Genomic DNA, 54,499 nt, shown 5'->3' on the forward strand with positions numbered 1-54,499 from the left:
AATATGGGACTACTTCAGACCATCCCTAAGGAAACTCTGAAAAAAAGTACAGGCGGATCAAACAACTACAGAATCGTAACCGCGGTCTTCGGACTATTCTTCGTCGTGCTTGCGGTCGCAATTGTCGTCGTGTCTGATCGCACTGTCGGCCCCCTACTCGCCGCTGCGGTCGTTAGTGTCTTGGGCATTGATGCCATTTTCAGCGCATTTCGCAACAAGCCTTCGCTGCTATCCCGTATCGGCCCATTACCATGACTACCAGGGGCATAAGGCCCAAGAAACTAGGGGTAGAGTCATTTTTTTGATCAACCCAGCCCCCTCACACCACTATACAACCCAACCAAACCGCTTTCTTTGTATGTCCCATTTAACTGACCCGGCCTAAAACAATGAACCGCCGCAAGAAAATCAAACAGCTACTAGAAGCCCATGCAAAAAAGGCCAACGCCAAATTGGCACCCAAGAAAAAATCTACCTATATCAGCAAAGCCGACCGCTTAAAACTGGCCGAAGAAGCCAACCAAGATTCAATCGTTACTCCCGAGCCAACGGGGTCGGATTTAATCGCCGAAACCAAAGACGCTTCACAACCATAAATTCAATACGCCGTGATGAACTACAAGGAAGAGCGCTCATATGCCTGGCCAATATCCAAACAGAATCAAACAACTGCCTTTATTCGACGGCCGCTTTGACGCCTATAAGCTTGAAGCAAAAGACAGCACCGTTCTGTTTGCCTCCTACCCCGCAGGCACCTCCATCCCGCCGCATACCCACGACACCGATAACCATGGCGTGATTACGCGCGGCGAATTGATCCTGAGCATAAATAACCAAACGATCAGAGTTGGCGTCGGCGAGTGGTATCACGTACCTGCAAACGTTGAGCACTCCGCTCTGTTTGAGGTTGATACGGATGAGGTTGAATTCTGGTTTGTGTAAGCGCAGAGCAACCCATCCAAATTGCTCAATCCGTTCGCACTGATCGCTAGCCAGAAAAAGGAAGGCTATATGCACGCAAGGAAGTACCTCGTCACCCGTCCGCATCAAAGTGAATTCCCCAGCCCCATCACGTTCAAGAAGGGCGCAGCGCTTGTGGTAGGCGAGGAATATAAAGGTGCGCAAGCCTGGGACAATTGGTTCCTTTGCAGCACGCAGGGTCAGCAGCCCGGCTGGGTTCCGGGTCAGCTTATTGAGCGCCTGGGTGGCACCACCGGCCGCGCACTGGATGACTACACGGCCAGAGAGCTGGATGTACAAGAAGGTGATTTACTCGTTGGCACCAGAGCATTGAATGGTTGGCTCTGGTGTGAAAGAACGGGCGACTCGGCATCAGGCTGGGTGCCGCTAGAGAACCTTGAAGAAGTCCAGCAATAGCCTTCTCCCATTCGCCCCAACTGAGCCGCCGCATCAACCAAGCCGTTTAAAGTAGCCATTCCAATCATTGAGGGATCACCATGATCACCTGCCATATCCGCTACGTACTCGACCCGCGCAAGCTCAAGGAATTCGAGCATTACGGCAAGCTGTGGATTGCCCTGGTGGCGAAGTTTGGCGGCACGCATCACGGTTACTTTCTGCCCTCGGAAGGTGCCAACAATATCGGCCTGGCGATGTTCAGCTTCCCCAGCCTGGCGGCGTACGAGCAGTATCGGCTGAAATCCTTTGCCGACGCCGAGTGCCTGGCGGCCTTTAAATATGCGGAAGAGACCCAGTGCGTGATCAGCTACGAGCGCACCTTCTTTCGCCCGGTATTCGATGCCTGACTGAACCTTAATTGCCGAGTTAAGCGCATGTCCCAGCTAGCCCACTTCCAGTTAATGGCCCGCTATAACGCGTGGATGAATGACAAGCTCTACGCGGCTGCCGGCCAGCTGTCGGCGCAGGCGCTGAGCGAAGATCGCGGGGCGTTTTTCCCGTCCATCCTCGCCACGCTCAACCATATTGCGCTGGCCGATATCATCTGGCTCAAGCGCTTTGCCGAGCACCCGGCCTGCGCTGACTTGCGCGAAGCGATCAGCGATCTGCAACGGCCAGTGGCGCTGGATCAGCTGTTGTTCGACTCCTTCGCGCCGCTACACGCTTTGCGCAGTCGACTGGATGGGCATATCAGCGACTGGGTAGCAGCGCTGAGCGAGGCGGACCTGGAATATGTGCTGGCCTACGGCAATATGAAGGGCGTGCCGGCGCAACGCCCGTATGCCAGCCTGATGCTGCATTTCTTCAATCATCAAACCCACCATCGCGGCCAGGCCAGCACCTTGCTACACCAGGCCGGTCAGGATATCGGCGTGACCGACTTGCTCGCACTGATCGCCGATGTAGACCCGCGCTAACGCGCACAACCAGCGGACAGGACGTCGCCCATGGCTTTTAACCAAACCGAACGCCTTAGCCTGCTCGCCATCAAGGGCGTTGGCCCCACGGTGATCAAGCGCTTCGAGGAGCTAGGCATCGACTCCCTGGCGCAGCTGGCCACTTACCGGGCCGAGGATATCGCCGAGATGGTTGCCGCCATGCTCGGCAGCACCTGCTGGAAGAACAGCCCACTGGCCAAGGCGGCGCTAAATGCGGCCATCGCCAGAGCCAAAGACAGCCAATGAAGCCGCTGGCCCTGCTGCTGGTTTATCTCCCGCGCATCGCCTTTCGCCGGGCGGCGCAGACGCAGCTGGGTGCGTGTTTGCCGGCAACCACGGCGGCTGCGGTATGGGCCAGAACCCTGGAAGTACAAAGCGAATTGCAAGGCACGCGGCTGCGCCATTCGCCGGGGGTGAATCTGCTGCTGCGTTATATGCAGTGGGATTACGCGCTGTACCGCGCCTTGCAGGAGCACGGCATAGGCCAGCAGCAGGCCGGCGAGTGGATTGAGCAGATCAACTGGCAGATCTTCGCCCCGGCCAGCGCCCTGGCGTTCAAGCTGTCGCGCCTGCGCAGCAGCCGCTTACAGGCGCGCATCCATTGGCTGCTCGATGCGCTGTTTCGCCTGGTGTTTACCCGCCCTTTCCGCCGCACAAATCTGCCCGCCGTCGCTGGCGTGGCATTTGATGTGCAGGTGTGCCCACTGGCCAGTTACCTGCGCGAGCAGGGTGCGCCGGAGCTGACCCACTTTGCCGCGTGCAGCCTGGATTACCGCATGGCCAGCGACTGGGGCGTGACGCTGCAACGTAGGCAAACCATTGCAGGCGGCGCGGCGTATTGCGATTTTCGCTTTAGCGTGCCGCCCGTTCAGCTGATTGCTCGCGCAGGCGCGGGCGTCGATAAAACCGCCGCCGATCAGCCTGAAAGCTAGCTCCGTCGGCCCTCGCGCAGCGGCATGCCCCTGACCGACAGGTCATCCCTGGAACGTCATGTTTGATTGATCGTTCAACAATAACCGGCCTAGACTGCGCGCATTCCGGGGATGCCCCCATCGATGGAGAAGCAGATGCCCAAGGTCGGAATGCAACCGATCCGCCGCTCGCAATTGATCGCGGCCACCCTCGAAGCGGTTGATCAGGTCGGCATGAGCGATGCCAGCATCGCCTATATCGCGCGGATCGCCGGGGTCTCCAATGGCATCATCAGCCACTATTTCCGCGACAAGAACGGCCTGCTCGACGCCACCATGCGCCACCTGATGAAGGCGCTCAGCGATGCCGTGCGCGAACGCCGCGCCAGCTTGCCGCCGGACCAGCCGCGCGAGCACCTGCGGGCGATGATTGAAGGCAACTTCGATGACAGCCAGGTCAACGGCCCGGCGATGAAAACCTGGCTGGCGTTCTGGGCCACCAGCATGCACCAGCCGGCGCTGCGGCGTTTGCAGCGGGTCAACGATCACCGCCTGTATTCCAACCTGTGCGGGCAATTCAGCCGAGTATTGCCGCAGGAGCAGGCGCGCAGCGCGGCCCGTGGCCTGGCGGCATTGATCGATGGCTTGTGGCTGCGCGGGGCGCTGTCCGGCGAAGGCTTCGACACCCGCCAGGCGATCGAGATCGCCTACGAATACCTCGATCTGCAGTTGGCCAAGGCGCAGTAAACCTCGCACACCTTCAACCGAGGCGATGGCTGAGTGGACTGCTATGGGAGTGCTCAGCTCTTGTAGGAGCGGGCTTGCCCGCGATCTCTTGCTGACTCAAAAGCATCGCGGGCAAGCCCGCTCCTACAGATCTCGTAGAGCCCCAATACCGCCACCGACACGCCCTGCGTGTCGCGTTTGACTGTGCCCTGTCGTTTTTATTGATTGATCGTTCAATTAAGATAATTTAGCCTTGCGTCTATATTGCCTACACCGACGACCTGCACCAGGCGGCTCGCGTCGCCCACCGCACACGAGGAACGCGCCATGCCCCGCTTCGACGAACAGCAGCTCTTTATTGGCGGCCGTTATGTAACGGCCAGCAGCGGCGAGACCTTCGACAGCATCAACCCCGCCACCGGCGAAGTACTGGCCCGCGTGCAGCGCGCCAGCCAGGCGGACGTGGAACTGGCTGTGGCTAGCGCCACTGCCGGGCAGAAGGTGTGGGCAGCGATGACCGCCATGCAGCGTTCGCGCATCCTGCGCAAGGCCGTGGATATTCTGCGCGAGCGCAACGATGAGCTGGCCGAGCTGGAAACCCTCGACACTGGCAAGCCGCTGAGCGAAACCCGCTACGTCGATATCGTCACTGGTGCGGACGTGCTGGAGTACTACGCCGGCTTGATTCCGGCCATCGAAGGCGAGCAGATCCCGCTGCGCGACACCAGCTTCGTCTACACCCGCCGCGAGCCGCTGGGTGTGGTCGCCGGTATTGGCGCGTGGAACTACCCGATCCAGATCGCCCTGTGGAAATCCGCCCCGGCCCTGGCCGCCGGCAACGCGATGATCTTCAAACCGAGCGAAGTGACCTCGCTAAGCGCGCTGAAACTGGCGGAAATCTACAGCGCCGCCGGCGTGCCGGATGGCGTGTTCAACGTGCTTACCGGCAGCGGCCGGGAAGTTGGCCAGTGGCTGACCGAGCATCCGGGCATCGAGAAGATTTCCTTTACCGGCGGCACCGTGACCGGCAAGAAGGTCATGGCCAGCGCCTCCAGCTCGTCGCTCAAGGAAGTGACCATGGAGCTGGGCGGCAAGTCGCCGCTGATCATCTTCGAGGACGCCGACCTCGACCGCGCCGCCGATATCGCGGTGATGGCCAACTTCTACAGCTCCGGCCAGGTCTGCACCAACGGCACCCGCGTGTTTGTGCCGCGCATGCTGCAGGCGCGCTTCGAAGCCAAGGTGGTTGAGCGGGTCAAACGCATCCGCCTCGGCGACCCGCTTGCCGAGACCACCAACTTCGGCCCGCTGGTCAGCGCGGCGCATATGGACAGCGTGCTCGGCTATATCGAAAAAGGCCGCAGCGAAGGCGCGCGCCTGCTGATCGGCGGCAACCGCGTCACCGAGGGCGACTACGCCAAGGGCGCCTATGTCGCGCCGACCGTGTTCACCGACTGCAACGACAGCATGACCATCGTGCGTGAGGAAATCTTCGGCCCGGTGATGAGTATTCTGGTTTACGACAGCGAAGACGAAGTGATCCGCCGCGCCAACGCCACCGAATACGGCCTGGCCGCCGGCGTGGTCACCCGCGACCTGAACCGCGCGCACCGGGTGATCCACAAACTGGAAGCCGGTATCTGCTGGATCAACACCTGGGGCGAGTCGCCTGCGGAAATGCCGGTGGGCGGCTACAAGCAGTCCGGCGTCGGCCGCGAAAACGGCCTAACCACCCTGGCGCACTACACGCGGATCAAATCGGTACAGGTCGAGCTGGGCGGCTACACCTCGGTGTTTTAAGCATCTTATCCGTGGGAGGGGCTTTAGCCGCGAACGGTGTCGCGGCTAAAGCCCCTCCGACAGACCGACTGCTATCCATACGGCAACCCGATCACCCGGTCTTCACCGCCCCGTAGCCCGGATGCAATCCGGGAACAGTCACCGCGTTTTCCCCGGAGTGCATCCGGGCTACAGGAGCTTTTATGCCCCAGGAATTCGACTACATCATCATCGGCGCCGGCTCGGCCGGTAACGTGCTGGCCACCCGTCTGACTGAAGATGCCGACGTCAGCGTGCTGCTGCTGGAAGCCGGCGGCCCGGATTACCGCCTGGATTTCCGCACCCAGATGCCCGCCGCCCTGGCCTTTCCGCTGCAAGGCCGGCGTTACAACTGGGCCTACCTGACCGAACCCGAGCCGCATATGAACAACCGCCGTATGGAATGCGGGCGCGGCAAGGGCCTGGGCGGCTCGTCCTTGATCAACGGCATGTGCTACATCCGTGGCAACGCCATGGACTACGACGGCTGGGCTGCGGGAAAGGGTCTGGAAGACTGGAGCTACCTGGATTGCCTGCCGTATTTCCGCAAAGCGGAAACCCGTGATATCGGCGCCAACGCCTACCACGGTGGTGATGGCCCCGTATCGGTAACCACCCCGAAGAACGGCAATAACCCGCTATTCCACGCCATGATCGAAGCCGGCGTGCAGGCCGGTTATCCGCGCACCGACGACCTCAACGGCTACCAGCAGGAAGGCTTCGGCCCGATGGACCGTACCGTTACGCCCAAGGGCCGCCGTTCCAGCACCGCGCGCGGCTATCTCGATCAAGCCCGCGAACGGCCGAACCTGACCATCGTTACCCACGCCCTGACCGACCGCATTTTGTTCAGCGGCAAACGCGCCAGCGGCGTGGCGTATCTGCTCGGCGACAACGACACACCGATCACCGTCATCGCGCGCCGCGAAGTGCTGCTGTGCGGCGGCGCGATTGCTTCCCCGCAGGTACTGCAACGCTCCGGCGTCGGCCCGGCGGCGCTGCTGCGCGAGCTGGGCATCCCCTTGGTGCACGACCTGCCAGGCGTCGGCCAGAACCTGCAGGACCACCTGGAGGTGTACCTGCAGTACGCCTGCAAGCAGCCGGTGTCGCTGTACCCGGCGCTGCAATGGTGGAACCAGCCGATGATCGGCGCCAATTGGCTGTTCCTCGGCAAAGGCATCGGCGCCAGCAACCAATTCGAGGCCGGCGGTTTTATCCGCTCAAGCAGCGAGTTCGAATGGCCGAATATCCAGTACCACTTCCTGCCGGTGGCAATTAACTACAACGGCAGCAACGCGGTGAAGGAACACGGCTTCCAGGCGCACATGGGCTCCATGCGCTCGCCGAGCCGTGGGCGCATTCAGGTCAAATCCAAGGACCCGCGCCAGCACCCAAGCATCCTCTTTAACTACATGGCCCACGAGCAGGACTGGCGCGAATTCCGCGATGGCATCCGCATCACCCGCGAAATCATGGCGCAATCGGCGCTGGACCCGTATCGCGGTCGCGAGCTGAGCCCGGGCATCGAACTGCAAAGCGATGCCGAACTGGACGCCTTTATCCGCGAACATGCAGAAACGGCCTACCATCCGTCATGTTCCTGCAAGATGGGCGAAGACGACATGGCAGTGGTCGACGGCCAGGGCCGGGTGCATGGCGTAAAAGGTCTGCGGGTAGTGGATGCGTCGATCATGCCGCTGATCGTCACCGGCAACCTCAACGCGCCGACCATCATGATGGCCGAGAAGATTGCCGACAAAATCCGTGGCCGCGCCCCGCTGCCACGCAGCACCGCGCCGTATTTTGTCGCCGGTAACGCAGCCGTGCGTGGCACCGCGCAGCGCTCCGCGTAGTCAGCGCGATCAGCCGTAGCCCGGATGCAATCCGGGAGCGGCTTTGCCGGGGCCGATGCGCCCCGGATTGCATCCGGGCTACACCACGGCTCGCCTGCCTTTAACCGGTCAAAACCACACGCTGCTTGAAGCTGCGGGCGAAGGGCGTCGATAATGCGCAGTTTTCAACCAGCGCCATTGTGCGCCGCCGCCCCAACGGCCGACCGAGCAGACCATGAAAGACAGCATTCGCCACCTGATTCAGCAAGCCCTGACCCGCCTCACCGCCGACGGCGTGCTGCCCGAAGGCCTGAGCCCGGCCATTCAGGTGGAGAACACCAAAGACAAAACCCACGGTGATTTCGCCAGCAACATCGCCATGATGCTGGCCAAGCCAGCCGGCATGAAGCCGCGCGACCTGGCTGAAAAGCTGATCGCCTCGCTCCCCGCCGATGCCGACATCAGTAAGGTCGAAATCGCCGGCCCGGGTTTTCTCAATTTCTACCAAGACACCGAAGCCCTGGCCGCGCGCCTGGATGCCCTGCTGGCCGATGCCAAGCTCGGCGTGCGCAAAAATGGCCCCGCGCAGCGTGTGGTAGTCGACCTGTCGGCCCCTAACCTGGCCAAAGAGATGCACGTGGGCCACCTGCGCTCAACCATCATCGGTGACGGCGTGGCGCGGGTGCTGGAGTTCCTCGGTGACGAAGTAATCCGGCAGAACCACGTCGGCGACTGGGGCACCCAGTTCGGCATGCTGCTGGCTTATATGCAGGAAAACCCAGAGGCCGCCGAAAGCGAGCTGGCCGATCTGGAAGGCTTCTACCGCGCGGCGAAGAAGCGCTTCGACGACTCTGCCGAGTTCGCCGAGCGTGCCCGCGAGCTGGTGGTGCAGTTGCAAGCCGGCGATGCAGAATGCCTGCGCCTGTGGCACCGCTTCAACGATATTTCCCTGAGCCACTGCCAGGCGTTGTATGACCGCCTTGGCGTGAAGCTGAGCATGGCCGACGTCAAGGGCGAGAGCGCCTACAACGACGACCTGGCCAACGTAGTCGCTGACCTCAAGGCCAAGGGCCTGCTCAGCGAGAGCGATGGCGCCCAGTGCGTGTTCATGGAGCAGTTCAAGAACGCCGAAGACAACCCGCTGCCGCTGATCGTGCAAAAAGCTGGCGGCGGCTACCTGTACGCCACCACCGACCTGGCCGCTACCCGCTACCGCGCCAACGTACTCAAGGCGGACCGCGCGCTGTACTTCGTCGATCAGCGCCAGGCTCTGCACTTCCAGATGGTCTTCACCGCCGCGCGCCTGGCCGGTTTCGTGCCTGCCAACATGCAGCTGGAACATATGGGCTTCGGCACCATGAATGGCGCCGATGGCCGCCCGTTCAAGACCCGCGATGGCGGCACGGTGAAGCTGGTCGACCTGCTCGATGAAGCCGAAGAGCGCGCCTACGCCCTGGTCAAAGGCAAGAACCCCGAACTGGACGAAGCCGAACTACGGCAGATCGCCCGCGCCGTGGGCATCGGCGCAGTGAAATACGCCGACCTGTCCAAGCACCGCACCAGCGATTACCGCTTCAACTTCGAGCTGATGCTGAGCTTCGAGGGCAACACCGCGCCGTACCTGCTGTACGCCTACACCCGCGTGGCCAGCGTGTTCCGCAAGCTGGGCAAGGGCTTTGAGCAGCTCGAAGGCAGCCTCGACCTGCAGGCCGCCCATGAAATCGAACTGGCCGGCAAGCTCGCGCAGTTCGCGGAAGTGCTCGCCAGCGTGGCCGACAAGGGCGAGCCGCACTTGCTCTGCGCCTACCTGTATGACCTGGCCGGCTTGTTCTCGAGCTTCTACGAGAACTGCCCGATCCTCTCCACCGAGGACATCGCTGTGCGCAACAGCCGCCTGCGCCTGGCCGCGCTGACTGCGCGCACGCTCAAGCAGGGCCTGGAACTGCTCGGCCTGGAAACCCTGGAGCGCATGTAAGTGGCCGCCAAGAAAAAGCCCGCCGCCAAACGCGGCGCCAGCCGTTACCAAGCACCGGCGAAAAAGCCGGTGCCGGGTTGGTTCTGGCTGGTTTGCGGCCTGGTGATCGGCGGTTTTATGGTGTTTCTATTCAGCCTCGAACCGGGCCGCGATGAGATCAAGCGCAGCAAGGTCGAACAGGCGCGCGTTGCTCAGGCCAGCAAAGCAGCTGCCGCCAAGCCTGCGACCAGCGAGCCGGCCAAGCCCAAGTACGACTTCTACACCCTGCTGCCGGAGTCGGAAGTGATTCTGCCGCCGCAAAGCATCGAACCCGTCGCCCCGCCCGCGCAGAAACCGGTCACCCCGGAAGAAGCCGCGAAGATCGACGCCGCCCGTGCCGAAGCTGCACTTAACGGCCAGGTGCCGCCACCGCCGCCAGTGGTCGCCAAGGGCCCGGTGAGCTCGCAGTTCTTCCTCCAGGCTGGCTCTTTCCGCCGCAAGGACGACGCCGACAGCCTGCGCGCGCAGATCATCCTGCTCGGGCAAAGCGTGCAGGTGGAATCCGGCACCGTGCGCGAGGAAACCTGGCACCGCGTGCTGGTCGGCCCCTTCGCCACCCGCGAACAGCTCGGTCAGGCGCAGAAATCTCTGGCGGCCAGCGGCTTTAGCAATCTGTTGTTACAGCAACGGCAAAGCCAGTAAGCTCAGGCCCTGTGGCGCACTCCAAGAACCTGTTTCGGATCTCGCGAGCTAGAGCAAAACAAGGCGCTACGTTAGTAACAGCCTCCGGCTGGTCAAGCGGCTGAGGAAGCGGAGTTTACGAGTTGTAAATGAGCATTCCGAAGCCGTTTTCAACGCAGTTTGGCCGACGCGCAGCAGATTCCGAGACAGGTTCTGACGACTATTTGTCGGACAGCGGATGCCCCAGGGCTTGAAGCAGGGCATCGCTGCCCCCACTTCTCTCAGCATTGGGCACTTTCGCCCCGCTGCGTGGAGACTCTCCCCTTGACCACCATCGTTTCAGTGCGCCGCAACGGCAAAGTCGTCATGGGCGGCGACGGCCAGGTGTCCCTTGGCAATACCGTGATGAAAGGCAACGCGAAGAAAGTTCGCCGCCTGTACCACGGCCAGGTGCTGGCTGGCTTCGCCGGTGCCACCGCCGACGCCTTTACCCTGTTTGAACGCTTTGAAGGCCAGCTGGAGAAACACCAGGGCCATCTGGTACGCGCCGCCGTCGAGCTGGCCAAAGACTGGCGCACCGACCGCTCGCTGAGCCGCCTGGAAGCCATGCTGGCCGTGGCCAACAAGGACGCCTCGCTGATCATCACCGGCAACGGCGACGTGGTTGAGCCCGAGCACGGCCTGATCGCCATGGGCTCCGGTGGCGGCTTCGCCCAGGCCGCGGCCATGGCCCTGCTGCAGAAAACCGACCTGAGCGCCCGTGAAATCACCGAAACCGCACTGAACATTGCCGGTTCCATCTGTGTCTTCACTAACCAAACCCTGACAATTGAGGAGGAGGATTGCGCTGAATAAGCGCGTCTTCCTCTGGAGTATCGCCGCATGTCCATGACGCCCCGCGAGATCGTTCACGAACTCAACCGCCATATCATCGGTCAGGACGACGCCAAGCGCGCCGTGGCCATCGCCCTGCGCAACCGCTGGCGGCGCATGCAGCTGCCGCTTGAGCTGCGCGCCGAAGTCACGCCGAAGAACATCCTGATGATCGGCCCGACCGGCGTCGGCAAGACTGAAATTGCCCGGCGCCTGGCCAAGCTGGCCAATGCGCCGTTTATCAAGGTGGAAGCGACCAAATTCACCGAGGTCGGCTATGTCGGCCGTGATGTCGAGTCGATCATCCGTGACCTCGCCGATGCGGCGATCAAGATGCTGCGCGAGCAGGAGATGATCAAGGTGCGCCACCGCGCCGAAGATGCCGCTGAAGAGCGCATCCTCGATGCTCTGCTGCCACCAGCCCGCACCGGTTTCAGCGAGGAAGCCGCACCGGGCAGCGACTCCAACACCCGCCAGCTGTTCCGCAAGCGCCTGCGCGAAGGCCAGCTGGACGACAAGGACATCGAGATCGAAGTGGCCGACGCCCCGGCCGGCATCGAAATCATGACCCCGCCGGGCATGGAAGAGATGACCAACCAGCTGCAAAGCCTGTTCTCCAACATGGGCAAGGGCAAGAAGAAGAGCCGCAAGCTCAAGGTCAAGGAAGCCCTGAAACTGGTGCGCGATGAAGAAGCCGCGCGCCTGGTCAACGAGGAAGAACTCAAGGCCCAGGCTCTGGAAGCCGTGGAACAGAACGGCATCGTGTTTATCGACGAGATCGACAAGGTCGCCAAGCGCGGCAATACCGGCGGCGCCGACGTATCCCGCGAAGGCGTACAGCGCGACCTGCTGCCGCTGATCGAAGGCTGCACGGTGAACACCAAGCTGGGCATGGTGAAAACCGACCACATCCTGTTTATCGCCTCCGGCGCGTTCCACCTGAGCAAGCCGAGCGACCTGGTGCCTGAGCTGCAGGGCCGCCTGCCAATTCGTGTGGAGCTGAAAGCCCTGACCCCGCAGGACTTCGAGCGCATCCTCACCGAGCCGCACGCCTCGCTGACAGAGCAATACGCCGCACTGCTGAACACCGAAGGCCTGGGCATCCAGTTTGTTGCCGAGGGCATCAAGCGCATTGCCGAGATTGCCTATCAGGTCAACGAGAAGACCGAGAACATCGGCGCGCGCCGCCTGCACACCCTGCTCGAACGTCTGCTCGAGGAAGTGTCTTTCAGCGCGGGCGACCTGGCCGGCCAGCAGAACGGCACGCCGATCGTGATCGACGCCGCCTACGTCAACAGTCACCTCGGCGAGCTGGCGCAGGATGAAGACCTGTCGCGCTATATTCTTTAACCACCCCACCCCGTAGCCCGGATGCAATCCGGGGCCGCTCATCGCGAAGCCCCCGGATTGCATCCGGGCTACACCGCCTCTGGAATCGAGCATGCGTATCCCCACGGCGATCAAACTGCACAAAGCCTCGAAAACCCTGGAGCTGCACTACGGGGACAACGAGCGCTACACCCTGCCCGCCGAGTTTCTACGTGTGCATTCGCCGTCGGCGGAAGTGCAGGGCCACGGCAAGCCGATCCTGCAAACCGGCAAGCTCGGCGTCGGCCTGAGCAAGATCGAGCCCGCTGGCAATTACGCGCTGAAATTGACCTTCGATGACGGCCACGACAGCGGCCTGTTCACCTGGGATTACCTGGAGCAACTATCCCTGCGCCAGAGCGAACTGTGGAGCGATTACCTCGCCACCCTGGCCGCCGCCGGCAAGTCCCGCGACCCCAGCGAAAGCGTGGTCAAACTGCTGCTCTGAAGCGCCCTGACGACATGCCGTCAGGAATTGACTCAGGTGCTTCAGCTATTTCCTCACTCGCGCCCCGCCAAGCGGCAATCTGCCGCAGCGCAGCAGCCCGTCTAGCCCGTTGATCCTGACCGGTTAGAGCGCATTTTCTAATCCTTCCCGGCATACTCATCGCGCATTCGGCCTGGATCGCGGCCAGCTTGCACAAATTCTCAAACTCGGGTAACCAAGTAGTTGGAAGTTTCTCGCGCCAGGCAGCCCTTGCGACGAGGAAGATTGCGGAGTGATCCGCCCTTGGTAATCCGGGCAATACCTGGTTCATGGAACCTGTTCAAAGTCTCGCGAGCTAGAGTCATGCAAGGCAAGAACAGGCGAGGAAGCGGAGTGTACTTTTGTACATGAGCATTCCGAGTCTGCTCTTAACGCAGCAGGACCGACGCGCAGCAGACTTGGAGCAGGTTCTAGCCCTGTGTCGCCGTGCACAGCCTTACGCCGGTATTTCGTCTCAGGACAATGGAGCGTTGTAGATGACAGATAAGAATAACGATGACCTGAAGCACCAGGCCTCCGAGAACACATTGGGCCTTAACCCGGTGATCGGCATCCGCGGTAAAGACCTACTTAGCTCCGCCCGAGTAGTGCTCAAGCAAGCCCTCAAGCAACCGCTGCACAGCGCCAAACACCTTGCCCACTTCAGCCTGGAGCTGAAGAACGTGATGCTCGGCCAATCCGACCTCACCCCCGCCGATGGCGACCGGCGCTTTGCCGATCCCGCCTGGAGCCAGAATCCGCTGTACCGCCGTTACCTGCAGACCTACCTGGCCTGGCGCAAGGAGCTGCATGACTGGGTCGAGCACAGCAACCTGTCCGAACAGGATGCCAGCCGTGGCCACTTCGTGATCAACCTGATGACCGAAGCCATGGCCCCAAGCAATAGCATGGCCAACCCGGCTGCGGTCAAACGCTTCTTTGAAACCGGCGGCAAGAGCCTGCTCGACGGTCTGTCGCACCTGGCCCAGGACATCGTCAACAACGGTGGCATGCCCAGCCAGGTCAACATGAATGCCTTCGAGGTCGGCAAAAGCCTGGCCACCACCGACGGCGCGGTGATTTTCCGCAACGATCTGCTGGAGCTGATCCAGTACAAGCCGATCACCGAGCAGGTGCACGAGCGCCCACTGCTGGTGGTGCCGCCGCAGATCAACAAGTTCTACGTGTTCGACCTGTCACCGGAAAAGAGCGTGGCGCGCTTCCTGTTGCGCAACGGCATCCAGACCTTCGTGGTGAGCTGGCGCAACCCGACCAAGGCCCACCGCGAGTGGGGCCTGTCGACCTATATCGAAGCGCTGAAAGAAGCCATCGACGTGGTTACCGCCGTCACTGGCAGCAAAGACATCAATATGCTCGGCGCCTGCTCCGGCGGCCTGACCACCACCTCGCTGTTGGGCCATTACGCCGCGCTGGGTGAGAAGAAGGTGCATGCCCTGACCCTGCTGGTCAGCGTGCTCGACAACCGCCTGGAAACCGATGTGGCGCTGTTCGCCGACGAGAAAAGCCTGGAGATGGCCAAGCGCCGCTCCTACCAGGCCGGCGTACTGGAAGGCAGCGACATGGCCAAGGTGTTCGCCTGGATGCGCCCCAACGACCTGATCTGGAACTACTGGGTCAACAACTACCTGCTCGGCAACGAGCCGCCGGTGTTCGATATCCTCTACTGGAACAACGACACCACGCGCCTGCCCGCTGCCCTGCATGGCGAATTTATCGACATGTTTACCTCCAACCCGCTGATCCGCGCGGGCGCACTGGAAGTCTGCGGCACCCCGGTCGACCTCAAGCAGGTCACCAGCGACCTCTACTGCGTGGCCGGCACCACCGACCACATCACGCCGTGGGAGTCGTGCTACAAGTCCGCCAAGCTGTTTGGTGGCAATGTCGAGTTCATTCTGTCCAACAGCGGGCATATCCAGAGCATTCTCAACCCGCCGGGTAACCCGAAATCACGCTACATGACCAACACCCAGATGCACGCGGACCCGAAAACCTGGCAAGCCAGCTCGACCAAGCACGCCGACTCCTGGTGGCTGCATTGGCAGGTCTGGCTTGGCGAGCGCTCCGGCGCGCAGAAAAAGGCACCGAGCCAACTGGGCAACAAGAAATACCCGGCCGGCGAAGCAGCCCCCGGCACCTACGTTCACGAACGTTGATCACCTGCGCACTGCGCAACACTGCCCGCGGCACTGGAGGTGTCGCTCGCCCACCCGCTCATTTGCGCGGGTGAGGCGAACCAGGCTTTGCCCTGGCGTTTCTGGAAAAGACCCGGAGGGTCTGATCCAGCGTTTTAATTGATAGGGCTTTTGCGCATGTCGCTACCTTTCGTATTCCGCACCATTGAATTGGACGGCCAGACCATCCGTACCGCGGTTCGCCCCGGCAACGGCAAGATGACCCCGCTGCTGATCTTCAACGGCATCGGGGCCAACCTGGAGCTGGTCATGCCCTTCGTGCGCGCCCTGGACCCTGGTCTGGAGGTCATCGCCTTCGACGTACCCGGCGTTGGCGGCTCCTCCACGCCCAGCACGCCGTATCGCTTTCCAGGCCTGGCCAAACTCGCCGCGCGCATGCTCGATTACCTCGACTACGGTCAGGTCAATGCGATTGGCGTGTCCTGGGGCGGCGCCCTGGCGCAGCAGTTCGCCCATGACTACCCGGAACGCTGCAAGAAGCTGATCCTCGCGGCCACCTCGGCCGGTGCGGTGATGGTGCCCGGCAAACCCAAGGTGCTCTGGTGCATGGCCAGCCCGCGGCGCTATGTGCAGCCGTCCTACGGCGTGCAGATTGCACCGGAAATCTACGGTGGCGCATTCCGCCGCGACCCGAAACTGGCCCTGGCGCATGCCAGTAAAGTCCGTTCGGGCGGCAAGATGGGCTACTACTGGCAGCTGTTCGCAGGGTTAGGCTGGACCAGCATTCACTGGCTGCACAAGATCCGCCAACCAACACTGGTGATGGCCGGTGACGACGATCCGCTGATCCCGCTGGTGAATATGCGCCTGCTGGCCTGGCGCATCCCCAACTCGGAACTGCACGTGATCGACGATGGCCACCTGTTTCTAGTAACCCGCGCCGAAGCCGTGGCGCCGATCATCATGAAATTCCTCGAGGAAGAACGGCAGCGCGCGGTCATGCACCCGCAGCCCGCGCCTGCTCGCACGCTTGGCTGACCGCACCTTGGTTGGGCACAGACAAAAATACCCTGCACCGAGGCTGTGCCTGCACCTCAGTGCTTGACCCACTACCGGGCACGTTGTATTACCTGAGACTTGGCGCGCGGCAGTCTGGAATGCACCTTGCGCGCGCATTGGTATAAGCCTTGCTGCTTATTGAAGTCTCATGGTTTGACGACGGAGTGTTGCCCAATGCGAGACCAACCAGCCAAACGCGCCTTGCCTGTACGCAGCAGCGTGATGAACGCCCAAAACGCAGTGGTCGGTCTACGCGGCCGTGACCTGCTGTCCACCTTGCGTGGCCTGGCCCTGCAAGGGATCAAACAGCCCATTCACAGCGCCCGGCATGTTGCTGCGTTGGGCGGCCAACTGGGGCGCGTGCTGATGGGCGACAAGCCGTTCAAGGTCAACCCGCAAGACCCGCGCTTCGCCGATCCGACCTGGCGTGATAACCCAATTTACAGCCGCAGCCTGCAAGCCTACCTGGCCTGCCAGAAACAGCTGAACAACTGGATCGACGAGAGCAATCTGGATGCCGATGACCGCGCCCGCGCGCGCTTTGTCGCCACGCTGCTGGGCGATGCCCTGGCGCCGTCCAACACCCTGCTCAACCCCCAGGTGATCAAAGAACTGTTCAACACCGGCGGCAGCAGCCTGCTCAAGGGTGTAACGCATCTGTTCGACGACCTGGTAAACAACGACGGCATGCCCAGCCAGGTCAGCAAACATGCCTTCGAGGTCGGCCGTAACCTGGCCACCACCAACGGCGCCGTGGTGTTTCGCAGCGAGCTGCTGGAGCTGATCCAGTACAAGCCACTGAGCGAAAAGCAGTACAGCAAGCCGCTGCTGATCGTGCCGCCGCAAATCAACAAGTTCTATATTTTCGACCTCTCCAGCGAGAAGAGCTTCGTTCAGTACGCACTGAAGAACGGCCTGCAGACCTTCGTGGTCAGCTGGCGCAACCCCGATCCACGGCATCGCGAGTGGGGCCTGTCGAGCTACGTGGAAGCACTCGAAGTAGCTATTGATGCCTGTCGGGAAATCACTGGCAGCAAGGACGTCAACCTGCTCGGTGCCTGCGCCGGCGGCCTGACCATCGCCGCCCTACAGGGCCATTTGCAGGCCAAACGCCAGCTGCGCAAAGTCGCCAGCGCCACCTATATGGTCAGCCTACTCGACAGCCAGATCGACAGCCCGGCCATGTTGTTTGCCGACGAGCTTACCCTCGAAGCTGCCAAGCGCCGCTCCTATCAACAGGGCGTACTGGATGGTCGCGACATGGCGCGGGTATTCGCCTGGATGCGGCCGAATGATCTGATCTGGAATTACTGGATCAACAACTACCTGCTCGGCAAGCAGCCGCCTGCTTTCGACATTCTCTACTGGAACAACGACAACACTCGCCTGCCCGCAGCCCTGCATGGCGACCTGATCGACTTCTTCAAGCACAACCCGCTGACCCACCCACGCGGCCTGGAAGTCTGCGGCACCCCAGTCGATCTGCAGAAGGTTACGGTGGACAGCTTCAGCGTCGCCGGGATCAACGACCACATCACGCCCTGGGATGCGGTGTACCGCTCAACCCTGCTGCTCGGTGGTGACAGGCGTTTTATCCTGTCCAACAGCGGGCATATTCAGAGCATCCTCAACCCGCCGGGCAACCCAAAATCCAACTACATGGAAAATCCCAAACTCACCGGCGACCCACGCGCCTGGTACCACGATGCCCAGCACGTGCAAGGCAGCTGGTGGCCAGTGTGGCTGAACTGGATGCAGGAGCGTTCGGGCGAGCAGAAGGACACCCTGATGGCCCTGGGCAACCAGAATTACCCAGCCATGGAAGCCGCGCCCGGCACCTATGTGCATGTGCGCTAAACGCTAAGCCATACGTGATCAGACTGGCCGCAAGCCATTGCGGCCAGGTATCGTCAACCTTCCCGCGGCCAGAATAAGAAGACCGGATGAAAACCCGCGACAGAATCCTTGAATGTGCCCTGCTGCTGTTCAACCAGAAGGGCGAACCGAATGTCTCCACCCTGGAAATCGCCAACGAACTGGGCATCAGCCCGGGCAATCTGTACTACCACTTCCACGGCAAGGAACCGCTGATCCTCGGGCTGTTCGAACGTTTTCAAGCGGAACTGGCGCCGCTGCTTTCACCGCCGGAAGACGTGCAGCTGGATGTGGAGGATTACTGGCTGTTTCTGCACCTGATCGTCGAGCGCCTGGCGCACTACCGCTTTCTGTTCCAGGACCTGTCCAACCTGACCAGCCGCCTGCCGAAACTTGAACGCGGCATGCGTCACTGGCTCAATAGCTTAAAGCGCACCCTGGCCGAACTGCTGGCGCAACTGCAGCTCGATGGCCAACTGCAAAGCGATACCCAGGCGCTGGGCCAGCTGGTTGAGCAGATCACCCTGACCCTGCTGTTTTCGCTGGACTACCAACGCATCATCGGCCGCGAAGGCGAGAGCCGCCTGGTGGTCTATCAGGTGATGATGCTGGTGGCTCCGCACCTGGCCGAAGAGTCGCGCTACGCTGCAGAACATCTGGCGCAGCGTTACCTGGAAGATTAACCCACACGCCTAAACGCAAACGCCCGGCACTAGGCCGGGCGTTTGCGTTGACTGCTGCGCGTCTTACGACTGGGCGGCAGGTGTCACGGGTGCAGCAGGTGCGGCTGCCGGAGCAGGTGCAGCAGCGGCCACCGGAGCAGCCGGTTTGGCTGGCGCCGGCTTGGCTGCAGCTTTGACTGCCGGTTTAGCGGCGGGCTTGGCTGCTGGTTTAGCGGCTGCTTTGGCAACCGGCTTGGCGGCAGGTTTAGCAGCTGGCTTGGCTGCAGCCTTGGCTACCGGTTTAGCGGCAGGCTTGGCAGCAGGTTTGGCCGCTGGCTTAGCTGCAGCTTTGGCGACCGGCTTGGCAGCTGGTTTAGCGGCAGGCTTGGCAGCAACCTTCTTGACGGCAGGCTTGACCGACTTGACCGAAACCCCGGTCAGTTGCTCGATCTGCTTGGTCAGGCTTTCAACTTTGGCGTTGAGCGCTTTCACTTCATTGCGGCTCGGTACACCGAGACGCGAAATGGCATTGTTCAGACGCTTGTCGAAGGCTTCTTCCAGCTCGCCCCACTTGCCAATAGCCTTGTCTTTGACTTCATCGACTTTCGATTTGGCAGTATCCACTTTCGAACCCACAGTGGACTTCACTGCGCCAACTTGCTTGTCGACTTCGGTCTTGGCTTGCTTCTCAGCTTTTTCGCCATCCTTGACCAGCGTGTCGAACAGCTTGTTGCCGTCCTTGCTGACCTTGGAGTAGGCACCCAAACCAGCCAGCCAGATCTGACGCGAGTATTTTTCTACTTCGCCGATCCAGGAAGTGGTTTGCTTTTCGGTTTTCTTTTTGACAGCCATCCTGCTCTCCTTACTTGGTACGCGCGACGTGCTCGAGCAACGCGCTCAGCTCATCCAGCTTAGCAGAGAGTGCTTCAACATCCTGCTTGGACGGGATACCAATGCGGTTCAGGGCGCTGGCAACACGGTTGTCGAAGGCTTTCTCGATCTTGTCGAGCTGCACTTCAAACTTGCCTTTCACGCTGCTGACGTTGCTGGTGACAGTGTTCTTAACGCTGTCGATCTGGCTGTTGGCTGCTTCAACTTGTTCGTTGACCAGTTTTTTGCCTTGTTTTTCAACGCCTTCGCCGCTCTTCACGAGTTCTTTGAAGTATTCGGCACCTTCCTGACCTGCTTTGGCGTAAGCGCCCAGGCCGGCCAAGTAAATCTTGCGGGCGTACACTTTTGCGTCGCTCAGCACGCTGGTGGTTTCTTCAACGACAGCTTTCTTTTTAACGGCAACTTTCGACATGGTGCACCTCACTCTAAGTGTTTCGAGGAAACGCCCACGGAATGCAGGCTTAGGAGCACGGTATCGATGAAAATTAGAAACCGCATACTAAGCGTGAGAAAAAACTGCCGGGAGCAGTTTTTAACGTTGCGCAGCAACGGCCCGAAGGGTGGCTGCCAAGGATGGCAAGCCATCAAAAATTTGCCGGGAGCAATTTTTAACGTCGCGCAGCGACGGCCCGCAGGGTGGCCGCCAGGGATGGCAGGCCATCAAAAATTGCCCAGAGCCATTTTAAACAGCACCTCACGCCTGCAGATTTTTATCCAGCACCTCTTCGATTTCCCGCTTGATGCTGCTGCTCATCGCCGACAACAACAGCCCCAGACTGAGCTGCACACGCACACTGTGCTCATGCACTTCAATACGCCCATCCGCACCGCTGCGCTTGAACTCCAGGTTGTCGCCGTTCCAGCGATAACGCACGTCGTATTCGCGAGCCAGGCGCTCGGCCAGTTGCTCGGCTTTCTCCCGAGCGACTTCGCGCCCCAAAGAGTGGGGACGTTCGACGGTGATCTTGGCCATGGCATTTCTCCTCGCCAGTTAACTGCGACCTTAAGTCGCTGCGACTATAGCAAGGCTACAGGCCGCAAGCTGCAAGCAACTCCCGCATTCAGTAGGCCGCACAACTTTGTTGTTTGCCGCGCAAGGCCCAAACCCAGCGGGGCTTTTTGGGTTTAGAATGGCCGCCACTTTAGATGCAGCCTCTGTGTTTTAGGAAAGGCCACGATGAACGATCCGCGCAAGAGCAGCGACAGCGAACCCACCACGCACTTTGGTTTCCAGAGCGTGCCGGAAAGCCAGAAGGCGGAGAAAGTCGCCGAAGTCTTCCACTCCGTGGCGGCCAAGTACGACCTGATGAACGACGTGCTGTCAGGCGGCATGCACCGCCTGTGGAAGCGTTTCACCATCGAACTGTCTGGTGTGCGCAGCGGTAACCGGGTGCTGGATATTGCCGGCGGCACGGGCGATCTGACCCGCAAGTTCTCCAGCCTGGTCGGCCCGACCGGCGAAGTGGTGCTGGCCGACATCAACGAATCGATGCTGCGTGTCGGCCGTGATCGTCTGCTCGACAAAGGCGTGGCCGGCAACGTCAGCTTCGTCCAGGCCGATGCGGAAAAGCTGCCGTTCCCCGACAACCACTTCGACGTGGTGACCATCGCCTTCGGCCTGCGCAACGTGACGCATAAAGAGGACGCCATCCGTTCGATGCTGCGCGTACTCAAGCCCGGCGGCCGCTTGCTGATTTTGGAGTTCTCCAAACCCTCCAGCCCGCTGCTGTCGAAGTTCTACGATGCCTACTCGTTCAAGTTTATGCCGCTGGCCGGCAAGCTGATCACCAATGACGCCGAAAGCTACCGCTACCTGGCCGAGTCGATCCGTATGCACCCGGATCAGGACACCCTCAAGGCGATGATGGTTGAAGCCGGCTTCGAGCGCGTGACCTTCCACAACATGACCGGCGGCATCGTCGCCCTGCACCGCGGCATCAAGCCCTGATGCTGCTCACCGGGCTGCTGGCCGGCGTCGAACTCGGCCTTAACCGCGTATTGGCCATGGACAGCACCGCGCTGCCGCGCCTGGCGCGTTTGAGTGGCCGGGTGATTGCCGTCGAATGCGCCGCACCGAATCTGCAGCTGTTTATATTGCCCAGCGCCAGCGGCCTGCAACTGGCCGCGCAGTGGGCTGGCGAAGCGGATTGCCACCTGCGTGCCCCCGCTGCCAGCCTGCTGCGCCTGGCACTGAGCCGCGACAAGACCAGCATCCTGCACAGCTCGGACGTCAGTCTGGATGGCGACAGCGCCGCCCTGCTGGAGCTGGCTGGCATCCTGCAGGACCTGGAGCTGGACTGGGAATACGAATTGTCACGCTGGCTCGGCCCAGTCGGCAGCCAGCTGCTCGGTGGCCATCTGCGCAGCCGGGTGAACTGGAGCAGTCAGGCCCTCGACAGCCTGCGCCTGAACCTGGCCGATTACCTCAGTGAAGAATCCCGCAGCCTGGTCGGCCAGCGCGAAGCCGATGCGCGCTTCGCCGAACTGGACCACCTCAAGCTGTCCCTCGACCGACTCGACGCGCGCATCGAGCGCCTCGCCCAACGCCATAAGCCCATCGCATGAAGCTGCTTGCCGTTCGTCGTCTGTTGCGTATCCAGCGCGTAGTCATCCGCTACCAGCTGGACGATTTGTTATTCGCCCTGCCGCTGCCCCTCTGGGCACGCGTGCTGCGTTATGTATTGCCGTGGCGCTGGCTGCCACGTCGCGACTTGCTGCTGTCGCGCGGTGCACGTCTGCGCCTGGCGCTGGAGGAACTAGGGCCGATTTTTATCAAGTTCGGCCAGCTGCTATCCACCCGCCGCGACCTGTTGCCCACTGATATCGCTGACGAGCTGGCCAAGCTGCAGGATCAGGTACCGCCCTTCGACCCCGCGCAATCGCAGGCGCTGATCGAGTCCCAGTTGGGCGCCAAGGTCAGCGAGGTGTTTGCCCGTTTTGACGCTCAACCACTGGCCTCGGCCTCCGTCGCCCAGGTGCATGCCGCGCAGCTGAAAAGCGGCGAAGAGGTGGTGGTCAAGGTCATTCGCCCCGGCCTGAAACCGGTAATCGAACAGGACATCGCCTGGCTGTTCTTGCTCGCCAAACTGGCCGAGCGCGCCTCCGCCGATGCCCGCAGGCTGCGCCCGGTGGAAGTGGTCAGCGATTACGAAAAGACCATCTACGACGAACTCGACCTGTTGCGCGAGGCTGCCAACGCCAGCCAGCTGCGGCGCAACTTTGAAGGCTCGCCCCTGCTCTATGTGCCGCAGGTGTACTGGGACTATTGCCGGCCGAAGGTGCTGGTGATGGAGCGCATCTACGGTATTCAGGTCACCGACCTGGAAACCCTGGCCGACCAGCGCACCGATATGAAACTGCTGGCCGAGCGTGGCGTGGAGATTTTCTTCACCCAGGTGTTCCGCGACAGTTTCTTCCACGCCGACATGCACCCCGGCAATATCTTCGTCAGCACCCGCACGCCCTGGAACCCGCAGTACATCGCCATCGACTGCGGCATTATCGGCAGCCTTACCGCCGAAGATCAGGACTACCTGGCGCGCAACCTGATTGCCTTCTTCAAGCGCGATTACCGTCGTGTGGCGCAGTTGCATATCGACTCTGGCTGGGTGCCAGCAGAAACCAAGATCAATGATTTCGAGGCGGCGATCCGCACGGTGTGCGAGCCGATTTTCGAGAAGCCGCTGAAGGACATCTCCTTTGGCCAGGTGCTGCTGCGCCTTTTCCAAACCGCGCGACGCTTCAATATGGAAGTGCAGCCGCAGCTGGTGCTGCTGCAGAAAACCCTGCTGAATATCGAAGGCCTAGGCCGCCAGCTCTACCCCGATCTGGATCTTTGGAGCACCGCGCAGCCGTTTCTCGAACGCTGGATGCGTGAGCGCATCAGCCCGCTGCACCTGCTGCGCAACCTGCAACTGCAGGCCGAGCAAGTCCCGCACCTGTCGCAAATTGCCCGTGAAACCCTCGAGCGCCTCAACCAGCAACCGGCCAGCCACCCGGCACAACCTGCGATCAGCCGCCAATGGCCGGCCCGCTTGCTCGGTGCAGCACTGATCGGCGGCGCCGCTACTCAGGGCCTGCTGCTGAGCCTGGCGGCCTGGCCGAGCTGGCTGATGCTCGCCGGCGGCGTCTATCTGGTGCTGCGCCGATAGCCACACCGGGTGCGCACTGGCACACTAGCTTTCTGAATCAAGCAGCCCGAGATGGGCGGATACGGCAATGACTGACTGGCTCGACGAAATCAACTGGAACGCGGACGGCCTGGTGCCGGCCATCGCCCAGGACCACAAAACCGGCCGCGTGCTGATGATGGCCTGGATGAACCGTGAAGCCCTGGCCCTGACCGCCACCGAGCAGCGCGCCATCTACTGGTCGCGCTCGCGTGGCAAGCTGTGGCGTAAAGGCGAGGAATCCGGCCATGTGCAGAAGCTGCACGAGCTGCGCCTGGATTGCGACGCCGATGTGATCATCCTGATGGTCGAGCAACTGGGCGGCATCGCCTGCCACACCGGCCGCGAAAGCTGCTTTTATCGGGTATTCGAGAACGGCACCTGGAAAACTGTCGATGCGGTACTCAAAGACCCGCATGCCATCTATGCCGCAGGAGGCAGTCATGAGTAGCGCACACATGACCGACACCCTGAGCCGCCTGGCCGACGTGCTGGAGTCGCGCAAAGGCGCGGCCGCCGACAGCTCGTATGTCGCCAGCCTGTACCACAAGGGTCTGAACAAGATTCTGGAAAAGGTCGGTGAGGAATCGGTGGAAACCATCCTTGCCGCCAAGGATGCTGCGGTCAGCGGTGACTGCAGCGATGTGATTTATGAAACCGCCGATCTGTGGTTCCACAGCCTGGTCATGCTCGCCGCTCTCGGCCAGCACCCCCAGGCGGTACTGGACGAACTGGACCGGCGTTTCGGCCTCTCCGGGCATGCGGAAAAAGCCTCGCGCCCGCAAAACTGATCAACCTCTTACTACGGAGTACGCGTTATGGGATTCGGTGGCATTAGCATCTGGCAACTGGTGATCATCCTGTTGATCGTGGTCATGCTCTTCGGCACCAAGCGCCTTAAAGGCCTGGGCTCCGATCTCGGTGATGCGATCAAGGGCTTCAAGAAATCCATGGGCAACGAAGAAGACAAACCTGCCGTGGAAGAGCCCAAGGGTCAGACCATCGATGCCCAGGCACGCAAGGTCGAAGAACCGGCGAAAAAAGACTAAGCCATGTTCGATATCGGCTTTACTGAGCTGCTGCTGATCGCCGTGGTCGCCCTGGTGGTCCTGGGGCCTGATCGCCTGCCCGGCGCGGTGCGCACAGCCGGTTTATGGATCGGTCGGATCAAGCGCAGCTTCAGCGCGATCAAGGCTGAGGTCGAGCGCGAGATCGGTGCGGATGAAATCCGCCGTCAGTTGCATAACGAGCAGATCCTCGAGCTTGAGCGGGAAATGAACGCGATGAAGCAAAGCCTCAGCGCGCCGCTCAGCACCCTCACTGAGCCCAGCCCTGCCGCGCCCCCCGCAGCAGAGTCGGTCGCCACTACTGATAGCAGCACCCGCCAGGATAAAAGCCCGCAGCCATGAGCCAACGACCGGACAGTGATCAGGAAATGCCCCTGGTCTCCCACCTGACCGAACTGCGCACGCGCCTGCTGCGCATTGTCGGCGCCGTTCTGCTGCTGTTTGCCGGACTGTTCTATTTCTCCCAGGACATCTACGCGTTGGTCGCCGCGCCCCTGCGCGCCTACCTGCCGGAAGGCGCAACGATGATCGCCACTGGGGTGGCCTCGCCGTTCCTCACGCCGTTCAAACTGACGCTGATGGTCGCGCTGTTTCTCGCCATCCCGATCATCCTGCATCAGATCTGGGGCTTTATCGCGCCAGGGCTGTACAAGCACGAGAAGCGCATCGCCATACCGCTGCTGGTTTCCAGCATCCTGCTGTTCTACGCCGGTATGGCCTTCGCCTACTTCGTGGTGTTCCCGATCATGTTCGGCTTCTTCGCCAGCGTGACCCCGGAAGGCGTGGCGATGATGACCGATATCGGTCAGTACCTGGATTTCGTCCTCACCCTGTTCTTCGCCTTCGGCGTGGCGTTCGAGATCCCGATTGCCACCTTTTTGCTGATCTGGATCGGCGTTGTCGATGTAGCAACCTTGCGCAAAAGCCGACCCTATGTAGTCGTTGGCTGCTTTGTCGTCGGCATGGTGCTGACGCCACCGGATGTGTTCTCACAGACCCTGCTGGCATTGCCCATGTGGCTGCTGTTTGAAGCCGGCCTGCTGTGCGGCAGCCTGGTCAAACGTCGCGCCGAACAGGAAGCGGCTGAAGCCGACAGCGACAGCGCCTCCAACGACCAGCCGCCCGCCGCGCAACCGTGAACCTGCTGCTTCTGGAAGACGGCGACTTTATCGCCACTGACCGCGTGCTGCTCAGCGGCCGCCGCCTTAAACATCTACACGAAGTACACCGCGCCGAAGCCGGCGACAGCCTGCGTGTCGGTCGCCTGAATGGCCTGATGGGCAGCGGCCAGCTGCTGCGCCTGAATGCAGAAGAAGCCGAGCTGTCTGTGCAGCTCGACCAGCCTCCGCCGGAAAAACTGCCACTGACGCTGCTGCTGGCCTTGCCCCGGCCGAAGATGCTGCGCCGCGTGCTGCAAACCGTCAGCAGCATGGGCGTGCCTCGGCTGATTCTGCTGAACAGCTACCGGGTGGAAAAAAGCTTCTGGCAGACGCCCTTCCTCGAACCCGCAGCGATTCGCGAACAGCTGATCCTCGGCCTGGAACAGGCCCGCGATACCGTGCTGCCGGAAGTCATTATCGAGAAACGCTTTAAGCCCTTTGTCGAAGACCAGCTGCCGGGTATCGCAGCCGGCACCCTGGGCCTGGTCGGCCATCCTGGCGACTACCCGGCCTGCCCACGAGCAGTCGAACAGGCCGTCACATTGGCCATCGGCCCGGAAGGCGGCTGGATTCCCTACGAAGTGGAAAAGCTCGCCGAAGCCGGCCTGCAGCCGGTGCAACTGGGCACGCGGATTCTACGGGTGGAAACCGCGGTTACTGCCTTGCTCGCGCGACTGTTCTAAGCGAACACTTGACTCCGTAGGAGTGGCGGGAGCGCCTAGCTCATGCCCGCGAGTGGCGGTATCTGGGAAATCGCTCGCACGCATGGCGTGCTCCTACAGGTTCTCTCCAGCTCGTAGCCCGGATGTAATCCAGGAACACGTATTCCCGGATTACATCCGGGCTACGGATTTTCAACAGTCCGTAGGGTGGATGGCGCCGTATCCATCCACCAACTCACGATGGTGGATGGGAAAAGCGTCATCCACCCTACACAACCTGCTTTTCGTGCCAATGTGCAGGCAATAGCTGACCCTTGAATGCGGGCGTTTCCTCCAGCGCTACATCCCTCGGCTCCAACGGCTCACCACAATCCGAACACACCAGCACACCATGCATCGGCTGGCCGCAGGTGCGGTGGATATGGCGGATCGGCGCGCCTTCCGCGCCGCTCATATGGCGGTCACCCCAATTGACCAGGGCCATGATGGCGGGGTACAGGTCGCGCCCCTTGGCACTCAAGCAATATTCCTCACGCAGCGGCCGCTGCTGGTAGGCCACCTTGTCCAGCACGCCGGCCTCTACCAGTTTCTTCAGCCGCTCGGCCAGCACGTGGCGGGTAATTCCCAGGCGCTTTTCAAATTCGTCGAAACGGCGAATACCAAGAAAACTTTCGCGCAGTACCAGCAGGGTCCAGCGGTCACCCACCACCGACAGGGTGCGAGCCAGGGAGCAGGGTTGCTGCTCAAGTTCTTCCCAACGCATAAACCAGTCTCCAGCCGCGATGACTCACCATAGCTTGACAGGTTCCAAAATGGAACCGACTATCAAGCCAGGTTCCAAAATAGAACTGACGGAGAGTGCAATGAGCGAACGCAAAGCAATTCTGGTAGTGGGCGCCGGTGACGCCACCGGCGGCGCCATCGCCAAACGCTTCGCCCGCGAGGGCTATGTCGCCTGCGTGGCACGGCGCAATGCCGACAAGCTCGGCACGCTGGTGGCGGATATCGAAGCAGCCGGTGGCAGCGCACGGGCCTTTGGCTGCGATGCGCGAGTCGAAGAGCAGGTGATCGAGCTGTTTACCACCATCGAACGCGAAGTCGGCCCGCTGCATGCGGTGGTGTTCAACATCGGCGCCAATGTGCAGTTCTCCATCACTGAAACCACTGAGCGGGTGTATCGCAAAGTCTGGGAAATGGCGGCGCTGGCAGGCTTTCTCACCGGTCGTGAAGCGGCCAAGGTCATGCTGCCGCGCGGCCAAGGCACGATCATCTTTACCGGTGCTACCGCCTCCTTGCGCGGCCGGGCGAATTTCTCCGCCTTTGCCAGCGCCAAGTTCGCCCTACGTGCGTTGGCCCAGAGCATGGCCCGCGAACTCGGCCCCAAAGGCATCCATGTCGCCCACCCGATCATCGACGGCGCCATCGACACCGCGTTTATCCGCGACACCTTCCCTCAGCTCTATCAGCTCAAGGATCAGGACGGTATCCTCAACCCCGAGCATATCGCCGAGACCTACTGGCAGATCCATTGCCAACCGCGCGATTGTTGGGTGCATGAGCTGGATCTACGGCCATGGAGCGAAACCTTCTAAACATCGCTCGCCAACTCGTAGGGTGGATGACGCGTCATCCATCCACCACTTCGCACACCCTGGTGGATGAAAAAATCGTCATCCACCCTACAACTGCACGCCACCCCAATAACAAGACCTCCCGAAAGAGCATGCAATGAGCAAAACCCTGGAATTCTTTTTCGATTTTGGCAGCCCAGCCAGCTACCTGGCCTGGACCCAGCTACCGCGCATTGCCCGTGATGCCGGCGCGCAGATTATCTGGCGACCGATGCTGCTCGGCGGCGTTTTCAAGGCCACCGGCAACCAGTCGCCGGTGATGATCCCGAGCAAAGGGGCCTGGATGCTCAAGGACCTGGCGCGCTTTGCCCGCCGTTATGACGTGCCGATGGCCTTCAGCCCGCACTTTCCGATCAACACCCTGACGCTGATGCGCGGCGCAGCCGGCCATGAAAACAGCGAGCGTTTCGAGCACTACGTGAAAGCCATTTTCGAGGCGCTGTGGGAGCAACAGAAGAACCTCGGCAAAGCCGAAGTGGTTGCCGAAGTGCTGAGCAACGCCGGCTTTGACCCGACCGAGTTCGAGCGCCTGGTCAGCGATGAAGCAGTCAAGGAGCGGCTCAAGAGCAACACCGAAGAGGCGATCAAGCGCGGCGTGTTTGGTGCACCGACATTCTTTATCGGCAGCGAGATGCACTTCGGTCAGGATCGCCTGGATTTCGTCGCTGAAGCCCTGGCGCGCTAGCTCTCTAGAAGAAAGGTCACCGGCCCGTCATTGACCAAATGCACCTGCATATCGGCGCCGAACTGGCCGGTGGCGACCTGCGGGTGCCTGGCGCTAGCTTGCGTCACCAGCAGGTCGAACAGCTCAGCCCCCAGCGCCGGCGGCGCGGCACTGGAAAAGCTTGGACGTAGCCCGCTCTTGGTGTCGGCGGCCAGGGTGAATTGTGAGACCAGCAGCAGGCCGCCGCCAATATCGCTGAGCGACAGGTTCATCTTGCCGGCGACATCGCTGAACACGCGGTAGTTGAGCAGCTTGTGCAGAATTTTCTCGACGCTGGCCGGGGTGTCCTGCGGCTCGACGCCAACCAGCGCCAGCAGGCCCTGGTCAATCGCGCCAACCACCTCACCCGCGACTTCTACTCGGGCGCCACGCACCCGTTGAATCAGTGCCTTCATGCTTCGTCCGGTGCCAGGTTGAGCAGGCGCCGCGCCAGTTCGTCCGCCGCGCGCACCAGCGCATCGGTAATTCCGGTTTCGGCTGCCGAATGGCCAGCGTCGCGGATGATCTGCAGTTCACTGTTCGGCCAGGCCTGATGCAGCGCCCAGGCGTTGTCCAGCGGGCAGATCACGTCATAGCGGCCGTGCACGATGACGCCGGGCAAGTGGGCGATCTTCGGCATATCGCGCAGCAGCTGATCGGGTTTGAGGAAGGCGTTGTTAACGAAGTAATGGCATTCAATGCGGGCAATCGACAGCGCACGATGACTGTCACTGAAGCGGTCGACCACCTGCGGATTGGGACGCAGGGTGGCGGTGCGGCCTTCCCAGGTCGACCAGGCTTTGGCGGCGTGCATCTGGGCGATCTGGTCGGGGCCGGTCAGGCGCTTGTAGAAGGCCTGCATCAGGTTACCGCGCTCATCCGCCGGGATCGGCGCCAGGTAGTCCTCCCAGTAATCGGGAAACAGCCGGCTGGCGCCTTCCTGATAGAACCAGTCGAACTCCTGCGGCCGGCAGAGGAAGATGCCACGCAGAATCAGGCCATGCACGCGCTGCGGATGGGCCTGAGCGTAGGCCAGGGCCAGGGTCGACCCCCAGGAGCCGCCGAACAGCACCCACTTGTCGATGCCGAGGTGCTCGCGGATCTGCTCCATGTCGGCGATCAGCGCCTGGGTGGTGTTGTTTTCCAGGCTCGCGTGCGGGGTGGAGCGACCGCAACCACGCTGGTCGAAGGTGACGATGCGGTAGAGGTTGGGGTCAAAATAGCGCCGACTGGCAGCATCACACCCGGCACCCGGGCCGCCATGGATAAACACCACGGGCAGACCATCCGGCGAACCGCTTTCGTCGACATACAGCACGTGCGGCGCCTGCACCGCCAGCTCATGACGGGCGTAGGGTTTAATCTCCGGATACAAGGTCTGCATGGCATGCTCCTGAATTGATGCGTAGCTTGACGGCCTGGCGCAGGTAATTCGCCTGGCGCGCCGCCTAAAGCCCTGTCGGGCATCATAACCATGAAACAGGAGTTGAGCATGCCAACACGGATATTTGCCTTGGCTTTCCTAATGTTTTGCACCCTGCTCGCCGGTTGCGGTGCCAAGGATGACCCGCAGGCAGCGCTGGAAGCAGCCGTGCAACAACTGCAGGACAACCTGGAAGCGAAGAGCAGCAGCGCGGTACTCGACCAGCTGCACCCGCAGTTCTCAGCCCAAGGCGAGTTCGACCGTGAGTGGGCGCAGCGCACCATGCTGCTACTATTTATGCGCCATAAGAACATCAAGGTGCTGGCCCTGAGCAAGAACAGCTACCTCGACACGACCTACCGCGAAAAAGGCCACACCGAGGCCCAGGTCGGCCTGGCCGGCGCCGAAGGCCTGATCCCCGACAGCGCGCGCCACTACAGCGTGAAGCTGAAATGGTGGCTGGAAGGTGATGAGTGGAAGCTGGCGCGACTGAACTGGAAATAAACGATCAGAACAGCCAGGGGATAAACATCCTGCTGCGCTGCATATAGTCCCTATACGCCTCGCCAAACTGCTGCAAACACTCGGCCTCATCGCGCTTGGCAGTCAGCCACAGTGCCAGGCTGGCCAGCAGCGCCAGCGCCAGACTCAAGCCATTGGGTTGCTTGCAGGCCACGCCCCAGGCCAGCAACAGCAGCGAGGCGTACAGCGGGTGACGGATCAGGCGGAAGATGCCGCTGGTCACCAACTGCGAGGTGCGCTCGAAGGCGAATAGCTCGGCATCCGTACGCTGCCCATCCGGGCGGCCCATACGACGTAGCTGATAAAGGCCGGCAAACAGCAGCAGCAAGGAGGCGAACAGCAGCGCCCAGGACAGACGCTGATGCAGGGCAAAGCGGTCGACAAACCAGACCGGCCCGTTGAGCACCAGCAAAGCCAGAATCGCCTCCCAGGCGAAGAACCGGTAGAAGCCGTGGGACTGCGGCCGTAGCAGCACCCGCCAGGACAGCGCCAGCAGCAGCAGTGTGCCCAGCGCAAAAGCCAACCCCTGCCACCACACCATAAAGCCGTCTCCTACTCTGTCCGTTAGCCCGTCAAAGCCAGGCGCTGCGTGACCTGCAGCCCCTCTGTTACACTGCCGGCCTGTTTACCTCGGCCGCCCGCAATGGATCGCACTCAACTGCACAGCCTGCTGCCCCACCAAGGCCCAGCCCTCTGGCTGGATGGCCTATTGGCGCATGACAGCCTGAGCATTCAAGGCCTGAGTGCCTGGCGTTTTCTTGAGGCCTTTGGCACCAACGCCTCACCCTGCCTGCTGTTCGAAGCTGCCGCCCAGTTGTGCGCCGCCCATGGTGCCTTATACGGCGATGCCAGTGCCATTGAAATGGCCCTGGTTGGCAAGCTCTCGCAGTTGCAGCTGCACCATGAACCGACGCAGCGCAGTGGCGCATTGCAGGTCAGCGCCCAGCAAGAAGCGCTAAGCCCGGCCGGCGCGCTGTATGCCTTCAGTATCCACAGCGAGCAACGCCTGCTGCTCGACGGCAAACTGCTGCTGGTGCTGATCCATGCTTGAACTTCGCCACGTCACGCACAGCTACCCAGGAGCCAATCGCGCCGCGTTGCAGGGTATCGACCTGCAGCTACAGGCCGGCGAATGCCTCGGCCTACTCGGCAGTAACGGCGCCGGCAAGACCACCCTGCTATCGCTACTCAGTGGCGTGCTCACGCTGCAACAGGGTGAGCTGCACTGGGCAGGCCAGCCAAGGCTCGGTCTGGTGCCGCAACAGCTGGCCTTCTATGCCGGGCTCAAGGTGGGCGAGAACCTCGAATTATTTGCCGACCTCTATCGCCTGCGCGGCAATGAGCGCCGTCAGCGCCTGCAGCAGTGCATCGATATCTGCGCCTTGGAAGACAAGCTGACGCGACGCAGCGAGCAGCTCTCCGGCGGCGAACAACGGCGCTTGAATTTTGCCATCGGCCTGCTGCAACCGGCTGACCTCTATCTGTTCGATGAAGCCACCGTGGGCGTCGATGCGGCGAGTCGTCAGCACTTGCTGGCCGCCGTGGAACAGCTGACCGCCGAGGGCAAGGCGGTGATCTACACCAGCCACTACCTGGAAGAAGTCGAGCGGGTCGCCCGGCGCATTCTGCTGCTGCACGAAGGTCAGGTACGTCTGGATCTGGACAAGCGCCAGCTGCTCGGCGACGACCACGGCCTACTGCTGGAATGGCCGGACGCGCCACCCGCCGGCCTTAACGAACTGCTCGCGAGCCTGCAACTGACGGCCGAAGTGCTACCCAAGGGCCTGCGCATCGCATCCCTAAGCGGCCAACAACTGCTGGCCATCACAGCATTTGTCGCCGCTCAGGATGGCCTGCCCAACCTGCTGCGCTTTGGCCGCCCGTCGCTCGAACAGCTCTATCTGCGCCTGAACGGAGGCCGGCTATGAGGCTCTTGGCATTGGCGCGCAAGGAAGTGCTGTTGCTGCTGCGCGACCCCCATGCGCTGGCCGTGCTGTTTATTATGCCGACCCTGTTTCTGCTGCTGATGGCAGGGGCCATGTCCAGCTATATGCAAGACAAGCCACCGGCGCTGCGCCTGATTATCGAAGCGCAGCAGGACGACGCCAGCCAGTTCTTTCGCGACGCCCTGCAAGCGCAATTGCCGGACAGCCAGCTGTTCGACGAGAGCAGCGAAAGCCTGGCCCATGTGCGCTTGCCCGCAGACTTCTCCGACAAGCTGCTGGACAGCCCGCACCAGGGACCGAGCCTGAGCTTCCCGGCGCAGTTCGACAAACTCTCGCGCCAGCGCTTGTACAGCGCGGTGAGCATCGCCCTGGCGCAGACCCGGCTATTGGCCTACCTGGAAGACAGCGGCGTGGTCGATGCCGAACTGAGCCGTGCCGAGCGCCTGCAGTTGGTGCAACAACGCACCCAGAGCCAGATCGGCGAACAGGAACAACTGGCCAGCGGCGACCTCAGCGGCCGCGCCAATGCCACCCAACTGAGCGTGCCGGCCTGGCTGATCTTCGGCATGTTCTTCGTCGTGCTGCCCATGGCCGGTGGCTTTCAGCGCGAACAGCAGAGCGGCACCCTGCTGCGCCTGCGCTGCCTGGGCCTGAACCTCGGCACCCTGGTGCTGAGCAAGCTGTTGCCGTACCTGGCGATCAACCTGCTGCAATTTGTGTTGCTGCTGGGCATCGGCGTTTATGGCCTACCGCTGCTTGGACTGCCCGCCCTGAGCTTGCCCGGCAGTACCGCGGCCTATCCGCTGCTGGCGCTGAGTATCGCCCTGGCCACCTGCAGCCTCGGCTTGCTGCTCGCCGCATTGGCGCGCAGCAGCGAACAGGCACTGCTGCTCGGCGGTGGCATTAATATCCTGCTGGCCGCGATTGGCGGGATCATGGTGCCGAAAAGCGTCATGCCAGCCGCCATGGCCCAACTGGCGGAAATTTCCCCGATGAGCTGGGCGCTGGACGCCTTTCTCACCCTGCTAGTGGGCCACGGCTCACTGGCCGACATCGCCCCCTACTGCGTGCGCCTGCTGCTGTTTGCAGCGCTGTGCGGCATAGCCGGGCTGCTTCTGTTCACCCGACGAGTACAGCGCACGCAATGGACCACTCACTACTAGAACAACAACTCAAACAACTGCTGATCCGCGAGTGCGACAAGGAAGACGATATCGACTGGCAAAGCATCAGCGATGACGAGCCGCTGTTCGGCGGCAAAAGCCGTATCGCCATGGACAGCCTGGATGCCCTGCAAGTCTCCCTGGCGCTGCAACAGCACTACGGCGTACGCATTGAAGGTGCTAAAGACGGCCGCCGCATCCTCGGCAGCATCGCCAGCATTGCCGCCTATATCAGGCAGCAGCAGTGACCCCGGTGTTCCTGCAACGCGCGGCCCTACACTGCGCCCTGGGCGATGACCTGCTGAGTGCCGCCCAGGCCCTGCAAAGCGCCCAACCGCCTAAGGGCGAAGCCTTTGTGCTGCATGAAGTGGATGAACCACGCACTTATTTATACGCCGCAAAAACCGGCGAAAACCTGAGTGAGCGCCTGGATCGTCTGCTGGGTGAAACCCTCGGCGCTAATCCCCAGGCGCTCGACGACTGCCTGCTGATCATCGCCAGCACCAGCCTGGATATCAGCGAGCTGGAAGCCATGACCAGCCAGCAGCAGGGCTTTCGCCCGGAAGATTCTACATCGCTGGATCTGCTCGCCAACCAGCTGCGCCAGCGCTGGGGCTTTGCCGCCGCCTTCACCCTGAACACCGCCTGCACCAGCGCCGCCAACGGCTTGCTCTACGGTGCCCGGCTGATCAACGCCGGCCAGTACGCCCGCGCCCTGGTGCTGAGTTTCGAGACGCCCAGCGCTATCGCCATGCAGGGTTTCGGCGCGCTGATGCTGACCAGCCCCAGCGGCCAGTACCGGCCCTTCCACCCCGAACGCGACGGCCTGCTACTCGGTGAAGCTTATGCCGCCGTGCTGCTCAGCCGCGAGCCGGGTGACACACCACTGGCGCGCCTGCTGGGCGGCTTTAGCGCCTGCGACACCAGCAGCCTGACCACCACCCGCGAAGATGGCAGCCATATCCACTGGGTGATGCAACAGGCGCTACGCAGCGCCGGCTGCAGCGCCGAGCAGATCGACCTGGTGAAACTGCATGGCACCGCCACCAGCGCCAACGATGAAGCCGAAAGCAACGGCATGCGCCTGCTCTACGGCGAACAGATGCCGGCCCTGAGCCTGCTCAAACCCTGGCTCGGGCATACCCTGGGCGCCTGCGGCTTAAGTGAAAGCCTGCTGCTGCTCAAGGCCCTGCAACTGGGCCCACTGCCCGCCGTGAGCTACGCCAGCGAAGCCCTGCTGCCCTTTAGCGCAGAACCGCAGACCCTGGCGGCAGACAGCCTGCTGCTGACCAACTTTTTTGGCTTTGGCGGCAATAACGCCAGCCTGGTTCTGCAAGGCTGCACGGCGGGAGAAACAGCATGCCAGTGATCGCCGCCAGTGAAATTCACGGTCTTGCCGCCACGGGCGACAAGCAGCTAAAGACCGCGCTGGGTCAGTGGCTGGACAACCCACCCCGGCGTATCGACCGCCTGATCCTGCAATGCCTGCTCGCCGCCGCACCGCTGAAAAGCCGGGTGCGCAGCAACTGCGGCCTGTACCTGGCTTCGGCGCATCCGGCACGCGCCACCATGGGCGCGCTGCTGGAGGCGGTGTGCGTGCAACACAAGCAGCCCAAGCCCTTTGAGTTTGTGAATAGCGTAAGCAACGCCGCCGGCTTTCATATCGCCCAGCAACTGGGCATCGACGGGCCGAATCTGTTTATCGGTGCTGGCGAGCAGGTCTGGCCGCAATTGCTCAGCCTGGCCAATCTGGATTTGCAGGATGGTTTGATCGAGCAGGCGTTGCTGCTGCTCTGCGATGAGCGCGGAGATTTCTGTGTGCAGGCTGTGCTAGTGGAGGGCACAAGCGAAGCCAGCGGCACCTGCGACTTTGCTGGACTATGCGCCGCAGTCGAAGTGCAGAGCCTGCATCTGTAGGCGGATGACGCATGGGTACGGACTAAACGATCTGTTAGGCGGCACTGGTCGTCGCTGACGGGCTGTGTGCTTGCACCAACGCGTCGACCGAACGAACATGTGTTCTGTGTAACCCCGCTTCAAAGCGGACATTTCAGGGTGGCACATGCTTGAAGCCTATATCGATGACTCTGCGAGTGACTTTCGCGCCGATAAGCGACTTATCTTGGCCGGATATTTACAGAGCGCAGAGGCATGGGAGCGACTTACCGAGGATTGGACGGCGGAGCTTGCGCGTCCTCCAGCGCTAGCCTCTTTGCACATGATCACTTGCTTTCAGGGGTGGTCGGAAAAGGCTCGAGAGGCGAAGATTAATTCTTTAGTTGCCGTCTTGGCCAAGTACAAACCGCTATCCATCGAGTGCAGTATCAGCCGGGCAGCTTATCTTGAGGATCTGAGCGGCAGTGTTCCTTATGACCTGCGGCACCCGTATTTTCCGTGTTTTGTTGGAATCATGCACGGCGTGGTAGAGACGGTTCTTGAAGAAAAACTAGAAGGGCCTGTTGAGCTGATCTTTGATGAACAAGGAAAGGTGGGGGAAGATGCGGCGCTCTGGTACGTGCCCTTGAAGCACATGAACCCGGCGGTGGCAGACGTGCTTGGAGGCCCGCCTCGTTTCGCGAGTGACCACGAAGTAGTTCCCTTACAGGCAGCCGACATGCTTGCTTGGTACGTACGGCGGGCTGCAGAGACTCGTTGTACGGCTCGTCAAAGAGAAGTGGCGGACGCACTTAGATTCCGCCATCGCCACATGGAAATTCCCGACAGCTTGGTTATGGCATGGAGCGAGGCCTTCCAATATGTTCCCGGTATTGAGCACACAAAGGGGCGACGTGGTTCAACAAGCAAATTAATGCGAGAACTTGTTGCCCGGCTGCCTTCTGATCGAGTTGTTCCTGCACTCAAAAAAATCACCCGCCGCGCAACTTGGCTGCGGCGAGCGCGGTCGACGTTCATGTGGCTCGGCCTTGAGCGCATCTGGAAGCGCCTTGCACACAGAAAATTCACAATTCGGTAGGAGCCCCCGTCGTCCAGACGCCGCGCTGTCGCGCAGCAAACTGGGGGCAATTGCGTCTTTCGGCTTGTAGGTACCTGTAGGAGCGGGCCGTGCCCGCGAAGCGCATCGCGGGCATGGCCCGCTCCTACAGGTCTTTGTGCGGATTTAATTTCTGCATATAAAACAATGAGTTATTTTTTATTGATGAGAGCGAAAGCACGGCAAGTGGTTGTGCCGCCTAACGCTACTTTTATTTACCAGCCGGATTGCGTAGTGGATAAAAACAGCGCGATCCACCCTACCGCGTGCTCCAGGCCGCCAACTCTTTCATCAACCCGCGCTCCTGCAGGGCAATGCCACGCAGGCTGTCGGCGATGGGTGCGAAGTTGGGCGTCTCGCCCTTGTTGCGGCTGGCGCGCACGCAGGCCGAGGCAAACTGACGCCAGTTGTCACCGATGGCGGTGAGATGCGCCGAGGCCTCCTGCAGATTGTTGTCGCCAAGTTTCTCGCCGGCTTCCTGCAAAAAGCTCGCGTACATAAAGCGGAACCCCGCACCGCCAGTGCCGATCTCTTCCTGCATGCGCACGATATGGGTCAGGTACAGGCGGTTGTATTTGCTCTGCGCCGGATCAAGCTTGTCGATCTGCTTGGCCAAATGCTGAATGCCGCGAATACCGATCCAGGGCAGTGGCATGCCGTCGAGGATACGCGTGGTAGAGAGCACACTCTGGCGGATCAGCTTGTTCCAGTCCTGCTCCAGCGGCACATCGTCGAGCCAGTACATCAGCCCGTTGGCGGCCAGCGCACCTTTGGCGAAGCGCGCCTTCTGCAAGTCTTCGACGGCGCAGCGCACCGGCTCTTCAAACACCGGGTCGCTGATCAGGTACTCGTTACCCTCGCGACCATAGGCCAGCAGGTTGTGCGCGTTGAAGTGAAAACGCATCTCCGGCGGGAAGTACGGCAACCAGAACACCGAACTCTGCAGCCCGGCCAAGCGGCCGCTGTCCAAGGCCGCATCCAGCTCGCGACGGCCTTGCTCGGGGTTACCGAAGGTGCGCGTGTGCAGCTTCGCCCCCAGGCGTTTGCTCAGGGTTTTGATCAGGTGCTTGGGCGGCATGCGGTAAGCAATCAGCGGCATGCCGCTGAGCTTGACGATCGGCAGGTAGGCGAACGCCAGGCCCGAGGCCAGGCCGAAGGCCATCGGCTCGCTCATCGGCAGACCGGCATGGGTCAACAGGCTGGCCATCACCCCGCTTTCGCAGTGGGCGCTCTGTTGATGCTGAAAACTGCTCATGCCGTGCCCTTCTGGTAGGTGATCAATTGCTCAACGGGCAGGCCGAAGGCCTCGGCGTAACGCGCCAGAATGGCCGCCGAGAGTTTGCGGTAAATCGCCGGGCGAAAGTGCCGGCGAATGCGCCACTGCCACAGCCCGGTAATCTGCGCCAGCGCCGGCTCATCCAGGCGGTAGCGGTACATCAGGCACTTCAGCGGCGACAGCTCGCCGCGCTGCCAGCCCGCTTCGGCCTCGGTTTCCTGCTCCTGCAGTTCGGCTACCGCGAGCTGGGTGGCGAAGGCTTCCGGCTCCCAGCCATCGCTCTGCGCGCCCTGATAATGGCCACTGGCGTCCACCGCGTAGACCAGCTTGCAGTGGCCGCCGTAAGTGGAGCTGTGATCCTGGGGAACCTCATCAAGCTTCATGTGTTGTCACCGTCCTGGAGCCTGTCGGGCTTGACCGTTCGTAACGAGGGGAAGCCCGGTTTGAGTCAGTTTTGCTGGCCATTTGAGGCGAATAGCCAGCTATTTAACGAAAAAGGGCAGCAAAAATGGCCAAATCCGGCTTTTCCGCAGTAGAACAGTGTCAAGTCCGGCAAGCTCCTACCACTGTCAGATGCATAAAGGCGCTGGAGAAACGCCCACTTTCCGGCACATAGCAGAGCAAGCGCTGGCCGCTGCGCAGGCTACCTGAATTGAACAACTCATCCAGCATGATAAAGATCGACGCGGCGCCGGTATTGCCCTTGCTGGTCAGGTTGGTAAACCAGCGTTCTTGCGGAATCGGTAAGCCCGCATTAGCCAGGCCCACGGACAGCCGCTCGCGGAAGAACTCGGACGAATAGTGCGGGAGGAAATAATCCACCGCATCGGCATGCAGTTCGCGGCGCGCCATGATGCGTTTGAGGGTTTCTTCCACGGTGTATTTGACGATGTTGTCGTTCAGCAGTTTGACGTCCTGCTTGATCGCCATCAGCGAGCGGCGATTGCGCTCAGCGCCTTCATAGCGACTCCAGCCCTGCAGCTGACCGTCGACCATTTCTGCGCCTGCGTACATGCACGGCGGCATCTGGTCGGCGAAAGAGAAGATATCGATCCAGTCGATACGCAGGCTCAGACCTGTGCGGTTCGGCTGGCCTTGCAGCAATACGGCACCGGCGCCATCGGAGAGCATCCAGCGCAGAAAATCCTTCTCGAAGGCGATTTCCGGGTGGGTTTCCAGCTCGTCGAGGCGGCTCTCGTACTCGGCGTTGAAGTTGCTCGCCTGCATCAACGTCGAAGCCACTTCCGAGCCGCAGGCCACGGCGTTGCGGCTTTCGCCACTGGCCACGCTCATCCAGGCGTATTTCAGCGCGGTCATGCCGCACAGGCAGATACCGGCGGTGGACACCACTTCGCACGGCGGATTGCCCAGCTCGCCCTGCACCATCACCGCATGGCCAGGCATAACCTGATCCGGCGAGGCGCTGCTGGCCACCAGGCAATCAAGATCCGCCAACTGGAAATCGCCGCCCAACAAGCCGCGAATCGCTGCCGCGCTGACCTGGGCATTGTTCATGCTCGGCGCACCAGTCTGCGGATCAATTACATAGTGACGCTGGACAATGCCATTGCTGCGCAAAATTAGCTTGCGCGCACGCGACGGCTTGCCACCGACCAGGCCCAGGCGCGCTTCCATTTGCTCGTTGTCGACCGGCGCATGGGGCAGGAAGGCGCTGATGCGATTAATAAATACAGGTTGTACCACGGGACTTCCTCGGGTCACTTAGGGTGCCTCTAAAAACGTAAGCGAGGCAGTCAGCGCAAGGCTAAAACAGGCGAAAAAGCGCAGTTTACGTGCGGTAAATGAGCATTTTGAGCCTGTTTTTAACGCAGCGATGACAACGCAGGTAGTTTTTAGAGGCTCCCGTCACTCGCCGGACGGGCCGGCAAAGTAAGCCTTCTCACGCTGGGTGCGCTCTTTTAACAGCGGCGCCAACAACTTTTTAAGCAAGGCACTGAGCGGCACCACGGTGACGATCAGGCACAACAGAAACAGGATATACAGCACCAGCCCAGCGCCACGTCGGCGGCTCTGTTGCGGGCCTAAAGCGGCCAGCAAGCGGCTCCATAGCTGAAAGCTGCGATTGCCGACCTTCTCGCTGGCGATCAGCTTTTCATCGATTCGCACGGCACCTAGACCAGTCAACATCGGTTGCTCAATCGGCAGATCATTCGCCGTCAAGCGCTGCACCATGGCCACGCCAAAGCGGCTGGCGGCGATAATTTCCGCCTCATCAATACCGGCACGCGGCACCCAGCTATAGGGTTTCTGCCGTCCGGTAAACAGCCACAAGGGCGTTGCCAGAAAGCTCGCTGCCGTGCCGCAGGCATCGGTCAGGGCGATATTGTCCACCAGTCGCGCACCCAGTTCAGTGAGCCGGTTCTTGAGCTTCTCCTGGGCCATCAGCCACATATTGCGACAGCCGATCAGCGTCACCACCGGCGCGCCCTTGAGCATCTGCGCGGCCTCAGGCGAGGCAAGGAAAGCAGTCATCGGCTGCGACGGCGAGAGAAACCACACCTGATAAGCGAGAATCACCAGGTCATAGCGCTTGCTCGTATCCACCGCCAACGGCAGCAACGGCTGCGGGCGCATCAGCACGGTTTCCGGAAAAATCCGGAAAAACTCGAGAAACGGCCAGGGAAACGGGTAAGGTTGCGCGGGTTGCAGCTGGAGGTAATCCAACTGAATATCGCTGCATTGCTGTAACGGCCCGCATACCGATTGCGCCAACCTGTCTAGCTGGCCGGTTTGTGAAAAATGAACGATCAAGACCTGACGCATCGCCAGCCACTTCCTGCGAAATGCCCGGATTATGCCACAGAGAATTCTTCAAACCGTAAAGAAGGCCGGCTATCAGACTGGCCTTTTGCTGCTACTGGTCGGCTCATACGCCCGAGCCGGTGACATCCTGGTCACAGTAGATGGCATACAAGCCACGGCAACCGTGCATGCGGCGCTGGTGAGCGGCATGCTGCAACGTTGGCCAGAACAGCCCCTGCGCCTGCAGCAGAGTGACGACGGCCAGCTGCGCCTAGTCGACCTGCCGCCCGGACGCTATGCCATTCAGCTGTACCAGGACAGCAATGGCAACGGCCAGCTCGACCATGGCCGGCGCGGCATCCCGCTGGAGCCAGTGGGATTTTCCGCCAACCCACCGCTGCTCAATGGCAAGCCCACACCGATTGACAGCCTGTTCGAGCACGGCACGGCGGACACTCAACTGCGCATCCGCCTGCAGAGCCCGAAAGCCAAGAAATAATCAGAACAGTTAACGCGGCAGAGCCATCTCAGCAGCCGTGCGTCGCCAGATCAGCTCACGGGTGTCATAACCACGGCTGCGCGCTTCTTCAAGTAGCGTCGCCAGGTGTTTCGTGCTGGCGTCCTGATCTCGCGTTAACAGCCAGAGGTACTTGCGGTTGGGATGGCCGACCAGTGCAGTTTGGTAGTCGTCATCCAGATAGAGCACCCAGTATTCGCCCTTGGTCAGACCCGGCAGCAGGTGACTGGCCCAGTTGTCGAAGCGCACCCAGAGCTTGCTGGTCTGGCCCGGTACCTGAGCCACGGCCTGGCCCTGCACCTGCTGCAGATCGCCATCGTAAGTACGGCAGCGATTGGTCACGCCGATAGTGCCACCTTCCTGCAGCTCATAAAGCGCCTCGGACTGCGCGCAATTGCGCTGGAAGAACATCGGCAAACGCGCCTGCTCGTACCAGAGGCCCTGATAACGTTTCAGATCGACCCGCTCGACAGTCTTCGGCGGCACCACGCCCGTGCCGGAGTTGGCGCAGCCCACCAGCAGCGCTGCTGCGGCCAACGCCGCCAGCAGGCGCATCACTTCAAACCCTTGCCGGAAAACATCATGACCTTGTCGCCGGCGTACTGAACGCTGATAAAGCGCTGTTCATCGCCCCAGGTGCAGCTGGACATGCCCAGCGCGCCGGCGCACTCGCCTGGCTTGCCCAGCAGGCTCTCGACTTCATCCTTGCTCATGCCCGCCTTGAGCTGGGTGTAATTGTCCTGACTGATCTTGTTGCAGGCAGCCAGCAGCAGGCAACCAGCGAGTAGTGCGACGACACGCAGAGACATGGGGAAACTCCTGAGGAAAGAACCAAGACCAGCTTGGCATAGCAATACCGAGCCTGCCTGCTTGGATGCTAGAAGCGCGAGCCAGGTTCCAGCAGAAAGGCAGATTCCTCGGCGCTGGAAGTGCGCCCGAGTATCTGATTGCGATGGGGGAAGCGAGCAAAACGTGCGATCACGCGCTGATGGCGCTCGGCATAGTCCAGATAACCGGCAAACAGCTCGCGCTCGGCGGTTGCGGCATGCGCAAACAACACCTGAAACAACTGCACCGCCTGATGCTGCAGCGCCAGGTCTTCGGCATGCTCCAGCACCAGATAGGTAAATACCCGCTGGATTGGCGGCAGTTGCTGATCCCAGCCCTGGGTCAGCCCGTGCAGGGCCAAGGGTCGAGCCAGCGGGTCGCCGGCAAAAGCGCGCGGGGTATCGCGAAAAATCATCCGAGGCAGCTGATCGAGCAACAGCAGGGTTGCCAGCCAGCCCTCAGGCTCGCCTTGCCAGTCGTGCAACCCACCGGCCAGAGCCTGCTCGACCAGCGCGCCAAACTGCTCGCGCGCCTGAGCATCCTGGCGATCCTGCTTGCCGAACCACAGCGCCGTACGGCTGGCCGCCACCTCGACAGCCGTCGCACCGGAACCGCGGCCGGCTGCACCGAACCACCAGTTAAGCAACGGCTGCCAGGGCGCGCTCATCGCTTACTCGCGGTGATAGGCGCTGATGCGCAGCACTTCTTCCTTGGAACCGAGGAAGACGGCGACGCGCTGGTGCAGGGAAGTGGGCTGAATATCGAGAATCCGCTGATTACCATCGGTGGCCACGCCGCCGGCCTGCTCGATGATCATCGACATCGGGTTGGCTTCGTACATCAGGCGTAGCTTGCCCGGCTTCTCTGGCTCGCGACTGTCGCGTGGGTACATAAATACGCCGCCACGGGTGAGGATGCGGTGCACGTCAGCCACCATCGCGGCGACCCAGCGCATGTTGTAGTTCTTGCCCAGCGGCCCAGTCTCGCCCGCCAGCAGCTCGCTGACGTAACGCTGCACCGGTGCTTCCCAGTGGCGCTGGTTGGACATATTGATGGCGAATTCTTTGGTCGATTCCGGCACCTTGATGTTGTCATGGGTCAGCACGAAGCTGCCCAGTTCACGGTCCAGGGTGAAGCCTTTGACGCCGTCACCGAGGGTTAACATCAGCATGGTCTGTGGGCCGTAGATCGCGTAACCGGCAGCCACCTGCTCGGTGCCCGGCTGGAGGAAGGCCTCTTCGCCTAGGTCACCTTCATCGCCATTGCGATCCGGGCAACGCAGCACCGAGAAGATGGTGCCAACCGAAACGTTGACATCGATATTGCTGGAACCGTCCAGTGGGTCAAATACCAGCAGGTAGGCACCTTTCGGGTACTTGCCAGGAATCTGGTAGGCATTATCCATTTCTTCGGACGCCATGCCGGCCAGGTGACCGCCCCACTCGTTGGCTTCCAGCAGGATTTCGTTGGAAATCACGTCGAGTTTCTTCTGCACCTCGCCCTGCACGTTCTCGGTGCCCATGCTGCCCAGCACGCCGCCCAGTGCACCCTTGGATACCTGATGGCTGATTTCCTTGCAGGCCCGCGCGACCACTTCGATAAGGAAACGCAGATCGGCCGGGGTGTGGTTGCAGCGGGTCTGCTCGATCAGGTAGCGGCTGAGGGTAACGCGGGACATGGATGGCTCCGGAGGGAATGAAATCGCGCGCAGTTTACCCCTTTAACGGGGAAAGCGCCTTAGCACTGGATGGAAGGGCGGCCTGGCAATCAGGCCAGGCTGCACACCCTATTACGCCCCGCATGCTTGGCCTGGTAGAGCGCGGCATCGGCCACCTGCAGCAGCTCGTCGAGTACCAGGCCCTGTTCTGGCCATAGCGCCAGGCCGGCGGACAGGGTTACAAAGCGTGCGCCGCCACGGGTCGGCAGTGGGTGGGCGGCCAGTTCGCGGCAGATGGTTTCCAGGCGCGCGCGCGCCTCAGGGGCATCGGCACGCGGCAGGATCAGCAGGAACTCTTCGCCGCCGATACGGAATACCGCATCCGAGCTGCGCAGGTTTTCCAGCAGGTGCTGGGCCACGCCCTTGAGCACGTCGTCGCCTTCGAGATGGCCGTGTTCGTCGTTGAGCTGTTTGAAATGATCCAGATCAATCAGCGCCAGGGAAATCGGCGTGCGTTCGCGCTGCGCTACGGCCAACTCGCGGGTAAAGAACTCATCCAGATAACGCCGGTTGTACAGCCCGGTCAGCGGGTCACACAGCGCCTGCTCCTGCAGTTGCTCATGCAGATTGGTGATGGTGCGCAGACGCTCTTCGCTAAGGGCCAGGGCTTCGGCCAGCTTCAGCTCGCTAAGGTGGCGCTGGGTGACATCACGCAGGTAGAGCATCTGCCCGAGCACCAGGCTGCCGCGATGGGTCACCCGCTCAATGGCGCGGATACGCACTTCGAAATACCGCGCCGAGTTGGCCAGGGTCAGCAGCCGATCATGCTCGCCCTGCGCCTGCTGACTCAGCAACTGCTGCAAATCCGCACCAAGGATCGGCCAGTCGGCCAGCTGCCGCCCCTGCCAACCACTGCGCAGTCCAGCCAGTTTCAATGCGGCCGGGTTGGCCTCGATCACCCGCAACTGCGCATCGACCACCAGCACCGGATCGAGCAGGGCATCCAGCAGCAGGTGGCGAGCCACAGGCAGCAGATCAAACAACCGCACACCGACAATCAGCCAGGCAAAGGCCACCAGGGTAAAGGCGAAACTGAAGGGCGTCGGGTCAAAGCCAAAGAGCATCCAGCCGAACACTACATAACTGATATTGGCGACCCAGGGCACCGCAGTAACGAAGACAAACGCCAGGTAGTGGCGCCGATGCACGCCATAACTGACGATGGCCGCGCGCAGCACCACGCCCATGCAGAAAGCCATAAACAGGTAGACGTAAGCGGCGGCGGCGTAGAACAGCGGCCCATGCTGATAGCGGATCGGCGCGCCCGCCTCATCACTCAGCGGCGCCGTACCAGCGCCGTAGAACAGGCCATGCCAGGGGTTGCTCAGGGCCATCAGCCAGATCAGCACCGGCACCACGGCCAAACCCAGGGTACTGCGCAGTGGCAGCGGTTGGCGCACGCTGTTGACGTATTGCCAGAGGAAGATTGCCCAGAAGGTGGGCACCACAAGAATCCCCGGCCAGGCCATGGTGGCCCAGAACACCTTGCACTGCGGGCCTTGCGCGGCCATTTCCAGGCTCGCGGCGATCAGCCACCAGAGGCTCGCCAGGTGCAGCACGATAAAGCTTTCGCGCCCTGGGAAATAACGTTGCTGCGTAACCCAGCGAGCCAACAGCAGCACACCGATGCAGACCACAGAAGTCAAAATCACCGGAGCACTGAGCGCCCAGCCGGAATCACCGCAGGCATTCATCGGGAGGGCACTGCCAAGGAAAACAGCTCGGCGCGTTTGCCAATCGAGCCTGGCAAACGCATGGAAATCACCCGAAGACGGGTCGCAGTAGAAATACGCAAGGGCCTTCCTGACCTCAAACGCCAATCAATTGAAGATGCCAACCATACTGCAAAATTCGTTAGGCAGCTGGGCTTTATTTCTGCTAGCAGGCTCTATTCGGCGCTCGGCCGACGCAACAGGCTGACCGCCATCAGTGCCAATAAGCCTACCCCAAGTAGCAGCACCAGCCACAAGCCCCAGCGTTTCCAGTCGCTTTCAGCAGCTGCGGCCTGCTCTTGCTGCACCAGATTTTCAGCCTGCAACTGCGCCTCAGCTATGCCCAGCTGCTGCAGCCGCTGTGGCTGATAACCCGGAATCAAGGTGGTCAGCGGCAAAGCCGCCGACTGCGCTCCCGCTCGCCCCAGTGCCAGCCGATAGGGCGGGCTGCCACGCTGAAGGAACACCAGCTGGGTGGCACGCACCGCCACCTTGATCTGCGGTGGCTCGACGCCCAGACCGCCGCCGCGCTCGTCCACCTGCAGGCGCAGCTGCTGCACCGCCCAACCCGGCAACGGCAATTCGTCCTGACGGATTTCCACGCCATTTTCCGGCAGCCGATAAAGCAGACCCTGCGCCAGCGATTGCCAAGCGCCCTTGGCTTCACTGCGACCACTGACACGAATCGGCGCCAGGCTATTGGCCTGACTGAGTTCGACGTGCAAGCGCTCCAACGGCAAGGCCAGGGGCAGCTGCCACTGATATTCGCCATCCGGGCTGCGCGTCGCGGCCAGCGGCTGCGACCACACCAGCGGCGCCGGCATGCTGTCACTGCGCTGGCTGCGCAAGCTGGCAGCGGTCAGTTGCGGCGCCTGCTGCGGGCTTTGCCAGAGCAGACGCAGGTAGCGCGCCTTGCTGCCCGGCAGTTCGATCTGCCGTTGCTCGACACGCTCACCATCGAACGACAGACGCGCCAACTGGCCGCTGCCCCAGGAACGCCAGCTTTGCAGATCATCACTGGCCTCGATGCTGAAGCGTTGAAAACCGTCCTGGCCGCCGCTCCAGTCCAGCTGCAGGCGCACCAGCGGCTCATCCAATGCGCTGGCATCCAGCAGCCAACCACGCAGCAGCGCCGGCTTGGCGGCTGCATCCGGCTCATCAAGTAGTTCGATCAAGGTACCGCTAGTGCTGCGCTGTACCCGCAGGCTCGGCGTAGCGCTGCTATCGCCCTGCTCGGCGTACAGCGGAAACCACTTCACCGCCTGCTCCTGCTGGCTGTCGCGCGACTCGCCCTGCCCTGCCACCAGGGCATAAGCCAGCGCCTGACCTTCGGCGTTAAACACCCGCAGATCACGCAAATCGCCATAGCGCGCGGCAAAATGCAGCGCCATCGGCACATCCAGGCGATACCAGGGGCCGTCGCCACTAAGACTCAGCGGTAATTGCACCGCATAGTCGCCCGGCTGCTCCTGTGCCAGGACTGACGCGCTGCACAGCAGGCCGAGAAACGCAGCGCAGCATGCGCCAGGGATAAAACGACTGATCATGCTTGCTCCTGCGGCTGATCCGCATCCGCCTTGCGTGCCGGCAAGGGGGCGAAATAGCCCACCACCAACAGCAACACACCCACACCAATAAACGACACGATGCGCTCCAGGCCACCGCGATTACCCAGTTCGACAAAGAACAGCTTGGCCACCACCAGCGCGATCAACGCCGCACCGATCAGCCACAGCTCGCGCCGACCACGGCGGTTGCCGAGGACCATCAGCGGTAGAGCGATCAGCGTCCAGACAATCGACAAGCCGGCCTGCACCAGCATCGAATCGAGCAGCGCATCCAGCTGATAAGGCACGCCCCCCCAGTGATGGGCGCTGCGCATGACCATCGCTGTCAGCAACGCGAAGAGCGAAGCCCCCGCCACGGCCTGAGTCAGCCACTGACTGCGTACGCTATCCACACCCAGCTCGGCCAAACCCATACGCGCCCAGGCGAACACTGCGCCAAGAGCAAACAGCAAACCCAGCTCCAGTGGGTTGAGCAGCGGCAGGTAGGCCAGCGGCTCGGCATCCCCGGCGCTGGCGACGTTGGCCAGCCAGAACCAGCCGAGCATCAGCAGCGCCAACGGCGCCGCCGCCAGCAAACGGTACTCCCGTGGATATGCGACCAGCGGCCAAGGCCAGCGACGCGGCAATGCCATCAGCCAGAGGTAGGCACTTGGCAGCAGCGCCCAGCCCAGCCAGCGCCAGGCGTTGTAATGCTCCGACAGGGCCAACAGCAGGTAGCGCAGCTCCAGCGCCAGCACGCCCAGCAGCAACCAGCAGCCGAGCACATGGGCGGCGCTCAGCGCCCCTGCCGGTAACTGCGCCGCCAAGCGCCGCAGCGCCCAGAAGTGCACGGCAAACAACAGAGTCCAGGCCAGCCAGCCGAACTGCGCCGCCGGGTGATAGTGCAGGTGCCAGGCGTGCAGCAGCACCACGCCGGCCAGCGGTGTCAGCAGGCAGCACAGTAGCGCCAGCTCGGCCCAGCGTGTACGCGGCGCAAGGAATGCCGCCAAGGCCAAACTGGCCGCCAGCACCGCGAGCAAAGCACTGGCCTGCCATTCCGGCGCAACAAAGCGCAGCACTTCACTGCTTAGCGCCAGCGCCCACCAGGCCGCGCCCCACACCAGCAGCAGTTGCGCCAAGCCCAGCAAACTGAAATTACCCAGAGCGCTGGGCGCTTCGCGACGCGCCAACTGTTGCAAACGCCAGGCGCCGACCAAGGCGGCCGCACCGAGCACCAGCGGCGTCCAGAAATCCATATGCGCCAGCGGGCGAATGCCCTCGGCCGACAGCTGCCCAAACAGCAGCGGGCTGACCGCAAGGAACACCAGCCCTGCCAGCACCTGCAACAACAGTCCGAAGATAAAGCTGGCGCGCTGCTGCAGGTGCAAACTGAGCCAGATGATCAGCAGCCCGCTGCCGCCCCATACCGCGCTGGCCGTAGCCCAGGGCAGGACAAACAGCACCGCCAGATTGAGGAACACCAGACCGACCAGCAGCACCACCGACAGCCCCCGCAACAGACGGCGATCAGCGCCAACCTGCGGATCACGCGCGGCCAGCAGCATGCCGGCGATCAGGCCAAAGCCAATCAGCGAAGACGTCAGCAAGCCCTGCCAGCCAGCGGAAAAGCCGCCCATGCCGGTGGCCGCATTGCCGGCCATATCCAGCATAAACACCAGACCACCGAACAACTGCACAGCAAAGGCGCTGAACAAGAAGCTGCGCGCCTGTATGCGCAGGCCCAACCACAGCGTCAGCAGGCCGGCCAACGCCCAGCTGATCGCCGTACCCTGCGCGGCAAACAGCAGCGGAGCAATCAGATAAAGGAAGGCCAGTCCGGCGCAGGCCAGCAGCGGCAAGCCGCGCACCTCCCAGCTGCTGGCGTGCTGCGTGTTCTGGCGCAGCTGCCAGTAGCTGAACAGCAAGGCTACGCCGAGCATCAGTGCGCCCAACGGCGCGCCATCCAGCAGGGTCAACTCACCCGAACGCAGGCCAATGACGAACGCCAGCGCCGCGCCAAACTGCAGGAGCAGGGCAAACGCTCGCGCCAGGCTGCGCTGCTGTCGCAAACCGAGCCAGAAGATACCCGCGCCTTCCACCGCCCAAGCGGCCGAGGTCCAGCGCGCATCCAGCCCCAAGGGAATCGCCAGACTGCCGAACACCACACCGAGTGCCAGGCAGGTTTCCACTAGCAGTACGGCGCGATCACCGGTGCGACCGACCAGCAACCGTGCCAGCACTAGGTAGAACAGCCCCAACGCCAGGGCGCTGAAGGCTGCGGCAAACTCGATGTGCTGTACCAACGCGAACTGCAGGCCAAAACCCACCAGCGGCGGGCCGAACAGCACGGTGGCGTCGATATAGTCGCCTTTGCGCGCCGCCCAGCGCAGCAGTTCATCGCAATCTTCGGGCGCATCCAGCGCTTCGCGCAGCTTGCGCCGGACAAACAGCAGACCGATGGCCACGTACATCAGGAAAAACAGAATCAAGAACGGTTCGGTGCTCCACAGCAGCTCCGGCGTGTAAGAGCGAATGCCCCAGGCGAAGCCGATGCCGAAGGTGCCAACAAAGCCAATCAGGTTGAGCAGCCGCCAGGCCTTGAACCAGGCGATGGCAAAAATGCCGGCATTGAGCAGGGCAAAATAGCTGAACAGCGCCACATGGTTACCGCTGCCTGTACTGGTCAGGATCGGCGCTGCAAAACCGCCCAGAGCCGCCGCGGCGGCCAGACCCAGGGCATCCTGCTTGATCGCCAGAATTGCCGAAAACACCGTGACCAGCACCAGCAGGCCCAACGCTACGCCAGGGTCCAATAAAGGATGCAGACGCATGGCCGCGAACACCGTCAGGTACAGCACCGCAACCCCAGTGCCCTGCAGCATCAATGCATAGTTGGGGTTACGCAGACGCAGCCACCAGCCCAATCCAAGCAAGGCCACCGCACTGGCGGCGACACCGGCATAACGCAACTCCACCGGCACCACTACGCCTTCGGTGGCGTAACGCAGCAGGAAGGCCAGGCCGAGAAACAACAGCACCACTCCGACACGCAACACCGTGTTGCCGCCCAGCAACCAGTTCTTGGCTGCTGCAAAGCCCCGCTCCAGCAAGGTGGGCTGACGCGGCTCAGCAGGCTTCCAAGGTTTAGCGGGCGGCGGTTTGATCGCAGCGGCGGGCTCGGCCGCAGCCTGCATTGGCGCGACAGGCTCAGCCGCAGGTTCGGGCAGGACAACATCCAGGGTCCAGTCCAACTCGGGCTCGGCCGCCTGGGCAGTGACAATCGGCTCAGGCGCGGGCTCGACAACGGAGCTGAGCGGCTCCGGCGGAGCTTCAGCGGCAGACGTGGCGCCCTGCTCCAACTTGAGCAAACGCTCATACAGCGCCGCAGTACCCTGCTCGAAACGCTGAGAAAAGGCCTTGAGCTGCGCCGTTAGCGCGGCATTCTCGCGCTCCAGCCCATGCAGTTTGAGCGCCTGACCAAGACCCAGGCCCATCAGAGCGCCCAGTAGCGAGGCCGTCAGCGTTTCATCCGCCAATGCCCCAAGTACCAAGCCCACCAGCATGAAGATCCATTGCATGCAGCGCCTTCCTATTCAGCTAAACCCGAACATCCTGTTGCCCGGCACCCGGCGCAAACTGCGCAGCAGTATAGGAGCCTGACCGGTGCATACCCAGAGAGACGTATGCCGCACGCATCACAGCACAGCAAAAAATGGCAGGAGCCATTTTTAACGTTGCGCAGCAACGGCCCGAAGGGTGTCTGCCATGGACGGCAGACATAAAGAATTGCCCCGGCCACAACCGCACAAACCATGACCAGCCGGCAGATAGTCATTCACAAACGCCGCAAGGCCGCTATCATCGCGCGCCGCACAACTGATGCATGCCTGCTCCGATGAAAAACAACCTGATTGCCGCCGCCGAACTCGACCGCCTGGAAACCTGGGCCAAATACACCGCAGATATGTGCCACAGCTGCATGTCCAGCTGCTGCACGCTGCCGGTCGAGGCGCGGTTGAATGACCTGATCCGCATCGGCGTGGTCGATGAGTTTGAACGCAGCGAGCCGCTGAAGAACATCGCCAAGCGCCTGCAGAAAGACGGCATCGTCGAACGCTTCCACCAGAAGTCGGGCATCTTCACCCTGACCCGCATGAGCAACAACGACTGCTATTCCCTCGTTCGCAAAACCCGCCTGTGCACAATCTACGAAAAGCGCCCGGATACCTGCCGCAACCATCCGAAGATCGGCCCGCGCCCTGGTTATTGCGCGTACAAGCCAAAGAGCTAACTTGCCCCTACCTGCCGAGCGCAACAGCTGTTGACGCTCGCGCCCCTGCACGCCCCCCACAAACCATTCCCCGGCCAATTTAAGCGCCGCGGCCTCCACGCAGCACCACAAAGTGCGAGAAACGCACAACTTCCGCGCAAACAAAATCCGCAATGAAATATAACCGTGCATAAATAGCGTTATTTTTATGGCGCCATAAATTTAACACTTATATTGCCAACTATTTTTTGGCGCCTTAAAAATATCAAAATATAAGTTATTGTTTTTAAACATAAAAATAACAACGCAACTAACAAATAAAAAATAATCACAAATTGGTTCATGTTTTGCTTGAAGAGCAAAAACAGCCAACTTAGTATCCGCGCCAATTCAGGTGTCGCCACTTCTTAATCGCAGTTAGTAACGATTACGAAACGTTCCCGGCGTACTAATGAATATGGAAGTTGGCAACGCTTTAAGCCGACTACTCACTAATTGAGAGAGGGATCTATGAGAATCAGTATTTTCGGATTGGGCTACGTAGGCGCTGTCTGTGCCGGTTGTTTATCGGCGCGCGGACATGAAGTCATCGGGGTCGATGTATCACAACCGAAGATTGACCTGATCAATCAAGGTAAATCTCCAATTGTCGAACCCGGCCTCGCCGAGCTGCTTGAAGCTGGCGTCAAGTCGGGCCTGCTACGCGGTACGACGGACGTCGGCGCTGCGGTGTTGGCCAGCGAGCTGTCCTTTATTGCCGTTGGTACGCCAAGCAAACGCAATGGCGATCTCGACCTCGGCTATATGGAGTCCGTGTGCAAACAGATCGGCGAAGCGCTGCGCAACAAGCAGGACCGCCATACCGTCGTTGTACGCAGCACCGTCCTGCCCGGCACCGTCAACAATGTCGTCATCCCCCTGATCGAAGCAGCATCCGGTAAAAAAGCTGGCATCGACTTTGGTGTGGCCACCAACCCTGAATTTCTCCGCGAAAGCACGGCAATCAAGGACTACGACTTCCCGGCCATGACCGTTATCGGTGAATTGGACGAGCAGTCCGGTGACCTGTTGCAAGAGCTCTACAGTGAGCTGGATGCACCGATCATCCGCAAGTCGATCGAAGTCGCGGAAATGATCAAGTACACCTGCAACGTTTGGCATGCGACCAAGGTCAGCTTCGCCAACGAAATCGGCAACATCGCCAAGGCATGCGGCGTCGATGGCCGCGAAGTGATGGATGTGGTGTGCCAGGATCACAAACTCAATCTGTCTCGTTACTACCTGCGCCCAGGCTACGCATTTGGCGGCTCCTGCCTGCCCAAGGACGTACGCGCCCTGACTTACCGCGCGGGGCAGATGGACGTCGAACACCCGCTACTGGCATCCATCATGCCGAGCAACCGCGCCCAGGTGCAGCGCGCCTATGACATGGTTTCCAGTTACGACAAACGTAAGATCGGCTTGCTCGGTCTGAGCTTCAAGGCCGGCACTGATGACCTGCGCGAAAGCCCGCTGGTAGAACTGGCCGAAATGCTGATCGGCAAGGGCTACGAACTGCGGATTTTCGACAGCAACGTCGAATACGCCAGGGTCTTCGGGGCGAACAAGGAATACATCGAGTCGAAGATTCCCCATGTGTCCTCGCTGCTCTGCAAAGAGCTTGATGACGTGGTATCGGCATCCGACGTGCTGATCATCGGCAACGGCGATGCACGCTTCGCGCAAGTGCTGCAGAACGTCGGTGACGACAAACAGATCCTCGACCTGGTCGGTTTTATGGAACACACCACCAGCGCGACCAAGGAAGGCATCTGCTGGTAAGCCAACAATCAACAACATAAAGGCGGCACCGTTACAGGTGCCGCCAGCTCGACTGCGGCGCATTGCCAATGCTACTGCCTTCCCGATCTGAATCGATGTTTACAAGGAGTGACAGCATGATTCCTCTGATTTTATCCGGCGGCAGCGGATCACGGCTCTGGCCGCTCTCGCGCAAGCTGTACCCAAAGCAGTTTCTGGCCCTTACCGGCACTGCCACGATGTTTCAGCAAACCCTCAAACGCCTGGCACTTGAGGGCATGGGCCAACCCATCGTGGTGTGCAATGAAGAGCACCGCTTCATTGTCAGCGAGCAACTCGCGGCCATCGACTGCAAGGCACAAAGCATTCTGCTCGAACCTTTCGGTCGTAACACTGCGCCAGCCGTGGCGATTGCCGCGATGCACCTGCTCGCCGAAGGCCGTGACGAATTGCTGCTGGTTTTGCCGGCTGACCATGTGATCGACGACCTGCAGGTTTTCCATACGGCGCTCGGCGTGGCCCGTAAAGCGGCGGAGCAAGGCGAGATGGTGCTGTTTGGCGTGCCGGCTGAGCGCGCAGAAACAGGCTATGGCTACATCAAGACCGGCGGGGCAAAAACCGGGTTGTCTGCCGGTGTTTTGCAGGTTGAGCAGTTTGTCGAAAAACCCGATCTGGCCACCGCCAGCGCGTTTGTCGCACAGGGCGACTACTTCTGGAACAGCGGCATGTTCTTGTTCCGCTGCAGCCGTTATCTGGAAGAACTGCAACGCCACGACCCCGACATCTATGACACCTGCCAACTGGCCCTGAGTCGCAGCAAGGCTGACCTGGAGTTCATCCGTATCGACCCGGGCTCTTTTGAATGCTGTCCGGATAATTCCATCGACTACGCCGTGATGGAAAAAACTGATCGCGCCTGCGTGGTGCCGCTCGCCGCCGGCTGGAACGATGTCGGTTCCTGGTCAGCGCTGTGGGACGTGCAAGACAAGGACAGCAACGGCA

61 protein-coding genes (1 of these 61 cut by a window edge) are annotated in these 54,499 nt (G+C 61.4%); 43 read left to right on the forward strand and 18 right to left on the reverse strand.

What is annotated here, in order from left to right:
* The 20 genes from Q8M42_RS10930 to Q8M42_RS11025 all read left to right on the forward strand — a co-directional run.
* On the forward strand, positions 1 to 255 hold a 255-nt coding region (locus Q8M42_RS10930), incomplete at its 5' end, for a hypothetical protein (protein ID WP_305284037.1).
* A gap of 134 nt (positions 256 to 389) precedes the next feature.
* The gene (locus tag Q8M42_RS10935; protein ID WP_304867848.1) at positions 390 to 596 is read left to right on the forward strand and encodes a DUF2986 domain-containing protein; all 207 of its coding nucleotides are present in this window, start codon (positions 390 to 392) and stop codon (positions 594 to 596) included.
* A gap of 40 nt (positions 597 to 636) precedes the next feature.
* On the forward strand, positions 637 to 942 hold the full coding sequence (locus tag Q8M42_RS10940; protein ID WP_304867850.1) for a cupin domain-containing protein: 306 nt from the start codon (positions 637 to 639) through the stop codon (positions 940 to 942).
* 21 nt (positions 943 to 963) lie between these two features.
* Entirely contained in the window at positions 964 to 1,377 is a 414-nt protein-coding gene (locus Q8M42_RS10945; RefSeq protein WP_304867852.1) for an SH3 domain-containing protein, read from the forward strand.
* Between the two features lie 80 nt (positions 1,378 to 1,457).
* Complete coding sequence (locus Q8M42_RS10950; RefSeq protein WP_304867854.1) at positions 1,458 to 1,766, forward strand: NIPSNAP family protein; 309 nt, start codon at positions 1,458 to 1,460, stop codon at positions 1,764 to 1,766.
* 27 nt (positions 1,767 to 1,793) lie between these two features.
* Positions 1,794 to 2,336, forward strand: a complete 543-nt coding sequence (locus tag Q8M42_RS10955; RefSeq protein ID WP_304867856.1) for a DinB family protein — start codon at positions 1,794 to 1,796, stop codon at positions 2,334 to 2,336.
* A 30-nt stretch (positions 2,337 to 2,366) separates the two neighbouring features.
* Positions 2,367 to 2,603 (forward strand): helix-hairpin-helix domain-containing protein, encoded by a 237-nt coding sequence (locus Q8M42_RS10960; protein WP_304867858.1) that lies wholly within the window; start codon positions 2,367 to 2,369, stop codon positions 2,601 to 2,603.
* Positions 2,600 to 3,289 (forward strand): L-2-amino-thiazoline-4-carboxylic acid hydrolase, encoded by a 690-nt coding sequence (locus Q8M42_RS10965; protein WP_304867860.1) that lies wholly within the window; start codon positions 2,600 to 2,602, stop codon positions 3,287 to 3,289. The genes Q8M42_RS10960 and Q8M42_RS10965 overlap by 4 nt, the downstream gene beginning before the upstream one ends.
* A 135-nt stretch (positions 3,290 to 3,424) precedes the next feature.
* Positions 3,425 to 4,015, forward strand: a complete 591-nt coding sequence (gene betI / locus Q8M42_RS10970; RefSeq protein ID WP_304867862.1) for a transcriptional regulator BetI — start codon at positions 3,425 to 3,427, stop codon at positions 4,013 to 4,015.
* Between the two features lie 306 nt (positions 4,016 to 4,321).
* On the forward strand, positions 4,322 to 5,794 hold the full coding sequence (gene betB / locus Q8M42_RS10975) for a betaine-aldehyde dehydrogenase (RefSeq protein ID WP_304867864.1): 1,473 nt from the start codon (positions 4,322 to 4,324) through the stop codon (positions 5,792 to 5,794).
* A 182-nt stretch (positions 5,795 to 5,976) separates the two neighbouring features.
* Positions 5,977 to 7,665 carry a choline dehydrogenase gene (betA, locus tag Q8M42_RS10980; protein ID WP_304867865.1) on the forward strand — a complete coding sequence of 563 codons (1,689 nt, stop codon included), beginning with the start codon at positions 5,977 to 5,979 and terminating at the stop codon, positions 7,663 to 7,665.
* 214 nt (positions 7,666 to 7,879) lie between these two features.
* Complete coding sequence (gene argS, locus Q8M42_RS10985; protein ID WP_304867867.1) at positions 7,880 to 9,619, forward strand: arginine--tRNA ligase; 1,740 nt, start codon at positions 7,880 to 7,882, stop codon at positions 9,617 to 9,619.
* A complete protein-coding gene (locus tag Q8M42_RS10990) occupies positions 9,620 to 10,300 on the forward strand; it encodes an SPOR domain-containing protein (protein ID WP_304867869.1) in 681 nt (226 codons plus the stop codon).
* Between the two features lie 303 nt (positions 10,301 to 10,603).
* Positions 10,604 to 11,134, forward strand: a complete 531-nt coding sequence (gene hslV, locus Q8M42_RS10995; RefSeq protein WP_090254921.1) for an ATP-dependent protease subunit HslV — start codon at positions 10,604 to 10,606, stop codon at positions 11,132 to 11,134.
* 27 nt (positions 11,135 to 11,161) lie between these two features.
* A complete protein-coding gene (gene hslU, locus Q8M42_RS11000) occupies positions 11,162 to 12,502 on the forward strand; it encodes an HslU--HslV peptidase ATPase subunit (RefSeq protein ID WP_304867872.1) in 1,341 nt (446 codons plus the stop codon).
* Between the two features lie 91 nt (positions 12,503 to 12,593).
* The gene (locus Q8M42_RS11005; protein WP_304867873.1) at positions 12,594 to 12,968 is read left to right on the forward strand and encodes a DUF971 domain-containing protein; all 375 of its coding nucleotides are present in this window, start codon (positions 12,594 to 12,596) and stop codon (positions 12,966 to 12,968) included.
* 515 nt (positions 12,969 to 13,483) lie between these two features.
* Entirely contained in the window at positions 13,484 to 15,163 is a 1,680-nt protein-coding gene (phaC, locus tag Q8M42_RS11010) for a class II poly(R)-hydroxyalkanoic acid synthase (RefSeq protein ID WP_304867874.1), read from the forward strand.
* 156 nt (positions 15,164 to 15,319) lie between these two features.
* The gene (gene phaZ / locus Q8M42_RS11015) at positions 15,320 to 16,180 is read left to right on the forward strand and encodes a poly(3-hydroxyalkanoate) depolymerase (protein WP_304867875.1); all 861 of its coding nucleotides are present in this window, start codon (positions 15,320 to 15,322) and stop codon (positions 16,178 to 16,180) included.
* Between the two features lie 195 nt (positions 16,181 to 16,375).
* Positions 16,376 to 18,058: a class II poly(R)-hydroxyalkanoic acid synthase gene (phaC, locus tag Q8M42_RS11020; RefSeq protein ID WP_304867876.1), complete on the forward strand. Its 1,683-nt coding sequence runs from the start codon at positions 16,376 to 16,378 to the stop codon at positions 18,056 to 18,058.
* Positions 18,059 to 18,144: 86 nt separating this feature from the next.
* A complete protein-coding gene (locus tag Q8M42_RS11025) occupies positions 18,145 to 18,759 on the forward strand; it encodes a TetR/AcrR family transcriptional regulator (RefSeq protein ID WP_304867877.1) in 615 nt (204 codons plus the stop codon).
* A gap of 63 nt (positions 18,760 to 18,822) precedes the next feature.
* On the opposite strand, the gene Q8M42_RS11030 is transcribed toward Q8M42_RS11025, so the two are convergent.
* The 3 genes from Q8M42_RS11030 to Q8M42_RS11040 form a co-directional block, all read right to left on the reverse strand.
* Positions 18,823 to 19,590, reverse strand: coding sequence for a phasin family protein (locus Q8M42_RS11030; protein WP_304867878.1), 768 nt, complete (start codon positions 19,588 to 19,590; stop codon positions 18,823 to 18,825).
* Positions 19,591 to 19,600: 10 nt separating this feature from the next.
* Positions 19,601 to 20,041, reverse strand: a complete 441-nt coding sequence (locus Q8M42_RS11035; protein ID WP_304867879.1) for a phasin family protein — start codon at positions 20,039 to 20,041, stop codon at positions 19,601 to 19,603.
* A gap of 282 nt (positions 20,042 to 20,323) precedes the next feature.
* On the reverse strand, positions 20,324 to 20,602 hold the full coding sequence (locus tag Q8M42_RS11040) for a polyhydroxyalkanoic acid system family protein (RefSeq protein ID WP_275962236.1): 279 nt from the start codon (positions 20,600 to 20,602) through the stop codon (positions 20,324 to 20,326).
* Positions 20,603 to 20,806: 204 nt separating this feature from the next.
* Here Q8M42_RS11040 and ubiE point away from each other — a divergent pair, with 204 nt between their 5' ends.
* From ubiE to Q8M42_RS11085, 9 genes are all read left to right on the forward strand, one after another.
* Positions 20,807 to 21,577 (forward strand): bifunctional demethylmenaquinone methyltransferase/2-methoxy-6-polyprenyl-1,4-benzoquinol methylase UbiE, encoded by a 771-nt coding sequence (gene ubiE, locus Q8M42_RS11045; protein ID WP_090254901.1) that lies wholly within the window; start codon positions 20,807 to 20,809, stop codon positions 21,575 to 21,577.
* Positions 21,577 to 22,194, forward strand: coding sequence for an SCP2 domain-containing protein (locus Q8M42_RS11050; protein ID WP_304867880.1), 618 nt, complete (start codon positions 21,577 to 21,579; stop codon positions 22,192 to 22,194). Before ubiE ends, Q8M42_RS11050 begins: the two co-directional genes overlap by 1 nt.
* Positions 22,191 to 23,780, forward strand: a complete 1,590-nt coding sequence (gene ubiB, locus Q8M42_RS11055) for a ubiquinone biosynthesis regulatory protein kinase UbiB (protein WP_304867881.1) — start codon at positions 22,191 to 22,193, stop codon at positions 23,778 to 23,780. The genes Q8M42_RS11050 and ubiB overlap by 4 nt, the downstream gene beginning before the upstream one ends.
* Positions 23,781 to 23,847: 67 nt before the next feature.
* Complete coding sequence (gene hisI, locus Q8M42_RS11060) at positions 23,848 to 24,249, forward strand: phosphoribosyl-AMP cyclohydrolase (RefSeq protein ID WP_304867883.1); 402 nt, start codon at positions 23,848 to 23,850, stop codon at positions 24,247 to 24,249.
* Between the two features lie 7 nt (positions 24,250 to 24,256).
* Positions 24,257 to 24,589, forward strand: coding sequence for a phosphoribosyl-ATP diphosphatase (locus tag Q8M42_RS11065; RefSeq protein ID WP_304867976.1), 333 nt, complete (start codon positions 24,257 to 24,259; stop codon positions 24,587 to 24,589).
* 27 nt (positions 24,590 to 24,616) lie between these two features.
* On the forward strand, positions 24,617 to 24,847 hold the full coding sequence (gene tatA / locus Q8M42_RS11070) for a twin-arginine translocase TatA/TatE family subunit (protein ID WP_304867885.1): 231 nt from the start codon (positions 24,617 to 24,619) through the stop codon (positions 24,845 to 24,847).
* Positions 24,848 to 24,850: 3 nt separating this feature from the next.
* Complete coding sequence (tatB, locus tag Q8M42_RS11075) at positions 24,851 to 25,207, forward strand: Sec-independent protein translocase protein TatB (RefSeq protein WP_304867887.1); 357 nt, start codon at positions 24,851 to 24,853, stop codon at positions 25,205 to 25,207.
* Complete coding sequence (gene tatC / locus Q8M42_RS11080; protein WP_304867889.1) at positions 25,204 to 26,004, forward strand: twin-arginine translocase subunit TatC; 801 nt, start codon at positions 25,204 to 25,206, stop codon at positions 26,002 to 26,004. The genes tatB and tatC overlap by 4 nt, the downstream gene beginning before the upstream one ends.
* On the forward strand, positions 26,001 to 26,708 hold the full coding sequence (locus Q8M42_RS11085) for a 16S rRNA (uracil(1498)-N(3))-methyltransferase (protein ID WP_304867890.1): 708 nt from the start codon (positions 26,001 to 26,003) through the stop codon (positions 26,706 to 26,708). Before tatC ends, Q8M42_RS11085 begins: the two co-directional genes overlap by 4 nt.
* Positions 26,709 to 26,955: 247 nt before the next feature.
* Here Q8M42_RS11085 and Q8M42_RS11090 read toward each other — a convergent pair whose 3' ends face one another.
* Entirely contained in the window at positions 26,956 to 27,450 is a 495-nt protein-coding gene (locus tag Q8M42_RS11090; protein ID WP_304867891.1) for a helix-turn-helix domain-containing protein, read from the reverse strand.
* 100 nt (positions 27,451 to 27,550) lie between these two features.
* On the opposite strand from Q8M42_RS11090, the gene Q8M42_RS11095 reads away from it, so the two are divergent.
* A complete protein-coding gene (locus Q8M42_RS11095) occupies positions 27,551 to 28,279 on the forward strand; it encodes an SDR family oxidoreductase (RefSeq protein ID WP_304867892.1) in 729 nt (242 codons plus the stop codon).
* Between the two features lie 136 nt (positions 28,280 to 28,415).
* Positions 28,416 to 29,003 carry a 2-hydroxychromene-2-carboxylate isomerase gene (locus Q8M42_RS11100; protein WP_304867894.1) on the forward strand — a complete coding sequence of 196 codons (588 nt, stop codon included), beginning with the start codon at positions 28,416 to 28,418 and terminating at the stop codon, positions 29,001 to 29,003.
* Here the strand turns inward: Q8M42_RS11100 and dtd are convergent.
* Together dtd and pip are read right to left on the reverse strand one after the other, a co-directional pair.
* Positions 29,000 to 29,437, reverse strand: coding sequence for a D-aminoacyl-tRNA deacylase (gene dtd, locus Q8M42_RS11105; protein WP_304867896.1), 438 nt, complete (start codon positions 29,435 to 29,437; stop codon positions 29,000 to 29,002). The two genes, Q8M42_RS11100 and dtd, sit on opposite strands and share 4 nt — an antisense overlap.
* Positions 29,434 to 30,405 (reverse strand): prolyl aminopeptidase, encoded by a 972-nt coding sequence (gene pip, locus Q8M42_RS11110; protein ID WP_304867898.1) that lies wholly within the window; start codon positions 30,403 to 30,405, stop codon positions 29,434 to 29,436. Before pip ends, dtd begins: the two co-directional genes overlap by 4 nt.
* Positions 30,406 to 30,513: 108 nt before the next feature.
* Here pip and Q8M42_RS11115 point away from each other — a divergent pair, with 108 nt between their 5' ends.
* Positions 30,514 to 30,948 carry a hypothetical protein gene (locus tag Q8M42_RS11115; protein WP_304867899.1) on the forward strand — a complete coding sequence of 145 codons (435 nt, stop codon included), beginning with the start codon at positions 30,514 to 30,516 and terminating at the stop codon, positions 30,946 to 30,948.
* A gap of 4 nt (positions 30,949 to 30,952) precedes the next feature.
* Here the strand turns inward: Q8M42_RS11115 and Q8M42_RS11120 are convergent, their stop codons facing one another.
* Positions 30,953 to 31,507, reverse strand: a complete 555-nt coding sequence (locus tag Q8M42_RS11120; RefSeq protein WP_304867901.1) for an isoprenylcysteine carboxylmethyltransferase family protein — start codon at positions 31,505 to 31,507, stop codon at positions 30,953 to 30,955.
* Positions 31,508 to 31,609: 102 nt separating this feature from the next.
* On the opposite strand from Q8M42_RS11120, the gene Q8M42_RS11125 reads away from it, so the two are divergent.
* The 7 genes from Q8M42_RS11125 to Q8M42_RS11155 all read left to right on the forward strand — a co-directional run bounded on the left by Q8M42_RS11125 (position 31,610) and on the right by Q8M42_RS11155 (position 37,049).
* On the forward strand, positions 31,610 to 32,017 hold the full coding sequence (locus Q8M42_RS11125; protein ID WP_304867903.1) for a beta-hydroxyacyl-ACP dehydratase: 408 nt from the start codon (positions 31,610 to 31,612) through the stop codon (positions 32,015 to 32,017).
* Positions 32,010 to 32,894, forward strand: coding sequence for an ABC transporter ATP-binding protein (locus Q8M42_RS11130; RefSeq protein ID WP_304867904.1), 885 nt, complete (start codon positions 32,010 to 32,012; stop codon positions 32,892 to 32,894). Before Q8M42_RS11125 ends, Q8M42_RS11130 begins: the two co-directional genes overlap by 8 nt.
* A complete protein-coding gene (locus tag Q8M42_RS11135) occupies positions 32,891 to 34,075 on the forward strand; it encodes an ABC transporter permease (protein ID WP_304867906.1) in 1,185 nt (394 codons plus the stop codon). The genes Q8M42_RS11130 and Q8M42_RS11135 overlap by 4 nt, the downstream gene beginning before the upstream one ends.
* A complete protein-coding gene (locus Q8M42_RS11140; protein WP_160014823.1) occupies positions 34,057 to 34,323 on the forward strand; it encodes an acyl carrier protein in 267 nt (88 codons plus the stop codon). Before Q8M42_RS11135 ends, Q8M42_RS11140 begins: the two co-directional genes overlap by 19 nt.
* On the forward strand, positions 34,320 to 35,444 hold the full coding sequence (locus Q8M42_RS11145) for a beta-ketoacyl synthase N-terminal-like domain-containing protein (RefSeq protein ID WP_304867909.1): 1,125 nt from the start codon (positions 34,320 to 34,322) through the stop codon (positions 35,442 to 35,444). Before Q8M42_RS11140 ends, Q8M42_RS11145 begins: the two co-directional genes overlap by 4 nt.
* Positions 35,435 to 35,992: a hypothetical protein gene (locus tag Q8M42_RS11150; protein WP_304867911.1), complete on the forward strand. Its 558-nt coding sequence runs from the start codon at positions 35,435 to 35,437 to the stop codon at positions 35,990 to 35,992. Before Q8M42_RS11145 ends, Q8M42_RS11150 begins: the two co-directional genes overlap by 10 nt.
* Positions 35,993 to 36,137: 145 nt before the next feature.
* Complete coding sequence (locus Q8M42_RS11155) at positions 36,138 to 37,049, forward strand: DUF3800 domain-containing protein (RefSeq protein ID WP_304867913.1); 912 nt, start codon at positions 36,138 to 36,140, stop codon at positions 37,047 to 37,049.
* Positions 37,050 to 37,326: 277 nt separating this feature from the next.
* On the opposite strand, the gene Q8M42_RS11160 is transcribed toward Q8M42_RS11155, so the two are convergent.
* From Q8M42_RS11160 to Q8M42_RS11175, 4 genes are all read right to left on the reverse strand, one after another.
* Complete coding sequence (locus Q8M42_RS11160) at positions 37,327 to 38,322, reverse strand: BtrH N-terminal domain-containing protein (protein ID WP_305284038.1); 996 nt, start codon at positions 38,320 to 38,322, stop codon at positions 37,327 to 37,329.
* Complete coding sequence (locus tag Q8M42_RS11165; protein WP_304867917.1) at positions 38,319 to 38,726, reverse strand: hypothetical protein; 408 nt, start codon at positions 38,724 to 38,726, stop codon at positions 38,319 to 38,321. Before Q8M42_RS11165 ends, Q8M42_RS11160 begins: the two co-directional genes overlap by 4 nt.
* Positions 38,727 to 38,886: 160 nt before the next feature.
* Positions 38,887 to 40,047 carry a beta-ketoacyl-ACP synthase III gene (locus Q8M42_RS11170; protein ID WP_304867919.1) on the reverse strand — a complete coding sequence of 387 codons (1,161 nt, stop codon included), beginning with the start codon at positions 40,045 to 40,047 and terminating at the stop codon, positions 38,887 to 38,889.
* A 162-nt stretch (positions 40,048 to 40,209) separates the two neighbouring features.
* The gene (locus tag Q8M42_RS11175) at positions 40,210 to 41,028 is read right to left on the reverse strand and encodes a dialkylrecorsinol condensing enzyme (protein ID WP_304867921.1); all 819 of its coding nucleotides are present in this window, start codon (positions 41,026 to 41,028) and stop codon (positions 40,210 to 40,212) included.
* Positions 41,029 to 41,314: 286 nt separating this feature from the next.
* Between Q8M42_RS11175 and Q8M42_RS11180 the strand changes: the two genes are divergently transcribed.
* The gene (locus Q8M42_RS11180; protein ID WP_370692721.1) at positions 41,315 to 41,605 is read left to right on the forward strand and encodes a DUF2141 domain-containing protein; all 291 of its coding nucleotides are present in this window, start codon (positions 41,315 to 41,317) and stop codon (positions 41,603 to 41,605) included.
* A gap of 9 nt (positions 41,606 to 41,614) precedes the next feature.
* Here Q8M42_RS11180 and Q8M42_RS11185 read toward each other — a convergent pair whose 3' ends face one another.
* The 7 genes from Q8M42_RS11185 to Q8M42_RS11215 form a co-directional block, all read right to left on the reverse strand.
* Positions 41,615 to 42,178, reverse strand: coding sequence for a lipocalin family protein (locus Q8M42_RS11185; protein WP_304867978.1), 564 nt, complete (start codon positions 42,176 to 42,178; stop codon positions 41,615 to 41,617).
* Positions 42,178 to 42,432, reverse strand: a complete 255-nt coding sequence (bamE, locus tag Q8M42_RS11190) for an outer membrane protein assembly factor BamE (protein ID WP_090379433.1) — start codon at positions 42,430 to 42,432, stop codon at positions 42,178 to 42,180. The genes Q8M42_RS11185 and bamE overlap by 1 nt, the downstream gene beginning before the upstream one ends.
* 68 nt (positions 42,433 to 42,500) lie before the next feature.
* Positions 42,501 to 43,118 carry a DUF924 family protein gene (locus Q8M42_RS11195; protein WP_304867926.1) on the reverse strand — a complete coding sequence of 206 codons (618 nt, stop codon included), beginning with the start codon at positions 43,116 to 43,118 and terminating at the stop codon, positions 42,501 to 42,503.
* Between the two features lie 3 nt (positions 43,119 to 43,121).
* Positions 43,122 to 44,129: a class 1 fructose-bisphosphatase gene (locus Q8M42_RS11200; protein WP_304867928.1), complete on the reverse strand. Its 1,008-nt coding sequence runs from the start codon at positions 44,127 to 44,129 to the stop codon at positions 43,122 to 43,124.
* Positions 44,130 to 44,218: 89 nt separating this feature from the next.
* Positions 44,219 to 45,862, reverse strand: coding sequence for a histidine kinase N-terminal 7TM domain-containing protein (locus Q8M42_RS11205; RefSeq protein ID WP_304867930.1), 1,644 nt, complete (start codon positions 45,860 to 45,862; stop codon positions 44,219 to 44,221).
* A gap of 194 nt (positions 45,863 to 46,056) precedes the next feature.
* Positions 46,057 to 47,427, reverse strand: a complete 1,371-nt coding sequence (locus tag Q8M42_RS11210) for a DUF3999 domain-containing protein (protein ID WP_304867931.1) — start codon at positions 47,425 to 47,427, stop codon at positions 46,057 to 46,059.
* Positions 47,424 to 51,005: a DUF2339 domain-containing protein gene (locus tag Q8M42_RS11215; protein WP_304867933.1), complete on the reverse strand. Its 3,582-nt coding sequence runs from the start codon at positions 51,003 to 51,005 to the stop codon at positions 47,424 to 47,426. Before Q8M42_RS11215 ends, Q8M42_RS11210 begins: the two co-directional genes overlap by 4 nt.
* Positions 51,006 to 51,322: 317 nt before the next feature.
* Between Q8M42_RS11215 and Q8M42_RS11220 the strand changes: the two genes are divergently transcribed.
* The 3 genes from Q8M42_RS11220 to Q8M42_RS11230 all read left to right on the forward strand — a co-directional run.
* Entirely contained in the window at positions 51,323 to 51,718 is a 396-nt protein-coding gene (locus tag Q8M42_RS11220) for a YkgJ family cysteine cluster protein (protein ID WP_305284039.1), read from the forward strand.
* Between the two features lie 489 nt (positions 51,719 to 52,207).
* A complete protein-coding gene (locus tag Q8M42_RS11225) occupies positions 52,208 to 53,518 on the forward strand; it encodes a nucleotide sugar dehydrogenase (protein ID WP_304867936.1) in 1,311 nt (436 codons plus the stop codon).
* Positions 53,519 to 53,634: 116 nt separating this feature from the next.
* On the forward strand, positions 53,635 to 54,499 hold the 5' portion of the coding sequence (locus tag Q8M42_RS11230; RefSeq protein WP_304867938.1) for a mannose-1-phosphate guanylyltransferase/mannose-6-phosphate isomerase. 563 nt of this gene lie beyond the right edge of the window; only the first 865 of its 1,428 coding nucleotides appear in the window; it begins with the start codon at positions 53,635 to 53,637; its stop codon lies off the right edge, out of view.

Origin of the sequence: Pseudomonas sp., from assembly GCF_030684895.1 — a bacterium.
Classification (GTDB): Bacteria; Pseudomonadota; Gammaproteobacteria; order Pseudomonadales; family Pseudomonadaceae; genus Aquipseudomonas.

What these genes read in the sequence shown, in the direction of transcription:
- Q8M42_RS10935 (WP_304867848.1), top strand. Translation starts at nt 390, where the DNA reads ATGAACCGCCGCAAGAAAATCAAACAGCTACTAGAAGCCCATGCAAAA.
- Q8M42_RS10940 (WP_304867850.1), top strand. Translation starts at nt 637, where the DNA reads ATGCCTGGCCAATATCCAAACAGAATCAAACAACTGCCTTTATTCGAC.
- Q8M42_RS10950 (WP_304867854.1), top strand. Translation starts at nt 1,458, where the DNA reads ATGATCACCTGCCATATCCGCTACGTACTCGACCCGCGCAAGCTCAAG.
- Q8M42_RS10955 (WP_304867856.1), top strand. Translation starts at nt 1,794, where the DNA reads ATGTCCCAGCTAGCCCACTTCCAGTTAATGGCCCGCTATAACGCGTGG.
- Q8M42_RS10960 (WP_304867858.1), top strand. Translation starts at nt 2,367, where the DNA reads ATGGCTTTTAACCAAACCGAACGCCTTAGCCTGCTCGCCATCAAGGGC.
- Q8M42_RS10965 (WP_304867860.1), top strand. Translation starts at nt 2,600, where the DNA reads ATGAAGCCGCTGGCCCTGCTGCTGGTTTATCTCCCGCGCATCGCCTTT.
- betI (WP_304867862.1), top strand. Translation starts at nt 3,425, where the DNA reads ATGCCCAAGGTCGGAATGCAACCGATCCGCCGCTCGCAATTGATCGCG.
- betB (WP_304867864.1), top strand. Translation starts at nt 4,322, where the DNA reads ATGCCCCGCTTCGACGAACAGCAGCTCTTTATTGGCGGCCGTTATGTA.
- betA (WP_304867865.1), top strand. Translation starts at nt 5,977, where the DNA reads ATGCCCCAGGAATTCGACTACATCATCATCGGCGCCGGCTCGGCCGGT.
- argS (WP_304867867.1), top strand. Translation starts at nt 7,880, where the DNA reads ATGAAAGACAGCATTCGCCACCTGATTCAGCAAGCCCTGACCCGCCTC.
- hslU (WP_304867872.1), top strand. Translation starts at nt 11,162, where the DNA reads ATGTCCATGACGCCCCGCGAGATCGTTCACGAACTCAACCGCCATATC.
- Q8M42_RS11005 (WP_304867873.1), top strand. Translation starts at nt 12,594, where the DNA reads ATGCGTATCCCCACGGCGATCAAACTGCACAAAGCCTCGAAAACCCTG.
- phaC (WP_304867874.1), top strand. Translation starts at nt 13,484, where the DNA reads ATGACAGATAAGAATAACGATGACCTGAAGCACCAGGCCTCCGAGAAC.
- phaZ (WP_304867875.1), top strand. Translation starts at nt 15,320, where the DNA reads ATGTCGCTACCTTTCGTATTCCGCACCATTGAATTGGACGGCCAGACC.
- phaC (WP_304867876.1), top strand. Translation starts at nt 16,376, where the DNA reads ATGCGAGACCAACCAGCCAAACGCGCCTTGCCTGTACGCAGCAGCGTG.
- Q8M42_RS11025 (WP_304867877.1), top strand. Translation starts at nt 18,145, where the DNA reads ATGAAAACCCGCGACAGAATCCTTGAATGTGCCCTGCTGCTGTTCAAC.
- Q8M42_RS11030 (WP_304867878.1), bottom strand. Translation starts at nt 19,590, where the DNA reads ATGGCTGTCAAAAAGAAAACCGAAAAGCAAACCACTTCCTGGATCGGC.
- Q8M42_RS11035 (WP_304867879.1), bottom strand. Translation starts at nt 20,041, where the DNA reads ATGTCGAAAGTTGCCGTTAAAAAGAAAGCTGTCGTTGAAGAAACCACC.
- Q8M42_RS11040 (WP_275962236.1), bottom strand. Translation starts at nt 20,602, where the DNA reads ATGGCCAAGATCACCGTCGAACGTCCCCACTCTTTGGGGCGCGAAGTC.
- ubiE (WP_090254901.1), top strand. Translation starts at nt 20,807, where the DNA reads ATGAACGATCCGCGCAAGAGCAGCGACAGCGAACCCACCACGCACTTT.
- Q8M42_RS11050 (WP_304867880.1), top strand. Translation starts at nt 21,577, where the DNA reads ATGCTGCTCACCGGGCTGCTGGCCGGCGTCGAACTCGGCCTTAACCGC.
- ubiB (WP_304867881.1), top strand. Translation starts at nt 22,191, where the DNA reads ATGAAGCTGCTTGCCGTTCGTCGTCTGTTGCGTATCCAGCGCGTAGTC.
- hisI (WP_304867883.1), top strand. Translation starts at nt 23,848, where the DNA reads ATGACTGACTGGCTCGACGAAATCAACTGGAACGCGGACGGCCTGGTG.
- Q8M42_RS11065 (WP_304867976.1), top strand. Translation starts at nt 24,257, where the DNA reads ATGACCGACACCCTGAGCCGCCTGGCCGACGTGCTGGAGTCGCGCAAA.
- tatA (WP_304867885.1), top strand. Translation starts at nt 24,617, where the DNA reads ATGGGATTCGGTGGCATTAGCATCTGGCAACTGGTGATCATCCTGTTG.
- tatB (WP_304867887.1), top strand. Translation starts at nt 24,851, where the DNA reads ATGTTCGATATCGGCTTTACTGAGCTGCTGCTGATCGCCGTGGTCGCC.
- tatC (WP_304867889.1), top strand. Translation starts at nt 25,204, where the DNA reads ATGAGCCAACGACCGGACAGTGATCAGGAAATGCCCCTGGTCTCCCAC.
- Q8M42_RS11090 (WP_304867891.1), bottom strand. Translation starts at nt 27,450, where the DNA reads ATGCGTTGGGAAGAACTTGAGCAGCAACCCTGCTCCCTGGCTCGCACC.
- Q8M42_RS11095 (WP_304867892.1), top strand. Translation starts at nt 27,551, where the DNA reads ATGAGCGAACGCAAAGCAATTCTGGTAGTGGGCGCCGGTGACGCCACC.
- Q8M42_RS11100 (WP_304867894.1), top strand. Translation starts at nt 28,416, where the DNA reads ATGAGCAAAACCCTGGAATTCTTTTTCGATTTTGGCAGCCCAGCCAGC.
- dtd (WP_304867896.1), bottom strand. Translation starts at nt 29,437, where the DNA reads ATGAAGGCACTGATTCAACGGGTGCGTGGCGCCCGAGTAGAAGTCGCG.
- pip (WP_304867898.1), bottom strand. Translation starts at nt 30,405, where the DNA reads ATGCAGACCTTGTATCCGGAGATTAAACCCTACGCCCGTCATGAGCTG.
- Q8M42_RS11115 (WP_304867899.1), top strand. Translation starts at nt 30,514, where the DNA reads ATGCCAACACGGATATTTGCCTTGGCTTTCCTAATGTTTTGCACCCTG.
- Q8M42_RS11120 (WP_304867901.1), bottom strand. Translation starts at nt 31,507, where the DNA reads ATGGTGTGGTGGCAGGGGTTGGCTTTTGCGCTGGGCACACTGCTGCTG.
- Q8M42_RS11125 (WP_304867903.1), top strand. Translation starts at nt 31,610, where the DNA reads ATGGATCGCACTCAACTGCACAGCCTGCTGCCCCACCAAGGCCCAGCC.
- Q8M42_RS11130 (WP_304867904.1), top strand. Translation starts at nt 32,010, where the DNA reads ATGCTTGAACTTCGCCACGTCACGCACAGCTACCCAGGAGCCAATCGC.
- Q8M42_RS11135 (WP_304867906.1), top strand. Translation starts at nt 32,891, where the DNA reads ATGAGGCTCTTGGCATTGGCGCGCAAGGAAGTGCTGTTGCTGCTGCGC.
- Q8M42_RS11140 (WP_160014823.1), top strand. Translation starts at nt 34,057, where the DNA reads ATGGACCACTCACTACTAGAACAACAACTCAAACAACTGCTGATCCGC.
- Q8M42_RS11150 (WP_304867911.1), top strand. Translation starts at nt 35,435, where the DNA reads ATGCCAGTGATCGCCGCCAGTGAAATTCACGGTCTTGCCGCCACGGGC.
- Q8M42_RS11155 (WP_304867913.1), top strand. Translation starts at nt 36,138, where the DNA reads ATGCTTGAAGCCTATATCGATGACTCTGCGAGTGACTTTCGCGCCGAT.
- Q8M42_RS11160 (WP_305284038.1), bottom strand. Translation starts at nt 38,322, where the DNA reads ATGAGCAGTTTTCAGCATCAACAGAGCGCCCACTGCGAAAGCGGGGTG.
- Q8M42_RS11165 (WP_304867917.1), bottom strand. Translation starts at nt 38,726, where the DNA reads ATGAAGCTTGATGAGGTTCCCCAGGATCACAGCTCCACTTACGGCGGC.
- Q8M42_RS11180 (WP_370692721.1), top strand. Translation starts at nt 41,315, where the DNA reads ATGCTGCAACGTTGGCCAGAACAGCCCCTGCGCCTGCAGCAGAGTGAC.
- Q8M42_RS11185 (WP_304867978.1), bottom strand. Translation starts at nt 42,178, where the DNA reads ATGCGCCTGCTGGCGGCGTTGGCCGCAGCAGCGCTGCTGGTGGGCTGC.
- bamE (WP_090379433.1), bottom strand. Translation starts at nt 42,432, where the DNA reads ATGTCTCTGCGTGTCGTCGCACTACTCGCTGGTTGCCTGCTGCTGGCT.
- Q8M42_RS11195 (WP_304867926.1), bottom strand. Translation starts at nt 43,118, where the DNA reads ATGAGCGCGCCCTGGCAGCCGTTGCTTAACTGGTGGTTCGGTGCAGCC.
- Q8M42_RS11200 (WP_304867928.1), bottom strand. Translation starts at nt 44,129, where the DNA reads ATGTCCCGCGTTACCCTCAGCCGCTACCTGATCGAGCAGACCCGCTGC.
- Q8M42_RS11205 (WP_304867930.1), bottom strand. Translation starts at nt 45,862, where the DNA reads ATGAATGCCTGCGGTGATTCCGGCTGGGCGCTCAGTGCTCCGGTGATT.
- Q8M42_RS11210 (WP_304867931.1), bottom strand. Translation starts at nt 47,427, where the DNA reads ATGATCAGTCGTTTTATCCCTGGCGCATGCTGCGCTGCGTTTCTCGGC.
- Q8M42_RS11215 (WP_304867933.1), bottom strand. Translation starts at nt 51,005, where the DNA reads ATGCAATGGATCTTCATGCTGGTGGGCTTGGTACTTGGGGCATTGGCG.
- Q8M42_RS11220 (WP_305284039.1), top strand. Translation starts at nt 51,323, where the DNA reads ATGAAAAACAACCTGATTGCCGCCGCCGAACTCGACCGCCTGGAAACC.
- Q8M42_RS11225 (WP_304867936.1), top strand. Translation starts at nt 52,208, where the DNA reads ATGAGAATCAGTATTTTCGGATTGGGCTACGTAGGCGCTGTCTGTGCC.